Annotated in this window: 43 protein-coding genes and 2 tRNA genes; 24 read left to right on the top strand and 21 right to left on the bottom strand. The window is 40.6% G+C overall.

Annotated elements, in window-relative coordinates; translation table 11 throughout:
- From NCWK1_RS21745 to NCWK1_RS21725, 5 genes are all read right to left on the bottom strand, one after another.
- The coding region (locus NCWK1_RS21745; RefSeq protein WP_146034020.1) for a two-partner secretion domain-containing protein at window positions 1-1,721 on the bottom strand (1,721 nt) is incomplete at its 3' end.
- A 301-nt stretch (window positions 1,722-2,022) separates the two neighbouring features.
- Window positions 2,023-3,024 carry a glycoside hydrolase family 43 protein gene (locus NCWK1_RS21740; RefSeq protein ID WP_103126144.1) on the bottom strand — a complete coding sequence of 334 codons (1,002 nt, stop codon included), beginning with the start codon at window positions 3,022-3,024 and terminating at the stop codon, window positions 2,023-2,025.
- A 17-nt stretch (window positions 3,025-3,041) separates the two neighbouring features.
- The gene (locus NCWK1_RS21735; RefSeq protein ID WP_245894969.1) at window positions 3,042-3,848 is read right to left on the bottom strand and encodes a phytanoyl-CoA dioxygenase family protein; all 807 of its coding nucleotides are present in this window, start codon (window positions 3,846-3,848) and stop codon (window positions 3,042-3,044) included.
- Window positions 3,849-4,274: 426 nt separating this feature from the next.
- A complete protein-coding gene (locus NCWK1_RS21730; RefSeq protein ID WP_096577373.1) occupies window positions 4,275-4,826 on the bottom strand; it encodes a hypothetical protein in 552 nt (183 codons plus the stop codon).
- Window positions 4,826-5,458 carry a ParA family protein gene (locus NCWK1_RS21725; protein ID WP_096577371.1) on the bottom strand — a complete coding sequence of 211 codons (633 nt, stop codon included), beginning with the start codon at window positions 5,456-5,458 and terminating at the stop codon, window positions 4,826-4,828. Before NCWK1_RS21725 ends, NCWK1_RS21730 begins: the two co-directional genes overlap by 1 nt.
- A gap of 120 nt (window positions 5,459-5,578) precedes the next feature.
- On the opposite strand from NCWK1_RS21725, the gene NCWK1_RS21720 reads away from it, so the two are divergent.
- Window positions 5,579-6,958 (top strand): cytochrome P450, encoded by a 1,380-nt coding sequence (locus NCWK1_RS21720; protein ID WP_103126143.1) that lies wholly within the window; start codon window positions 5,579-5,581, stop codon window positions 6,956-6,958.
- A gap of 51 nt (window positions 6,959-7,009) precedes the next feature.
- On the opposite strand, the gene NCWK1_RS21715 is transcribed toward NCWK1_RS21720, so the two are convergent.
- The 3 genes from NCWK1_RS21715 to NCWK1_RS21705 all read right to left on the bottom strand — a co-directional run bounded on the left by NCWK1_RS21715 (window position 7,010) and on the right by NCWK1_RS21705 (window position 10,763).
- Window positions 7,010-7,663, bottom strand: a complete 654-nt coding sequence (locus NCWK1_RS21715) for an HD domain-containing protein (protein WP_103126142.1) — start codon at window positions 7,661-7,663, stop codon at window positions 7,010-7,012.
- Window positions 7,664-7,767: 104 nt separating this feature from the next.
- Window positions 7,768-10,281, bottom strand: coding sequence for a hypothetical protein (locus NCWK1_RS21710; RefSeq protein ID WP_187308210.1), 2,514 nt, complete (start codon window positions 10,279-10,281; stop codon window positions 7,768-7,770).
- A gap of 260 nt (window positions 10,282-10,541) precedes the next feature.
- Window positions 10,542-10,763: a peptidoglycan-binding domain-containing protein gene (locus NCWK1_RS21705; RefSeq protein WP_103126141.1), complete on the bottom strand. Its 222-nt coding sequence runs from the start codon at window positions 10,761-10,763 to the stop codon at window positions 10,542-10,544.
- 529 nt (window positions 10,764-11,292) lie between these two features.
- On the opposite strand from NCWK1_RS21705, the gene NCWK1_RS21700 reads away from it, so the two are divergent.
- From NCWK1_RS21700 to NCWK1_RS21690, 3 genes are all read left to right on the top strand, one after another.
- A complete protein-coding gene (locus NCWK1_RS21700) occupies window positions 11,293-11,499 on the top strand; it encodes a glycogen debranching protein (RefSeq protein WP_096577364.1) in 207 nt (68 codons plus the stop codon).
- A 142-nt stretch (window positions 11,500-11,641) separates the two neighbouring features.
- Window positions 11,642-13,408, top strand: a complete 1,767-nt coding sequence (argS, locus tag NCWK1_RS21695) for an arginine--tRNA ligase (protein ID WP_096577362.1) — start codon at window positions 11,642-11,644, stop codon at window positions 13,406-13,408.
- A gap of 287 nt (window positions 13,409-13,695) precedes the next feature.
- On the top strand, window positions 13,696-15,330 hold the full coding sequence (locus tag NCWK1_RS21690; protein WP_103126140.1) for a serine/threonine protein kinase: 1,635 nt from the start codon (window positions 13,696-13,698) through the stop codon (window positions 15,328-15,330).
- Window positions 15,331-15,335: 5 nt separating this feature from the next.
- Here NCWK1_RS21690 and NCWK1_RS21685 read toward each other — a convergent pair whose 3' ends face one another.
- Window positions 15,336-15,545: a capsule biosynthesis protein gene (locus tag NCWK1_RS21685; protein ID WP_245894968.1), complete on the bottom strand. Its 210-nt coding sequence runs from the start codon at window positions 15,543-15,545 to the stop codon at window positions 15,336-15,338.
- Window positions 15,546-15,768: 223 nt separating this feature from the next.
- Between NCWK1_RS21685 and NCWK1_RS21680 the strand changes: the two genes are divergently transcribed.
- Window positions 15,769-15,987, top strand: a complete 219-nt coding sequence (locus NCWK1_RS21680) for a hypothetical protein (RefSeq protein WP_096577356.1) — start codon at window positions 15,769-15,771, stop codon at window positions 15,985-15,987.
- 143 nt (window positions 15,988-16,130) lie between these two features.
- Here the strand turns inward: NCWK1_RS21680 and NCWK1_RS21675 are convergent.
- Window positions 16,131-16,217, bottom strand: a tRNA-Ser gene (locus tag NCWK1_RS21675).
- A gap of 247 nt (window positions 16,218-16,464) precedes the next feature.
- Between NCWK1_RS21675 and NCWK1_RS21670 the strand changes: the two genes are divergently transcribed.
- The 5 genes from NCWK1_RS21670 (at window position 16,465) to NCWK1_RS21645 (ending at window position 20,366) form a co-directional block, all read left to right on the top strand.
- Complete coding sequence (locus NCWK1_RS21670; RefSeq protein WP_096577314.1) at window positions 16,465-16,962, top strand: LptA/OstA family protein; 498 nt, start codon at window positions 16,465-16,467, stop codon at window positions 16,960-16,962.
- A gap of 93 nt (window positions 16,963-17,055) precedes the next feature.
- Window positions 17,056-17,784, top strand: coding sequence for an LPS export ABC transporter ATP-binding protein (gene lptB / locus NCWK1_RS21665; RefSeq protein WP_096577312.1), 729 nt, complete (start codon window positions 17,056-17,058; stop codon window positions 17,782-17,784).
- Window positions 17,785-17,903: 119 nt separating this feature from the next.
- Window positions 17,904-19,019 carry an LptF/LptG family permease gene (locus tag NCWK1_RS21660; protein ID WP_103126203.1) on the top strand — a complete coding sequence of 372 codons (1,116 nt, stop codon included), beginning with the start codon at window positions 17,904-17,906 and terminating at the stop codon, window positions 19,017-19,019.
- A 312-nt stretch (window positions 19,020-19,331) separates the two neighbouring features.
- A complete protein-coding gene (locus tag NCWK1_RS21650; protein ID WP_096577308.1) occupies window positions 19,332-19,796 on the top strand; it encodes a hypothetical protein in 465 nt (154 codons plus the stop codon).
- A gap of 12 nt (window positions 19,797-19,808) precedes the next feature.
- Window positions 19,809-20,366 carry a glutathione S-transferase family protein gene (locus NCWK1_RS21645; RefSeq protein WP_103126138.1) on the top strand — a complete coding sequence of 186 codons (558 nt, stop codon included), beginning with the start codon at window positions 19,809-19,811 and terminating at the stop codon, window positions 20,364-20,366.
- Window positions 20,367-20,649: 283 nt separating this feature from the next.
- On the opposite strand, the gene NCWK1_RS21640 is transcribed toward NCWK1_RS21645, so the two are convergent.
- Window positions 20,650-21,933: an aspartate aminotransferase family protein gene (locus tag NCWK1_RS21640; RefSeq protein WP_096577304.1), complete on the bottom strand. Its 1,284-nt coding sequence runs from the start codon at window positions 21,931-21,933 to the stop codon at window positions 20,650-20,652.
- Window positions 21,934-22,083: 150 nt separating this feature from the next.
- On the opposite strand from NCWK1_RS21640, the gene NCWK1_RS21635 reads away from it, so the two are divergent.
- Window positions 22,084-23,148 (top strand): potassium channel family protein, encoded by a 1,065-nt coding sequence (locus NCWK1_RS21635; protein WP_281259153.1) that lies wholly within the window; start codon window positions 22,084-22,086, stop codon window positions 23,146-23,148.
- Window positions 23,149-23,312: 164 nt separating this feature from the next.
- Complete coding sequence (gene glcD, locus NCWK1_RS21630) at window positions 23,313-24,785, top strand: glycolate oxidase subunit GlcD (protein WP_103126137.1); 1,473 nt, start codon at window positions 23,313-23,315, stop codon at window positions 24,783-24,785.
- Window positions 24,786-24,838: 53 nt separating this feature from the next.
- On the opposite strand, the gene NCWK1_RS21625 is transcribed toward glcD, so the two are convergent.
- Complete coding sequence (locus NCWK1_RS21625; RefSeq protein WP_103126136.1) at window positions 24,839-25,354, bottom strand: NUDIX hydrolase; 516 nt, start codon at window positions 25,352-25,354, stop codon at window positions 24,839-24,841.
- Between the two features lie 135 nt (window positions 25,355-25,489).
- On the opposite strand from NCWK1_RS21625, the gene NCWK1_RS21620 reads away from it, so the two are divergent.
- The 4 genes from NCWK1_RS21620 (at window position 25,490) to NCWK1_RS21605 (ending at window position 30,380) form a co-directional block, all read left to right on the top strand.
- Window positions 25,490-26,749, top strand: coding sequence for a glycoside hydrolase family 10-like protein (locus NCWK1_RS21620; RefSeq protein ID WP_103126135.1), 1,260 nt, complete (start codon window positions 25,490-25,492; stop codon window positions 26,747-26,749).
- A 203-nt stretch (window positions 26,750-26,952) separates the two neighbouring features.
- On the top strand, window positions 26,953-27,522 hold the full coding sequence (locus NCWK1_RS21615; protein ID WP_103126134.1) for a hypothetical protein: 570 nt from the start codon (window positions 26,953-26,955) through the stop codon (window positions 27,520-27,522).
- 400 nt (window positions 27,523-27,922) lie between these two features.
- Window positions 27,923-30,172, top strand: coding sequence for a sensor histidine kinase (locus tag NCWK1_RS21610; protein ID WP_103126133.1), 2,250 nt, complete (start codon window positions 27,923-27,925; stop codon window positions 30,170-30,172).
- A 136-nt stretch (window positions 30,173-30,308) separates the two neighbouring features.
- Window positions 30,309-30,380, top strand: a tRNA-Lys gene (locus NCWK1_RS21605).
- A gap of 14 nt (window positions 30,381-30,394) precedes the next feature.
- On the opposite strand, the gene NCWK1_RS30275 is transcribed toward NCWK1_RS21605, so the two are convergent.
- A complete protein-coding gene (locus NCWK1_RS30275) occupies window positions 30,395-30,748 on the bottom strand; it encodes a hypothetical protein (protein ID WP_245894967.1) in 354 nt (117 codons plus the stop codon).
- Window positions 30,749-31,066: 318 nt separating this feature from the next.
- On the opposite strand from NCWK1_RS30275, the gene NCWK1_RS21590 reads away from it, so the two are divergent.
- Window positions 31,067-32,050: an alpha/beta hydrolase family protein gene (locus NCWK1_RS21590; protein ID WP_103126131.1), complete on the top strand. Its 984-nt coding sequence runs from the start codon at window positions 31,067-31,069 to the stop codon at window positions 32,048-32,050.
- A gap of 28 nt (window positions 32,051-32,078) precedes the next feature.
- On the opposite strand, the gene NCWK1_RS21585 is transcribed toward NCWK1_RS21590, so the two are convergent.
- On the bottom strand, window positions 32,079-37,526 hold the full coding sequence (locus tag NCWK1_RS21585) for an ATP-binding sensor histidine kinase (protein WP_103126130.1): 5,448 nt from the start codon (window positions 37,524-37,526) through the stop codon (window positions 32,079-32,081).
- A 323-nt stretch (window positions 37,527-37,849) separates the two neighbouring features.
- Here NCWK1_RS21585 and NCWK1_RS21580 point away from each other — a divergent pair, with 323 nt between their 5' ends.
- From NCWK1_RS21580 to NCWK1_RS21570, 3 genes are all read left to right on the top strand, one after another.
- The gene (locus NCWK1_RS21580) at window positions 37,850-41,047 is read left to right on the top strand and encodes a GAF domain-containing sensor histidine kinase (protein WP_103126129.1); all 3,198 of its coding nucleotides are present in this window, start codon (window positions 37,850-37,852) and stop codon (window positions 41,045-41,047) included.
- A gap of 349 nt (window positions 41,048-41,396) precedes the next feature.
- Window positions 41,397-41,867 (top strand): NADAR family protein, encoded by a 471-nt coding sequence (locus NCWK1_RS21575; protein ID WP_103126128.1) that lies wholly within the window; start codon window positions 41,397-41,399, stop codon window positions 41,865-41,867.
- Between the two features lie 202 nt (window positions 41,868-42,069).
- Complete coding sequence (locus NCWK1_RS21570) at window positions 42,070-42,375, top strand: DUF6881 domain-containing protein (RefSeq protein ID WP_103126127.1); 306 nt, start codon at window positions 42,070-42,072, stop codon at window positions 42,373-42,375.
- Between the two features lie 35 nt (window positions 42,376-42,410).
- On the opposite strand, the gene NCWK1_RS21565 is transcribed toward NCWK1_RS21570, so the two are convergent.
- The gene (locus tag NCWK1_RS21565; RefSeq protein ID WP_103126126.1) at window positions 42,411-43,079 is read right to left on the bottom strand and encodes a class I SAM-dependent methyltransferase; all 669 of its coding nucleotides are present in this window, start codon (window positions 43,077-43,079) and stop codon (window positions 42,411-42,413) included.
- Window positions 43,080-43,190: 111 nt separating this feature from the next.
- On the opposite strand from NCWK1_RS21565, the gene NCWK1_RS21560 reads away from it, so the two are divergent.
- Window positions 43,191-44,267 carry a tetratricopeptide repeat protein gene (locus NCWK1_RS21560; protein ID WP_103126125.1) on the top strand — a complete coding sequence of 359 codons (1,077 nt, stop codon included), beginning with the start codon at window positions 43,191-43,193 and terminating at the stop codon, window positions 44,265-44,267.
- Window positions 44,268-44,436: 169 nt separating this feature from the next.
- Here the strand turns inward: NCWK1_RS21560 and NCWK1_RS21555 are convergent, their stop codons facing one another.
- Window positions 44,437-45,171: a phosphoribosyltransferase gene (locus NCWK1_RS21555; protein ID WP_096577273.1), complete on the bottom strand. Its 735-nt coding sequence runs from the start codon at window positions 45,169-45,171 to the stop codon at window positions 44,437-44,439.
- 87 nt (window positions 45,172-45,258) lie between these two features.
- Between NCWK1_RS21555 and NCWK1_RS21550 the strand changes: the two genes are divergently transcribed.
- Entirely contained in the window at window positions 45,259-45,939 is a 681-nt protein-coding gene (locus NCWK1_RS21550; protein ID WP_103126124.1) for a uracil-DNA glycosylase, read from the top strand.
- 251 nt (window positions 45,940-46,190) lie between these two features.
- Window positions 46,191-46,730, top strand: a complete 540-nt coding sequence (locus tag NCWK1_RS21545; RefSeq protein ID WP_103126123.1) for a GAF domain-containing protein — start codon at window positions 46,191-46,193, stop codon at window positions 46,728-46,730.
- 138 nt (window positions 46,731-46,868) lie between these two features.
- On the opposite strand, the gene NCWK1_RS21540 is transcribed toward NCWK1_RS21545, so the two are convergent.
- The 4 genes from NCWK1_RS21540 to NCWK1_RS21525 form a co-directional block, all read right to left on the bottom strand.
- On the bottom strand, window positions 46,869-47,612 hold the full coding sequence (locus NCWK1_RS21540) for a 3-oxoacyl-ACP reductase family protein (RefSeq protein ID WP_096577267.1): 744 nt from the start codon (window positions 47,610-47,612) through the stop codon (window positions 46,869-46,871).
- A 250-nt stretch (window positions 47,613-47,862) separates the two neighbouring features.
- Window positions 47,863-49,221, bottom strand: a complete 1,359-nt coding sequence (trmFO, locus tag NCWK1_RS21535; RefSeq protein ID WP_096577265.1) for an FADH(2)-oxidizing methylenetetrahydrofolate--tRNA-(uracil(54)-C(5))-methyltransferase TrmFO — start codon at window positions 49,219-49,221, stop codon at window positions 47,863-47,865.
- A gap of 208 nt (window positions 49,222-49,429) precedes the next feature.
- Window positions 49,430-49,834: a hypothetical protein gene (locus tag NCWK1_RS21530; RefSeq protein ID WP_103126122.1), complete on the bottom strand. Its 405-nt coding sequence runs from the start codon at window positions 49,832-49,834 to the stop codon at window positions 49,430-49,432.
- A 115-nt stretch (window positions 49,835-49,949) separates the two neighbouring features.
- Window positions 49,950-50,603 carry a hypothetical protein gene (locus tag NCWK1_RS21525; RefSeq protein WP_103126121.1) on the bottom strand — a complete coding sequence of 218 codons (654 nt, stop codon included), beginning with the start codon at window positions 50,601-50,603 and terminating at the stop codon, window positions 49,950-49,952.
- A gap of 297 nt (window positions 50,604-50,900) precedes the next feature.
- On the opposite strand from NCWK1_RS21525, the gene NCWK1_RS21520 reads away from it, so the two are divergent.
- On the top strand, window positions 50,901-51,485 hold the full coding sequence (locus tag NCWK1_RS21520; protein WP_103126120.1) for an LURP-one-related family protein: 585 nt from the start codon (window positions 50,901-50,903) through the stop codon (window positions 51,483-51,485).
- A gap of 59 nt (window positions 51,486-51,544) precedes the next feature.
- Here the strand turns inward: NCWK1_RS21520 and NCWK1_RS21515 are convergent, their stop codons facing one another.
- Entirely contained in the window at window positions 51,545-52,489 is a 945-nt protein-coding gene (locus NCWK1_RS21515) for an N-acetylmuramoyl-L-alanine amidase (RefSeq protein ID WP_096577257.1), read from the bottom strand.
- Window positions 52,490-54,081 lie beyond the last annotated feature (1,592 nt).

Raw genomic sequence — 54,081 nt, 5'->3', positions numbered from 1 at the left:
TTTCCTGAGCCTTGGGTTTGAGCAAACAACCCACTGGCAAATTGACCATCTTGAGAACGACCGATGAGTTGGGTTGATTCGGTGGCGTTCACTGTCAAATTACCACCTTTACCTGCACCTAAAGTACCTGCGGAGACTTGTGCGCCATCCAATATCCGCAGTATGGGAGTGGTAATGATGATGTTGCCAGCATTTCCTGAGCCTTGGGTTTGAGCAAACAATCCACTGGCAAATTGACCATCTTGAGAACGACCGATGAGTTGGGTTGATTCGGCGGTATTCACCGTCAAATTACCACCTTTACCTGCACCCAAAGTACTTACAGAAATTTGTCCGCCATCCAATATCCGCAGTAGGGGAGTAATGATAGTTAAATTACCTGTGTCGCCTGAACCTTGAGATTCAGTCAGTACGCGACTATCTCTGCCTACCAATTCTACTGATTTAATCGCATTAACTGATAAATTTCCACCGTCACCTGCGCCTAAAGTATTTACTGTTATCCGTCCTCTATTTTGAATCAATAAATTACCAGTATGAATTGTCAAATTTCCACTATCACCTGCATTTGCGGCGGTACTTTCTGTTTGTGTAAACAAACGGCTCCCACTACCAGTTACTTGCAATAATTCAGAAGTATGAATATTTAAATTCCCGCTTTTGCGAACTCCTGTTGTGGAAGACACAACCTCTGCCCCATCTTGGAGAAGTAATCTAGGGCTGGTGATGGTTAAATCTCCAGATATAGCGGTACCTTCATTGAGAGTAAATAAGCGATTATTGTTTCCAATTAATTGCACTGATTCTGAAGCATTGACTGTCAAACCTTCACCAATACCACTGCCAAAAATCCCGACTTGAACCAACGAACCATCAGTCAGTGAAATGTTAGCGCCTTGTAGGTGAATACTGCCGCCTTGACTGCCTATTGTTGTGACAGTAGCTTGCCGCAGATTAATATTCTGAAAGTCGTTTACATCTTTGTAATTAAGGATGTAACCTATGGATGTTGGTGTCAGATTCACTACACTATTACTACCAACACTTCCCAGTTCAATTCGTCCATTAGGTGCTGTTACAACACCTCCTGTTAGGGTTAAATCACCACCTACTAGTGCCAAAGTTGTATTTGCCTGCGCTTGTAAACCTATCAACTGATTGAGGCTATCGGTAGTTCTAGACTGATTCTCAATTCCTCCTGGATTTGTACCAAACTGTAAACCAATAGGCTGATTGATAGTTAATAAAGCATTAGCATCAGGATTTGTCGCACTAAATTCTATTCCATCTGCAAATGTCACACTACTAGCAGTACTGGCAATGAAAGAGCCACCAATATTTAATCTGGAATTCGGCCCAAAAATAATCCCTTGAGGATTAATCAGAAAGAGGTTTGCTGTACCATTAGCGCGAATTGTGCCTTGAATATTAGATGGTATGGAACCTGTCACCCGACTGATGATATTCTGCACTGTTGTAGCGTTGTTGAAAAAAGCTTCACTGCCTACTGGGACAGAAAACTCACTAAAACTATGAAATAAATTTGCGCCTTGTGTGGCTCCACCATCAATCTGAAAATTAGGGCTGTTGTTAGTTACTTGGGTTCTTTGATTTAAGGGTAAGTAGATATCAGCTTTGATTTGTTGAGCTAGTGCGTAGGGTGTATACGTATAAGCAATAGCGGCCAATAGACTTAAGTTACTTGTCAGCTTTAGCCACATTATGCACCCCCACCTCAAAAAATTGAGCTACTGTTGAGTATCGGCTTTTTTGCCTTAAACTTTGACAATCATACTATTTTTTGCCTGATCAAGTTACTTGCTTTTACTGTTAATGGCAAAGTTGAGTCACCTAACTCTTACATTCAGTAGATCGAAAAATTCTGCGATCGCTCTTTTGTGAATACCTGCACAAGATAAAATCCATCAAGTTATTTCGCGGCATTTGCTGGTTATCACCGTACAGTATCAATTTACGCCATTATAATTCCGACTAGGCTGACAATGAGTGTAGCAATACTCCTTAAATGTGCAGTGAGTTAGTTATAGACTGGGTTGTCCAAGTAGGGCCTTGGCAGCGTGGCCCTTGTGGTGTCCAGATAAGCTTATCTAAACAAATTTGTCGCATATCCATGTTGTTTGTCCAAGCATGGTAGACGATATATTCAGTCTCACCATCTGGCCCCACAACAATAGAGTTATGTCCTGGCCCTCTCACAAAATTAGGCACAGACTTGAGTACTCGTGGCCCTGTTTCGTTACCTGCATCAGAGTAGACACCCATAACGTTCTCAGCAACGCCATAATCTACACCATAGTTTTCGGTTTCCCAGCGTCCACCACTATAAAAGCAGTAGTATTTACCTTCATGCTTACGAACACAGGGGCCTTCTAAAGTATGCCAATCATAGATTGCACCATACATTAAACGGTTGGCTAAAAATCGTTGCCAATGCGATCGCGCCCGCAAAACAACTTTTTCTTCACCAGACAGTTTTGTCATGCTTTGTAGTCTATCTACGACTAGGGCTGTACCTGCATGTACACCGTTTTCTGTGTCTAAAAAGTCACGCGCGTAAAATAGATACCACTGTCCATCATCATCGCAGAATGGGTGTGGATCAATGGCAAAGGGGCAGAAATTGGGATCTACAAGGGTCTCGCCAACATCTTGATAAGGCCCCAAGGGGTTATCGCTTGTAGCTACACGCAATTGATGATTCTTATCTTCATGGCCTACAGAATAGTAGAGATAAAATTGCCCATTAGCGTAAGCAACTTCAGGAGCCCAAAAATTATTACCCAAGGCTGGGTCTGGTCGCAACAATGCGTGACCCACAAAATCCCAATTTCCAAAATCAAAAGAACGTAACAGAGGAAAGACAAGGGATTTATTGATATCAATATTGTCTACAGTTCCTTGTGCCTCTGCTGCACCAGTGCCGATCGCATAATATACACCTTCATGTTGCCAAACAAAAGGATCGGCAAAATAACCTTGATAGACCGGATTAATATAGTCCATAGTTAATAGTCAAATGACTAATACTTGAAATTGATATAAGTTTCGACTTTTTCGTGAGGTAATTGCTCGACGATTTTGCACCGTAACATCTGCCTTAATTCTGCGGAAAGATTATCATAATAATCTTGTGGCAGAGTCAAATCTACCTTTGGTGTGTGTAACCAGTGCATAGCGTAACCCATGACTACCATTGGTCTGGGCTGATTAGTTTGATTTGGTGAACCTCTGTGCAGTGCTAAAGGCGATCGCACAATTACATCTCCCGGCTGCATATAAAATGATTCCATTGGAATTTCACCAGAGGCTATCTTTTGTAGTCCTACTTCTCGTGGTAATAGATGAGTTCCCCGCGCCATTTGAAACGGGCCGTTATCTGGGGTGACTTCTACAAGAGGAAAATTAACGGCTAAGGCGTAAAGTGGTGTAACGATGCGATCGCAAAACAATGGACGAAAGTCTCGATGAGTTTCCTGATAATCTGAACCTGGGAACGGTACATCAACCCCTAACTGCACCATCACATATTCTTGGTAAAATACGCGCTGCAAAATCTCCATAATTACTGGGTTGGCAAAAACCCATTCATTCGCAAATGGGGAAATCCAAGGTAAGGTCAAATAGTAGCGAGACACTTCACGAGGTGCTAAACCACCTGGTTGATTTTGGCGAGTGTAAAATAAATTTTTAAAAGCTTCTAACCACTCTTCAATTAAATTTTGCTCAAAAAGATGAGGAATTACACAAATTCCATCTCTATTCAGTTCTTGAGCAAAGTTATCTATGTCTGTAGCTGAATATTTAGTGATATTGTCTATACTTTGCACAATGTTTGTTAACCTTTCCAATTTAATGGCTCATACCATTTTAGATTTTAGATTTTGGATTGTGGATTGATAATTGATATCTAATAATAGATTTCTCTCAACTTGCACTGAATTATTAACTCTCTCTGCCTTGACGCTTTTAGCGGTTCGTTGACAAAATTAAATGTATCTTCATTGAGAGTTTGTATAAGTCTAAATTCTGTCAATCTATCTCAATTATTTTGTACATTTTTATGCGACTTTTTTTAAATTGAAAAAGAAAAATATTTAGCATATTTTATCCACAAATTTGGGATAAATTCTGGCTGATATTATGCTATGAAAGCATAAAAAATAGTGTGATGCGTTATAGCTTCAGCCTAACGTACCACACTAGCGATTTACTAAAAAAAACTAGATTAAGTCTAAAAACAATGCAAATCAGTGTTAATCATACAACCAAGTATTAGCAGCGAAATCATCTTTAGTTTCTGCTGGCATATCGGGGAGTATGTCTGGTGAGCGATGAGATTTTCTATAATCAACTGGATTGTAATATTCCTTCTTCTGAGGGACAATACTTGCCTTTGGTTGTTGTAGAGCTTTATTTTCTTCGATTAACTTAGAATTAGCTTCGGCAAGTTGCAGTGCTGTTTTTTTGGTTTCATCAAGCTCTTGTGTGAGGTGTTCTATTGATAGTTTTTGTTCAGATAAAGCTGATTGTAATTCTTTAATTTGCTTTTGCAGAGCTTTTTCGGTGGCCTGATTTTTTTCTAAAGTTGTTTGTAAATCTTTAATAGTAGCTTCTAAATCTGCTTTTGTAGAAGTATTACGTTTAGCAGTTGTTGATTCAGCTATTTCTACATCTGCGGCTGCTGTTTGTTCTTCTGTAACTTGCACAGCCGGGACTTCGATTGCACCTTCATCGACTGCACTATTAGGTGTTAATTTTTGTGCTTCTGCTTGAATTAAGTCAGAGAGATTTTGTTTCCTAGCCATTATTTTCTCCAATCACGCTGTAGTTCATCAGCCACGCGGCGGTAGTCTGATTCCGCCTCCCAAGCATTTTTGCCTCGCCATTGATTGATTGCGACACCCTCTAATGCGGCTCGTTCGTGGGCTTTATAGGTACGGATGAAGCCTTTACAAACAGGGATACCTAGCTTTACGAGAGTGTTTTGCGCTTCCATAGCTTCACCAATACTCCGCGCATCGACTTTAGTTAAGAGTACACGATGGGGAACTCCTGTGGGGACGACAGCTGATTTTACTGTTTCAATGAGAACAGCTAAATCCATTGCTGCTGGGGGTGTAGGTAAAACTATATAATCTGCGATCGCTACTACTGTTGCCAATGCTTCAGAGTGCAGCGCCGGAGGCGTATCCACTACTACTAAATCGTAACCTTTTATTTTACGTAAATTTCCTAAAAGTTGAGGATCTGTCTCTTGAGATAAATCAAAGCCCATTCCTTGCTCATTGCGCCCAAACCACCAACTGGCAGAACCTTGAATATCTGCATCTACTACTAGCACTTTTCTTTGCTTGGCAAATTGTGCAGCTAAATTGATTGAGGTAGTCGTTTTGCCGACTCCTCCTTTACCGTTGAGGATAGCGACGATTTTTGGCACTGCTTATGCTTACTTCCGATCCTGCCATACAAGAATATACCGCTTTGTGTGACCCGCAGTAGCAGAAAAACTCGCCAAAATAAAAATAGTCTTGATAAATGCAAATGCTGGCAAAATATTATGACACTAACTAACAGTTTGCCTGATGGGCCAAGAGTCCCGTACTGGCTACGAATCATTAAGTTTATTTTTCGGCCGATAGAGTATGTTGAAGATTTTGCCAAAGTTTATGGTGACAACTTTACGGTTTGGCGCAGTCGTGGTAGTCATTTGGTGTATTTCAGTCATCCCCAAGCATTAGAGCAGATTTTTACTGCTGATGCTAGTCACTTTGCGACTGGTGGCGGAGGCGGCGTTTTAAAATATTTGCTTGGTGATAATTCCTTGATTTTACTGGATGGCGATCGCCACCAACGCCAACGCCAATTACTCACACCGCCTTTTCATGGTGAGAGAATGCGGGCATACGGTCAAGCTATCCAGGAAATTACTCAACAAGTTAGCAATGAATGGCTGATAGGTAAACCCTTTAACATCCGCGCTTCTATGCAGGAAATTACCTTGCGTGTGATTTTGCGCGTGGTGTTTGGTGTGGATGAAGGAAGCAAGTTTCAACAACTGCGCCAATTACTTAGTTCTGTCTTAGACCTCATCAGTTCTTCCCGAATGTCCGCCGCCTTATTTTTTCAGGTTATGCAACGCGATTGGGGTAAATGGAGTCCTTGGGGAAAATTTTTAAGCCAACTGCAACAAATTGATCAACTAATTGATTCGTTGATTCAAGAACGTCGTGCCGAATCTGGGCAGAATCGTCAAGATATCCTCAGTTTATTGATTTCGGCTCGTTATGATGATGGCAAGCCTATGTCAGATGCAGAATTACGCGATGAATTAATGACAATGTTAGTTGCGGGACATGAAACCACTGCTTCTGCATTGACTTGGGCTTTGTACTGGATTGACCGTTTACCAGAAGTCCGCGAAAAATTACTCCAAGAATTGCATAGCTTGGGAGTTAACCCTGAACCCAGTATTGTTGCCAAATTGCCTTATTTAACAGCAGTTTGCCAAGAAACCTTGCGAATTTACCCAATTGTGATCAATGGCTTCTTTAGAATCGTCAAGTCGCCAATTGAAATTATGGGTTACAAGTTACCTAAAGGCACAGCAGTTGTCCCCAGTATTTATTTAGCGCATCATCGAGAAGCTGTTTACCCACAACCTAACTTATTTAAACCAGAACGCTTTTTAGAGAGACAATTTTCTCCCTACGAATATTTACCCTTTGGTGGCGGAAACCGTCGTTGTATCGGTTTGGCTTTTGCTCAGTATGAAATGAAAATTGCCCTGGCAACAATTTTGTCTCAGTTTCAAGTATCTCTAGTCAATCAACGCCCTGTGCGTCCTGTGCGTCGTGGTTTAACTTTAGCCACACCAGCCGGGATGCAGATGGTAGCAACACCGCAAGTCAAGCAGGTGAATACACCTGTGGAAGTGTAAATTTACTAAGCAACTAGGCATATTGATTTCTCATTTTGCCTAATTGCTTGCTCAAATTTTTTTACAAGAAAGTTGTTGAATTTCAGCTTGCAGATTAGCTCTAGCAGATTGTTCCGCCACCTCAAACATCAGAGGTGTAAAATATATATGCTGTCGTTGCAAAAATTTTTCTAGTACTTGTTTGCGACCTTGAATATATTCAACTTCTGCTACCCAAGCATATTCTTGACGGATAGCGTGAGCATATTTTTGATAATCAACTGGGTCAGCAGCTAAAATTGCTAAATCAGCATCTAATAAAATGTGGCTATCAATATCGTCAATAGCCGCTTGGTGGTGTTTTGTGTTGAGAATGAGACGCTGAACAATTGTGATTTGACTGATAGGAATTGCCAAATTATTTAATAACTGACAAGCATATTCCGCACTTTTGGCTTCGTTATCGTTAGCTTGAGTATCATAAACCACATCATGAAACCAAGCTGCAAGTTGTACAGCAGGTAAATTTTGGGTATAGGCTTGCAAAGTCTGAATGTTATTCAGAACATGATGAATATGTTGCAGTGTATGGTAATAACGGCCAGCAGTACAATATGCCGCAACTAATTGAGTAAAAGTTGCGGCAATTTTGTATTGGTCAACGCCAAAAAATTGTAGTGTGTACTGCCAGTGATTAAATAAGATATCTATTTTCTTATTCCCCACTACCTACTTCCTATTTCTTACTGTTAGTTAACTGAGAAGATAGCGCCTCCCAGTTAATTACAGCAGGTTTTGTTCCTTGGCGATCGCACCTGAGTTTAAGTTTGTTAATATGGCGGTTGAGCCTCAGTTGCTGGCGGAGTTTGATTATCAGCTTCTGGCGCAGGGTTTGGGTTAGGATTGGCCTGCGGCGGCTGATTATTACTTGTCCCCGCAACTCTAAATTTCGGCATCTTATATATTTTCGCTAAAGCTTCAATCAGCGAAAAATCATAGACACTCAGAGCTTTATCATCGTAGCAATTGGGAGCATCTGGAGATTTTGTCATCATCTCCGGTACAAGACTTGAGAGTGCTTCAGGAACATTTGTAATATTTTCTGTATATCTCATCTGCTCAGTTGTGATGTGTGCAAAACACAAAGCTCTAATCTGAAGCGCATCTTTTACAGGAATTTTCAGGTAATTCAATTCATCCAAATTTGATTTAAAAATACCAGCTACACCTTCAGTCCAATAGCGCTGACGAAATTCTTCATCCTGCAAAGCACCATCTTTTGGAGATACTAATAAATCTTTAACTGCGCTAATAAGTGCGCCATTTGTGCGAGCTAATTGAGTTAAATTCAATAACTCTTTGTTGAGTTTTTCGGGAGTTTGCTCATTTTTAGCCAACAATTTTGAGATTTTCAGCCAAGCACGCTGATTAAAAAGATGAGCTTGTCTGAGGTTTTCATCAGTTATTGAAGGTTGAATTCTGGAATCTGGTGGATTTTTGAGGAAGAAATCAACCATGCTGAGTCGAGCATAGCGAGTCATACCTTCGATATTGTCTAGAGATGCAGCTTTTTTGTAATATTCTTTAGCTTTGACTAAATCTCCTAAATGTTCCGAAGACTCCCCTAAACCAATTTCTACTTTGGCTTTGTCTTCATCACTACTAATGAATTTTTTGGCCTGAAGAAAACTATCTTGAGCTTTCAGCCAGTTAGTATTTTGTAAATATCCTTGTCCTTGAGTAATGTAAACTTTTCCCCATGCTGGTAATGATGTCGCCACAGAACCTGTAATAGCTGTCATTCCTGCGGCGATCGCTAAGGCTGTGGGTGCTTGTTTGGTAGGCGGTAACTGTAAGTTTGTAAATAGTTTTTCGAGGGTTTTTCTACCACCGCTGGTTAAGGCTGCTGCACCACCTGCACCCAAACCGATGACTTGTAATACCGCCGCCATGTTTTGTGATAAGTCGGCTTGTTGAACTTCTTGTCCTTCGACTTTCTGGAAAAATACTTGGCTGCTATAAGCTGTAAACGCAGCACCAACACCCAGACAAAGTACAGCCAAAGTATTGAGTAACCAGTCACGACGCGTACCCGGTTCTTCTTCCGAACCAACGATCGCCGGTTTGAGTTCCCACCACCAGCGATTTTGCCGTTTTAAGCTATCTTTCCATTGTCTGATTTGGTTATCTTTGTTCAAATCAAGTCGGTATTGTTTTAATTTGTTGTCTAAAGTAATAAGTTGTCTAGCCAGTTTTTCGGGAACGGGTTTATTGCGATAAGCTTGTTCTAATGCTTCTTCTACTCCATCACGAGCCAAAAGTGCTTCTAAAAGTTGATCGGAGGAAGGCGGTTTGCTACTTTCAATTACATCAATTGTTTTTTCGTAACGAGCGATCGCTTCATTCGGTAAAGGAACAGAACGAGTAAAAGACCACCACCAATTCATCTCTGGTGGCTTCAGGTTATTTTTCCATTCATCAACAATATCATCGTTAGCAAAAGACCAAGATTGCGCTTTTAATCGCTTGTCTAATGCAATAATTTTTTCAGTGAGATGACGCGGTGGTTGTTGTTGCTTAGTCCAAGCTTTCTCCACAGCGTCCCGTGCTAACAATACTTCTAATAGTTCTTCTGAAGCCGCTTTTGGTGGAGCTTCCATTTCATCCAGAGCTTCTTGATAACGCTTAATTGCTTGTGCTGGTAGTGGTTCAATGTTACTTAATTCCCACCACCAAGTATTAGATGTAGTTTTACTTAAACTCTTTTTCCAATACTCCAACTTACCATCTCTAGTAATCACATCCGAGAGCGATCGCAACTTTTCATCCAGGTCGATCACAATTTTAGCGACATGTTCTGGTAAAGGTTGATTATCACGAGAAGTTTCAATGGCATCGCGTGCTAGTAATACTTCTAAAATTTGTTCTTGAGTAGGATGGGGAAGCGCTGCTGATAATGCAGAGATAGCTTGTTGATAGCGTTTTGCTACCTGGGTAGGTGACATAGCTAACGGATATTTTAAATGCCACCACCACATATTTGGAGGAGCATTGAGACTATCTTTCCATTGTGCTAGTTCATCATCCTCACTGAGAACTTTTACTTGTGCTTTGAGGCGCTCATCTAAACTTAATAATCTGGCATAAGTAATACCAGTGGGGTTTTGATCCATTTGCCTTTTCTTCTCTACCCCATCACGCGCTACTAACACAGCCACTTTTTGGTCAAATGTTGCTTGTATCGGTGATTCTTCTAAGGCAATTAGAGCGTCTTCATAAACATCAATTGCTATATCTAATTGTGATTTTGAAGATACAGCAGGCTGTCCATTTGTATGAACCATTCTTTGAATATTCCTTGGCTAATCTATATTTGTATGAGCGATTTTATGTTTTTATATACTTTGCATTTTTTAGCATTTATCTGCTTACTCAAAAGCATCCGTCTTCAAAAAAAATCATAAATATTAGTGCCAACGCAATGATGACACTAATATCTATATCTGCCACAGTAAATGCTTGACCTTTTATGTTTTATAACGCTGCCAAAATCAGAATCGAGAGGACTCACCTCTCAAGTTATCTGCCACAGAATACTAGTTATTTAACAGCCTTGAGACATTAACGCATACCAAGTATTAGGGCCAACAATCCCATCAGGGTTCAAACCCTGTGTCATTTGAAAGTGTCGAACAGCATTTTCTGTTATCGGGCCAAATGCACCATCAGCACTTAGAGAATATCCCAATGCTTGCAAAGTTTGCTGCACCATATATACATCTTGGGTTTCACAGCCTTGTTGCAACAAATAACCTGGATAAGACATTTTCTCTCCTATGTTTAAAATGTTGATTTTTGTCAAATTTTTATGATTGATAATGTTGTTTAAATCCCTTTGTTTGAGATTTTAAAAGCTTTTGTCAATCATCATTATCTGACTGATTACCACTTCCAAATAACTCTATCAAAGGCTATCAAATTGAATTGATATAAATTTGATATTGTGAATTAATTTGGAATTGCATTTTGAGAAATTAAGTATATTTTTGTTCGCAAACTAGCGAATGTCATCAGTCGAATTACTTAAGAAATCTAGGTAAGATATATTGCATTTGATGAAGCTAGACGATGATTTTAGGACTTATACACAAATATATGCAGTAGGTGAGAGTAAAAAATTTTGGGGAGGATGGGTAACAATTCAACAGCAGTGATTAGCATTAATCGTCCCAACAAACTTGAACCCTGACCCCCACAATGGGCAACTTTGCTGATGATTAATGGTTTTTAAGCTTTGTTAGTATTCTAAAATGACCAAATACCTTGTTAATGTATAGCCTTCGAGAGGATACTCCATGACTATTTGGGTAAATGAGCAAATTGATCCATCGGGTATGATTTATGCCTGCATTGCCTGTTGTAATGAGTCTCAAGCCAAAGATTGTCATGAGTCGTTTGCAAACAATTTGACTGAGAAACAAAAAGCCGACGGTTGGACAGCAATATTACGGATAGTCGATTCTTGGGATGAAGTACCAGTTAATGCCTTAAAACTCGATTGATGAGTTGAGATGAGGTGTGAGAGGCTGGTGAGAGTACCTGATGCAATTAATAACTGCGATATTTTAAGGTTAAAATAATCAGGCTTCTGAGATATCCCACTCTCAGCAGCCGTATTTTGCCTGTCACAGATAACATTTATATATGAATGCTACACAAGAACAATTAAAAATCAAATTTGAGCAGGCAATGGTGGCTGCTTTTGGTGATGAATACGCCACAGTAGACCCTATTTTAGTGCCTGCGGGGAATCCGAAATTTGGTGATTATCAAGCGAATGTGGCTTTATCGCTGAGTAAAAAATTAGGACAGCAACCCAGAGCGATCGCCTCTGCTATAGTTGAAAAGTTAGATGTCTCGCAAATCTGCGAACCACCAGAAATTGCTGGCCCCGGTTTTATCAACCTCAGACTCAAAACAGCCTACCTACAAGCACAACTCCAGGCTATTTACCCAGACTCTAGATTAGGCGTTCCCCAAGCGAAAACACCCCAGCAAGAAATTGTCGATTTTTCCAGTCCGAATATTGCTAAAGAAATGCACGTCGGACATTTGCGTTCCACAATTATTGGTGATTCCATCGCCAGAATTCTAGAATTTCGCGGACATGATGTTTTACGGTTAAACCATGTGGGTGATTGGGGTACGCAATTTGGTATGCTCATTGCTTACCTGCGCGAAGTTTACCCCCAAGCTTTAACTACCGCCAACGCCTTAGATATCGGTGATTTAGTCAGCTTTTATCGCCAAGCTAAACAGCGGTTTGATGCTGATGAAACTTTCCAAGAAACAGCACGCCAAGAAGTTGTGCAATTACAAGCAGGCGCAGCAGATACCCTTCATGCTTGGAAACTGCTGTGTGAACAATCCCGCAAAGAATTTCAAGTTATTTATGATTTGCTAGATATCCATTTAAATGAGCGAGGTGAATCTTTTTATAACCCATTGCTACCCGCCATTGTGGAAGATTTAGCCAACTCTGGCTTACTTGTCGAAGACCAAGGTGCAAAAGTTGTTTTCTTAGAAGGCTATACCAATAGAGAAGGTGAACCTTTACCTTTAATTGTGCAGAAAACTGATGGTGGTTACAACTATGCCACAACAGATTTAGCCGCCTTACGCTACCGCATTCAACAAGATGCAGCCAAACGCATCATTTATGTAACCGATGCAGGACAAAGCAATCACTTTGCTCAATTTTTCCAAGTCGCACGCAAAGCCGGCTGGATTCCTGATGATGTGGAACTAGTGCATGTTCCCTTTGGCTTGGTGTTAGGGGAAGATGGGAAAAGAATCAAAACTCGTGCTGGGGAAAGTGTAAGATTACGAGATTTGCTCGATGAAGCAATTATCCGCGCTCGTACTGATTTAGAACAGAGATTACAAGAAGATAATCGTACTGAAACAGCAGAATTTATTGCTAATGTTGCCCAAATAATTGGTATTAGCGCGGTTAAATATGCTGACTTGAGCCAAAACCGCACTAGTAACTACATCTTTAGCTATAACAAAATGCTGGATCTCAAAGGCAATACCGCGCCTTATATGCTTTATGCTTATGCACGGATTCAAGGTATTAGCCGTAAGGGTGGCATTAACTTTGAAGAATTGGGCAATAATGCTCAAGTCATATTAGAGCATGAAACAGAATTTGCCCTAGCAAAGTATCTACTACAATTGGGTGAAGTTGTTAGTAATGTGGAACAAGACTTATTGCCCAATCGTTTATGTGAATATCTGTACGAATTGAGTAAAAAGTTTAATGTATTCTACGATCGCACTCATGGCGTTAGGGTATTGGATGCAGAAGAACCACAGCGCACATCTCGCTTGGTTTTGTGTGATTTAACCGCCAGAACCTTAAAACTGGGATTATCACTGTTGGGAATTCAAGTCTTAGAAAGAATGTAGGTTAAAAAGGGAGTAGGGAGTAGAAAATAAACTTTGTTAATGTTTGGCAGAAAAAAACATTTTCAAAGTGTAAATGTCAACAGCAGCAATATTTTACCTTCTGCCTCCTGCCTTCTGCCTTCTGCCTTCTGCCTCCTGCCTTACCTTCACCCAATTTTCAAGATGCAATGTGTAAGCCTACTGTATCATGAAAAAGACCAAGCTGTAGCTATGATGGGGAGGCTGTTTAACATCGGGAGCCATTTATCTGCTCATTCAGGATTCAGGACTCAAAACGCAAAATATCTATGTTAGCAGGCAAAATTTTGCAGGGTGGAAAATATACCCTCACCCAAGAAATCGGACACGGTGGCTTTGGTATTACGTTTAAGGCTACGCATCACTACTTAGGTCAAGATGTAGTGATGAAAACTATTAACGAACGCTTGCGGCAACATCCAGATTTTGCCAAGTTCGAGCGCCAATTCCAAGATGAAGCCAGACGACTAGCTACCTGCATCCATCCCAACATTGTACGGGTCAGCGACTTTTTTATCGAAGAAGGGCTACCCTATATGGTGATGGAATATATTCCTGGTGACACTTTAGGTAATGCTTTTGTCCTACCAGGGATACCCTTACCCGAAGCCACAGCTATTCATTACATTCGCCAAATTGGTGCAGCTTTACAGGTAGTTCACAATAATGGTTTGCTGCACCGCGATATCAAACCAGATAATATTATCCTCCGCCAAGGAACTCAAGAGGTAATATTAATTGATTTTGGCATTGCGCGGGAATTTAATAGTGGTGTCAAACAAACTCACACAGGGATAGTGTCTGAAGGCTACGCACCCATTGAACAATACCTGACACAAGCGCCGCGCACCCCAGCTACAGATGTTTATGGTTTAGCCGCAACCTTGTATGCTTTGTTAACAGCACAGGTTCCTATGCCAGCATTATTGCGCGATCGCGAAAAAATGGCTTCCCCAAAAGAATTACAACCCCACCTAAGTGCAGCAGTCAATCAAGCTGTGATGAGGGGGATGGCGGTTGATTCGCGCTTTCGTCCATCGACTGTGGCAGAATGGTTACAACTATTGCCTGGTAGCGAAAGCAATGGCATAGTTCCAGGCGTAGCAACTAATATAGTCGCCACCGTTGATTTATCATCCCAGCCAAGACGAGGTGTTTTCGGTAAGAAACACAAGCAAGCGCGTCTAAATCCGATTACAGCATTTACCAAACAACTAGCTGGTTTTCAAGCCTTAATTGGTGTGGGTGTAGCCTTAGTTGCAGCTACCGCAGGTTTTGGCATAACTCATCTATTCTCCTCAAATACACAGCCAGAGTCCTCTTCCAAACCACTGTTTACTAACCCAATCACCAAAACAGGGGAAAACAATACTAATCCCCAAGGTTCACAGTCATCTGTGGAGGAAGCAACTAACACTAACAAAAATACTCAAAATACGGCTGTTACTGAATCAGCCTATGTTCCAAAACGCCGCAGAAATAATCGTCCTGCACCCACGCCAACAGCAGCAACTAGTAGAGAAAATCCTTCCACAACTAAATCAGAAACCTCATCTCGGCAAAATCCTGAACAAGCTGCTGTTGCGCCTAACACCTCACCTACACCATCATTAGTAGATAAACTGAGAGCTTACCGTTCTTATCGGGAAATTAATCGGGAAGGTTCAGCCAAGCGATCGCCTGATAATACTTCACCAGCTACTAGTAATCAAGCTACCCCAAATCCATCAGGCAAGCGATCAAATCCTGTAGTGATACCAGTACCACCACCAACCACAGAATCAAAAAGCTCAGATTCTTCGGCTGTAGTTGTCCCAACTATCGAACGTAAGCAAAATTCTTCTAGTGACAATCCATCTTCCAAAGATGAAAAGCCACCAACAGATAGTAATGTTAGTAACTAAGTAGCTTAGGGTCTTAACGTAAAAATGCTATCGTCTGGTGATGATGTAGGTGCAGGGATCATGAATGGTAACATCTCTGGTTCAGCCGTAGTAGCAGCGTTGGATGGTTGCAACTGTCCAAAGCGAATGAAAATACCAATCCCCAGACCAAAACAAAAGCAAAAACTAATAAAACCAAAGGAAAGTAATTGCATCAATTTTTGGTTTACCATCATGCACTCCTCAAAAGATGGTATTAGTTTACTGCAACAAAACTGAAACGGGGAGATTTTTGGCTAATAGATTAAGGTGGTGAAGAAATCAGTCAATGATTCACCTGGACAACAAAATACTTTTAACGCTGTAAGCCATAACCTATCACCTATTACCTGTCCACTTTTTCCTATTATATATGGGTGTAAGGTTGTAAAAAATTAATTAGATTGATGGTGGATAGATATGTTAAAAGGTGATGGTTTTGTATTTCTCACCAAACAAGAGTATGTCTTTAATGTTCTGATGTTAAATGCTGCTCTTAATTCAATGGCTGAAATTTCGGGAACGCCAGTTGAACAAATATTTAACTACATTCGAGAAATGACAAGTGAACAGTATCAACAACTCACTGTCGAACAAATTGAGCAAATAATTGCTGTGAATGAAGAAAAACGAGAATAATTTAATAAATTATCTGGGTAAATATTAATTAGGGTATGTTATTGCTAAGTCTAGCTTTGAGCATTCGGAAGCATCATCAATAGCCGTAACGCGCCGTATTTTTGGGTGCATTGCAGCAGCAAACGCTACTTGAGAGTAATCAACGGAGAGGGGGGGATTTGAACCCCCGAAGAACTTACATCCTTAACGCATTTCGAGTGCGCCGCATTCAACCACTCTGCCACCTCTCCAGGTATTGAGAAATGCGAATATGTTCCTAAGTCATGATAACATCCCGATACAAAGAGCGATCGCTTGTGTTAGAAATCAGCATCAGACGATGATGATTTAAAATTTACGTGAAACTTCAGCGTTAGGCAAAACGTCAGTGTTTCAGCCATCACTTATCCCAAGCTATTCCAGATTGTAGAGGTTATCGCTGGAGAAAGTACTTGAGATAATGAGTAGACAATCGAAAATCCTGAACCCCAAATTTCTATGAAGCTCTGCAATCAACTGCTAACATCACAAATACGTCGCTTTGGTCTAGCCTTGGTACTACCAACCGCACTCTTGGGTGCGTTGACATTTCCTAGCCAAACGCAAACAGCAACGGCTCAATCTGCTGCGGGTAATCGCCCTTTAACCATCCGTTCTGATATCCAAGAATATGACGCTAAAAGTCAAATTATCACAGCGCGTGGTAATGTCCAAATGTTGTATCCAGCGCGGCAAATCCAAGCAACTTCGGCTCAAGCACAATATTTTAGCAAAGAACGCCGCATAGATTTCAGTGGCAATGTCTATATTTTGCAACAAGGCGGCAATAGTATTCGCGCCGAGAAAGTGACATATTTAATTGATGAAGGAAGGTTTGTGGCTTTACCCCAAGGCAATCGTCAAGTAGAGTCGATTTATATGGTGGAAGACTCAGAACTAGGCGGACAAAACACTACACCAGCCCCCAAAACACCAAATCTCAAGCCTGCCAATTAATATTTAAGTAGAACTGCTGAGAATAATCTTCTAGCTTATCCTCACAATCATAATTATGCAGGTCAACTTACTTAGTATCAATAAACGCAGATAGTGAAAATTGTTTTAGAGAATATTCACAAATCTTACGGCAAGCGAGCCATTGTCAATCGCGTCAATCTTTCCGTTGTCCAAGGTGAGGTCGTTGGTTTATTAGGCCCAAATGGCGCTGGTAAAACCACGACCTTTTACATTGCGACAGGTTTAGAAAGACCAAATCAAGGGCGCGTTTGGCTAGACACTCAGGATATTACTGGTATAGCAATGCACAAAAGGGCGCGTTTGGGTATTGGCTATCTAGCGCAGGAAGCCAGTATATTTCGCCAACTGAGTGTGCAAGATAATATCCTTTTGGTCTTAGAGCAAACAAATGTTCCCAAACGAGAGTGGTCGAAGCGATTAAATACTTTGCTGCGAGAATTTCGTTTAGAAAAAGTGGCTTACAGCAAAGGAATTCAACTTTCTGGTGGAGAACGACGACGGACGGAATTAGCCAGAGCTTTAGCGGCTGGACAAGAAGGGCCAAAGTTCTTATTGTTAGACGAACCATTTGCAGGGGTTGATCCTATCGCTGTGGCGGAAATTCAAGAAATTGTGGCAAAACTACGCGATCGCGGTATGGGAATCTTAATTACAGATCATAATGTGCGTGAAACTCTCGCCATTACTGATCGCGCCTATATTATGCGTGAAGGACAAATTCTCGCGGCTGGCACATCAGACGAACTTTACAGCAATCCTCTAGTAAGGCAATACTATTTAGGTGATAATTTTCACATTTAAATATTTAAATTCATAAATTACGAATTAACCAGGGTTGACCACTCAAATTTTGTTTGCTTATGATTGCTACAAATCAAAAGTCTTTTTATAGTATTAATTCACTGCTGCCATTTACGATTATGGATCGTTATTTGCTCAGTGAATTGCTCCCACCATTTTTGTTTGGCGTTGGGGCATTTTCTTCAATTGGCGTGACAATTGATGCGGTATTTGATCTAATTAGAAAAATTGTTGAATCTGGTCTACCTGTAGGCATCGCTATTCAAGTTTTCTTGTTAAAGATGCCATATTTTATTGTGTTAGCTTTTCCTATGTCTACGCTGTTGGCTACTTTAATGACCTACAGCCGTCTTTCTAGCGAAAGTGAACTAATTGCCCTACGCGGCTGTGGGGTGAGTGTCTATCGGATGGTGCTACCTGCGGTGATGTTAAGCTTGATAGTTACAGGTATGACATTTGTCTTTAACGAACAAGTTACACCAACGGCTAATTATCAAGCCAATCGAATTCTAGACAGCGCCCTAAAATCAGACAAACCTATTTTAAAACAGCAAAATATTTTCTATCCAGAATACCGCGATGTTCAAGAGGCCGATGGAAGTAAAATCAAGCGACTGGCACGGCTTTTTTATGCTGACCAATTTGATGGTAAACAGATGAAAGGTTTGACAATTATTGATAGATCTACAGAAGGGCTAAATCAGGTAGTTGTGGCAGAATCGGCGCAATGGAATGGTTCGCAAAGTGTCTGGGATTTTTATAATGGAACTATTTATTTAGTTGCTCCCAATGGTTCATATCGGAACATTTTACGTTTTGAACAGCAACAACTCAAACTACCCCGCACACCACTGAGTCTGGTAGAAAAAAGCCGCGACTATGGTGAGATGAATATTTCGGAATCATTAGAACAGTTAACAGTGGAGAAATTAGGCGGCGATCGCCAAAAAATCCGCAAGCTGCAAGTGAGAATTCAACAAAAAATTGCCTTACCGTTTGTCTGTTTAGTTTTTGGCTTAGTAGGGGCAGCAATGGGAACTGTACCTCAGCGTACTGGTAGAGGTACCAGTTTTGGGGTGTGTGTGATTGTGATTTTTACTTACTATTTAATGTTTTTTATTAGTGGGGCGATCGGACAAGCAGGTATTATCTCTCCCTTTTTGGGTGCTTGGTTGCCTAATTTTATTTTCTTAGTTATAGGTTTATTTTTATTGATGCGAGTAGCTAGGCGTTAACCTTGAATTTCATCAAAGTGCTTAACGCACCGTTTTATCCGGTGGTGCGTTTGGCTAAAGCCGTAACACACCCTACTAAAGATTTACTACTCCAAAATAAAGACAATGAGGGGAAAATGGAAAATGAGCGACAACTTGGTAGAATCCTACTAGCCGATCATAAAGAGATAGAGAAAAGGGTAAAGAAACATTGCAACTTAAAGACGCTTTTGCTGTTTTTTTGGCTGCGGTGTTTCTCCCTTCACCAAAGTTTGCATTTGCAAGTTTCTAGTTATACCCTCTGAATTTTAAATTTTTGCGACAATTTTTCTGATGACAACAGCAATTTCTGATCAAAATACTGCCGATTTAGCCGCTGATGATTATGTCGTTATTGGCTTGGCAACCTGCTTTATTAAAGAAGATGGGGAAGTTCATCAAGTTGAAGTAATTGAACCAATTCCCTCTGCGTCTTTAGAAGCATTAATGAAAGATATTCCGACTTCTTACAAACTGGCTTATGCTACAACCTTGGGGGCAGTATTAGATGGTGAGACACCATTATTACCCCCAGGCTTCCCCACATCGGCACAGTTTGGGGAAGAATTTGCTCAACGGGTGTTTGCAGCGGTGCGGACTTATAAACGCAGCGAAAACAGCAAAAATTTGATTCCATTAGGTACAACTTACTCTGATTTTAAGTATTCCATTGAACGCAAACGCGTATTAAATGCTGCCAGAGTTGTGAATAAAGAAGACAATGTGAAACAGCATTCACATACACATAAAGTTCTTTAAATACAAGGAATTATGCTAAAACTTTACGGCGGTGCTTTTAGTCGGGCGGCGATCGCAAAATGGTATCTCGAAGAACTCGAAATTCCCTATGAGTTTGTCCAGCTAGATATGCAAGCAGGCGAACATCATCAGCCGGAATTTTTACAGATTAACCCAATGGGTAAAGTCCCCGCAATAGTTGATGAAGACTTTCAGCTTTGGGAATCTGGCGCAATTTTGCTGTATTTGAATGAAAAGTATGGCAAATCTTCAGCTTTCCCAGAAGAACGGGCAAAAATATATCAATGGGTGTTGTTTGCTAACTCTACCCTGGCATCAGGAATTTTTACAGAATCAACCAGAGAACGAGAAGTACCCCGGTTGTTAACTCCACTGAATGAGATTTTCCAAAAACAACCTTTCGTATTGGGTGATGAATTTAGCGTTGCGGATGTGGCTGTGGGATCAATTCTTGCTTACATCCCCATGATGCTGAAACTAGATCTCAGCGCGTACCCAGCAGTTCTGGAATATATCAACCGCATATCTGAACGCCCAGCGTTTAAAAAAGGAATTGGTGGAAAGCCTTAAAAGTTAAAAGTAAAAGGTAAAAAGTAAAAAGATAATCCCCATAAATAAATTAAAAATTTAGGGGATTGAGAGGATGTTTTCAAAGTTCTCTTGTCAGTAAGCTAACATTTTAGATCCCCCTAAATCCCCCTTTGTAAGGGGGACTTTAATTCAGTTACCCCCTTTTTGGGGGTTAGGGGGGATCAATAAGTGCTTAAAATCACAGCTAACTACTTTTAAAACAATCTCTAAGGCAATTTTCTTTACTTTTGCCTTTTAACTTTTTACTTTTACCTTTCCCTTGTTAACCGGTGATTTTCGCTAGTGCTGTATCCAAAGCTTGCAAAGCTTGGTCAACTTCAGCCTTACTCACAATTAGCGGTGGGACAAAGCGGACAACCTTTGGCCCGGCGGGGACAAGTAATAAACCTTCTGCAATGGCGGCGTTGACAACTTCACCAGCAGTTAGCTCAATGTCTGCTGCTAATTCCATACCATTGATTAAGCCCCAACCCCGCACCTCAGAAATATAATTAGGGTATTTGGTGGCGATCGCTCTTAATCCAGAACGCAGCTGTTCTCCCCTCTCTTGAACATTCTGCAAAATATTCTCTTTTTCCAAGGTTTGGCAAACACTCAGCGCCACACCACAAACAAAGGGATTCCCACCAAAAGTGCTGGCGTGTTCTCCTGGTTGAAAAACAGCACAGAATTTTTTACTCATCATTGCACCAATGGGAATTCCACCGCCTAAACCTTTGGCGCTGGTGAAGATATCTGGTTCGACACCCAGATGTTCATAACCCCATAAATGACCACTGCGCCCCATCCCGACTTGCACTTCATCAAAAATCAATAAAATGCCGGTTTCATCACAAATCCGCCGTAGTTTTTGGAAGTAAGCCACATCACCAGGACGCACGCCGCCTTCGCCTTGTAATGGTTCGATTAAAATTGCCGCAACCTGATAATCTCCTTCATCCAACTCACTAATGGCTGTTTCGACAGCGGTAATATCGTTGTAAGGTACGTAATGGAAACCAGGAACCAAGGGATCAAAATATTTTTGATACTTGGGTTGTCCGGTAGCGGTAATCGTTGCCAAAGTCCGCCCGTGGAAGCTGGCGTTAGCCGTTAAAATAATTGGCTTGTCTATTTCTAGAACTGTATGGGCATATTTACGTGCTAATTTAATCGCCGCTTCATTAGCTTCTGCACCAGAGTTGCAGAAAAATACGCGATCGGCACAAGAATGTTGGATAATCCATTTGGCTAATTCCCCTTGTTCAGGAATGTAGTACAAATTAGAAACATGATGCAGCTTTTGAATTTGGCGTGTCACAGCTTCAACCATTGCTGGGTGGGCGTGTCCTAGTGTGCAAGTGGCAATTCCTGCCACAAAATCTAGATATTCCTGCCCCTGTGTATCCCAAACCCGGCATCCTGCACCCTTGTCCAGGGCTAAAGGAAACCGACCATAAGTTGACATCACGGCTTCGTTAAAGCTATCCGTATCAAAAGGAATAGATGACACTGAACCTGATGCTGGGGGGATGCTGGCTTCTTCAACTAGAGTTTGAAAGCTCACTACCGCTCCTCCTGAAAATATTTCATCTTAGACTTACTTACTAGTTTCCTCGAAATTGTTAAAAATTTCTTGGGATTGATCGCAAATTATGATTTCTTTTAGGCTAACGCTTAAATATCCTTAAACGAAGAACACTGGTGAAAAATAACTTTGTATTCCACTCTTGAGATAAAATATCAACGCATTCAAAAAGAGTTAATGGCAGGAGCGATCGCCCTTGGGGGTGTGTTCCTGATTGGCACTTTATGGTATAGATTCGTTGAGGCGTGGTCATGGGAAGATGCCGCGTACATGACAGTCATTACCTTGGCGACTGTGGGATACGGAGAAACACACCCTCTGGGCAGCCGTGGACGCTTATTTACCATTGCCTTGATTTTATTGGGCGTAGTTAATATTGGTTATATTGTCAATAGATTTACAGAAGCCATCATTGAAGGCTACTTTCAAGAAGGAATTCGGCTACGACAACAGAGGCGGGTAATGGAATCCTTGACAGGACATTATATTATTTGTGGATTTAGTCGTACTGGTCGGCAAATTGCCAGAGAATTTCGGGCAGAAAGTGTACCCTTTGTAATCATAGATTCGGAGATTGAATCTGTACAACGGGCGCAGATGGAAGGTTATATAGTATATCAGGGTGATGCCACACTAGATGATACATTGTTCCATGTGGGGATTGAGCGAGCCATTTGTATAGTTGCGGCACTACCTTCTGACGCAGAAAATTTATACACAGTATTATCAGCAAAAACATTAAATCCAGAGATTCGGGCGATCGCCCGCGCCAGTACAGAAGAAGCGTTACAAAAATTACAACGCGGTGGTGCAGATGCCGTAATTTCACCCTATATTACTGGGGGAAAACGGATGGCCGCAGCTGCCCTCAGACCGCAAGTATTAGATTTTGTCGATGGGATTCTTTCGGGTGCAGACAGACAACTGTATATGGAAGAATTTTTACTTGATCCCGCCTTCTCTCCCTTTGTGGGACAAACACTGCAAAAAGCCAAACTGCGATCGCAAACTGGCGCATTAGTCCTAGCGATTCGCCGTAGCGATGGTAATCTCATCGGTGGCCCCACTGGTGACACAATATTAATGTCAGGAGATACACTAATTTGTATGGGTACAGCCGAACAGTTGCGGAGTCTGAATCAAATTCTCGTTCCCATTGGTTCGCAAAAATTACGCAAGCCGAAAAATCAGTGATAGGTGATAGGTGACAGGGGACAGATGACAGGGGATATATGGCTAATCTTGAAAAGCGCGATCGCAATTTTTCCCTCTAAACTGCTATCTTTGCAACAATAATAATAGTTATATAAATTTACTCCTACCTCCTGCCTTCTACAGAGTCATCTACCCGAAACCTTATGCTTACCCAAGATAAACAACAACGCAATTGGCAACCTATTATCAAAGCATTTGAGGCTGTCCTTGGTAAAAATGGGGTAATTAAACGCCGCGAAGAATTGATTACCTATGAGTGCGATGGTTTGACTAGTTATCGTCAACGTCCCGCTGTGGCTGTATTACCAAGAACCACAGAACAAGTCGCCGCAGTGGTGAAAATATGTAATCAGTATTCTGTCCCCTTCATTGCTCGCGGTTCCGGTACGGGATTATCTGGTGGTGCTTTACCATTAGAAGACTCTGTATTGATTGTCACCTCATTAATGCGACAAATCCTTAGCGTTGATTTAGACAACCAGCGCATAGTTGTACAGCCAGGAGTAATTAATAGTTGGGTAACGCAAACTGTTAGCGGTGCAGGTTTTTATTATGCACCAGATCCTTCCAGTCAAATTATCTGCTCAATTGGCGGCAATGTTGCCGAGAACTCCGGTGGAGTGCATTGTTTAAAATATGGTGTCACAACTAATCACGTTTTTGGGCTAAAAATCGTCACTCCCGAAGGCGAAATTGTCGATTTAGGTGGACAAATTCCCGAAACACCGGGATATGATTTAACAGGTATATTTGTTGGTTCGGAAGGGACTTTAGGAATCGCCACAGAAATTACCCTGAGAATTCTCAAAAGTGCCGAATCAATTTGTGTATTATTAGCAGACTTTACAAGTGTAGAAGCTGCCGGAGCTAGTGTTTCTGATATCATCAGTGCCGGGATAATTCCTGGTGGCATGGAAATGATGGATAACATTAGCATCAATGCTGTAGAAGATGTTGTGGCAACTAATTGTTATCCGCGCGATGCTACCGCTATTTTATTGGTGGAAATTGATGGTTTAGAAGTAGAAGTTGCAGTACTGAAACAAAGAATTACCGAAATTTGTCAACAAAATGGAGCGCGGAATGTCACCTCAGCAAGTGACCCAGAAACCCGCTTAAAATTATGGAAAGGACGCAAAGCTGCTTTTGCTGCGGCTGGACATTTAAGCCCAGATTATTATGTCCAAGATGGTGTAATTCCGCGAACTCAATTGCCTTACGTGCTGCAAGAAATTGAAAACTTAAGTCAACAGTATGGTTATAAAATTGCTAACGTCTTTCATGCTGGCGATGGGAATCTTCACCCTTTAGTTCTTTATGATAATTCTGTACCTGGTGCATTAGAAAAAGTTGAAGAGTTAGGCGGAGAAATTCTCAAACTCTGCGTAAAAGTTGGTGGTAGTCTTTCTGGTGAACATGGTATTGGCTCAGATAAAAAATGCTATATGCCAGAAATGTTTAACAAAGTTGATTTAGAATCTATGCAATGGGTACGACAAGTATTTAATCCCCAAGGTTTAGCCAACCCAGAGAAGATATTCCCCACACCCCGCACCTGTGGCGAAGCCGCAAATGCTATGAATCACAAGCAGTTTGAAGGTGTCGAAAGATATTAACAAATGTATTTTTACACGTAGATTTAAACCTAACAGCTTGTCAAACTGACTGGTCAAATTTGTTTTGCATAAAATATTTGCACAAGTTTGATCAAGTCACTTTTGGCAGGTTCACCATTATGCAACCATTTTATTAAATCATGAGGATATAACCAAACGCTCTCAACAAAATCATTTTTATTGTAATTAGGTTCATAATCTAATTCAATTTCATAAACTTTCATAAAAGCAGATACTTTATGTTGATGTGGCGTTAAATATCCTAATAAACGAAATTTAACCTTGTTTAAATCTAAGTTCAATTCTTCATTAAGTTCACGTTGCAAAGCATCTTCATAATTTTCTCCACTTTCAACATGACCTCCCATACTCACATCAAGGCAAAGAGGAAAAATGCGTTTTTCTGCTGAACGTCGAGGTATCCATAGCTGACCTAATGAGTTAGTAACAAAAGCATTAACAACTCTAAAATTGCATAGTCCTTGACAATATATTTCTGAACGTCTTTTCTTTCCAATAATGCAATCTTTCTCATCTACAATATCTAGTAACTCATCATCTTGGAGCATAATAAAATTCCTCTATTGAATTTTGCGTGCAACAACCTTCAAATTAAATCGCCTAAATAGAAGTATTATTATCCGGAAGATGCTAAATTATCTTGTATTTATAAGTGTCCTTCTCAAACGCAGTCAAACCTACTAATGAATCGGTTGACTAAACATTGGATTATTTACTTAATATCTTTAGAATTTATACTTTGCATCACAGTATTTTCTCTCCCTTCTTTTTCATTTTATTCTCAACCAAAAAATCAGCAAATCGTTACAGAAATTCGTGGTGTTTGGTTAACTAATGTCGCTAGTGGTGTTCTATTTGTACCTTGGGGAATTGACCGCGCTATTAATCAACTATCTGCATTGCATTTTAATACGATTTATCCTGTGGTGTGGAATCGAGGCAATACTTTTTACAAAAGTAATGTGGCAAAAAATATTATTGGTGAAGAAGCTGAACCTGTGCTGAATTTTATGCACGGTGGACAGGATGTTTTAACAAAGATAATTAAACTTGCTAAACCAAAAGGTATAACGGTTATTCCGTGGTTTGAATATGGTTTTATGACACCGCCAAATTCTCAGTTAGCCAAACTTTATCCTAATTGGTTAACTATTGGGCAAGAAGGTGTAAATTCTGTGAAAGAATTTTTGCCGGAAGATGTGAACAATGGGGCTGTAAGTAAGCAGGCTTGGTTAAATCCTCTACATCCAGAAGTTCAAGAGTTTATTTTAGGGATGATTTTGGAAGTTGTGAGTAATTACAATATAGATGGTATTCAACTTGATGACCATTTTGGGATGCCTGTACAGTTTGGTTACGATCGCTTCACAGTCCAACTCTACAAGCAAGAACATCAAGGTAAAAATCCACCTAATGACCCGTTTAACTCAGAATGGATGCGTTGGCGGGCTGACAAAATTACCGCTTTTATGGGTAGAATCTATCGCAGCATCAAAGAAATTGAACCGAATGCTAAATTATCGCTGTCTCCGAATGCACAAGCTTTTGCTTATAAATACTATCTGCAAGACTGGGAAACTTGGGTAAAAAATGGCTGGGTGGATGAGTTGGTGTTGCAAGTATACCGCCATAACCAAAATAGTTTTAGAACAGAACTGCAACAATCAGCCGTGAAATTAGCCCAAACTAAAATTCCGGTAGTTATTGGTATCTCTACGGGAACTTTGCGAAATCCGGTAAGAATTTCTCAAATTAAAGAACAAATTGATATGGTGCGCGATCGCTCTTTTTCTGGTATCTCTTTTTTTTATTGGGAAAGTTTATGGGGTTATATCGCACCCGAAACACCCCACAAACGGCGCAAAGTTTTCCAAGAACTGTTTAACACTAAAGCTATTAGACCTTTACCCGTAGACGAAACAGGTAGCAGACTCAGGCTTTGATCAAGGAGGGGCGCTAAGTATAGCAGGAGGCAGAAGGAAAAGTCTCACTATTTCTGGCATTCAAGCTTTCAAGTTGTCCTAACATATCTGACTACCGCTATAACTAATGACTAATGACCATTGACTCTTGACCACATTTGAACTTTTTTGATTTTTCTCGCGCTGTATAGTAATCTCTACCGTGCTTTACTGGCGAGAATTTCATGTTCTTCACATCTACTAAACCTCAATTTAGTTTTACATTACAGTGGGCGATCGCTACTGTGGCCGGTTTTCTGGTAAGTTTGTGCTGGATTGAAGTCGGTGAAAAGTCAGATGTGGGGGTAGCGCAAGCTTCTTTGGGAGGTTTGGCGATCGCATTTCCCCAAAGTTTGATCATTCGCGATCATATTTTGTCTGGGCGCTGGGTGTTAGTTACTTTGTTAGCTTGGGCGACAATCACCGCTATTGGTGTGGGTGCTGTGGGTTGGATTGTTCCTAATACACAAACTTTTCCCCTCAGAGTATTTTGGGGGACAACTTTAGGTGCTGTTGGTGGCTTTGTGATTGGCTTGGCGCAATGGACAGCCATCCGCAAGTCTGTGGCTTTGTCATGGCGCTGGATATTTATCAGTGCGATTAGTTGGGCGATCGCTGTACCCACCGGTTCAATTGTGGGAATAGTATTATTCCGCTTCACACGGTTATTTTTAGGTGAAGTTGTCGGTTTAGCAATTACTTGGATTGTGGTGGCAATCTTAACAGGGATCAATGCTTACCGACTATTGCGATAGTTTCTCATCACTGATGAAGTTCAAATAATTCTGCAATATTTTGTTATTATGATGTTAATTGCTTTGTATATTAAAATAATATTAAGAAATGTAAGTTTTGGCAAATATTGCTTTTGAGTATACTTAGATATGTGCAACAATCTTAAATCATTCTTCATAAACAATGTTCAATAAGTTTGCATCCAATTGCAAATGTACTCTTACCTTCAAGGAGCTATATTTGTTGAGTTTACTGCTATTAAATTTCTGCTATTTCTGATAAGAAATAAAAGAAGAGCCAAATATCAGTCAAGCAAAGACTGACAATGCTTTGCTGTAGCGCTAAAAAGCATTTTTCATGACTTAGCATCATCAGGGGTAGCGCTTAAAGGAGTCATTAATAGCAGACAGGGACGCTCCGATGAATATAAATCCGGGTGAATCAACCATTGAGTTGAAACAACAATTGCATTCTCAGATTCTCTTTGACACAGAATTAGACAAACACAGTAGCAGTAGTGAACAGTTTTTACTGAGCATCTATAATTCTGTGCAGACATCTATATTTATTGTGGATGTTCTCGAAGATGGAGATTTTCGCTACGTAGCTTTAAATCCAACCCATGAGCGATGGCTAGGAATTAGTTCCGAAAATCTGAAGGGGAAACAACCCGAAGATATTCTCTCACCAGTTGATGCGGCAAAAGTGCGTCAGCATTATGCTGACTGTGTGCGGTTTGGTAAAACTATTTCCTACGAACAATGCTTGCAATTTCAGGGAGTGGCGACTTGGTGGAGTACCACACTCACACCATTGCGGGATGCGAACTCTAGAATTTACAGACTGATTGGCACAAGTAGTAATATCACTCCCGTGAAGCAAGTAGCCCAAGCGAAAGAAATACAGACAGCCCAAGAGCAACTTTTAGAAGCGATCGCCCAATGGATTCGAGAATCGCTAGATTTAGATACACTGCTGCATCAACTTGTGAAAGAAGTGCGGCATTGTTTGAGTGGCGATCGCATTTTGGTTTACTCTATTCAACCAGACGAAACTGGTGTAGTCATTGCCGAATCGACAGTCACAGCCAATTCATGTATAGGGCAGAAATTCCCCGATTCTAGCTTGATTGGCAAATATCAAGAACGTCGTGGACGTGGTTGTATTCAAATTATCGAAGATATTTATACAGCCGGCTTACATCCTAGCCAAGTCAAGTTGCTAGAATCTTGGACAGTCAGGGCTAATTTAGTCGTACCGATTTGGTCACAGCAGCAGTTGTGGGGGCTAATAACTGCCCAGCATTGCCATCAACCCCATCAATGGCAAGAAATCGAAATTGACTTACTCAAACAACTCGCAACCCAAATTGGTATAGCAGTCCACCAAGCCAAACTGCATGAGCAAGTACAACATCTGCAAACCCAGCTAGAATTACAAAAACAGCTGCATCAAATCCAAATACAGCAAGCCCAAAACTTTCAACTACTAGTGCGCCGCATTACCGAACAAATCCGCGATCATCAACCAGCAACTCTGGTAATGCAGACAGCCACTCAAGAACTAACTCAGTTATTGCAACTCCAGTCTTGTTACATTGAGATTTACAGTGCTTGCGAAACGCAAACAACCGTGACTTATGAACACACAACTACCTCACCTGAATATCAAGGACTGACCAGGAAAATTGCAGACTTGCCAGCAGTTTATCAACCATTGTTAGCAAAACAACATTGGCAATCTTTAGAAATAGTTCCCGGATGGCACCCGCAATTACAGGTTCTCACCCAGTTAGCTTGTGCAATTTTTGACGACCAAGGCATTTTGGGTAACTTGTGGCTAAATCGAGCTACTCAAGATATGTTTGATGAATGGGAAATTAGTTTAGTGCAGCAGGTCGCCAACGAATGTGCGATCGCCCTTCGCCAAGCTAAAATTGACTCTACCAATCAAGTACAAAGGCAAGTATTAGCGCAGCAAGAACGCCTGAAAAATGAATTTTTAAGAACCCTTTCCCACGAACTACGCACACCCATAACCAGCATTAGCCTCGCCGCCCAAACCCTCGAAAGTGTGCTTACCCCAGAAGGCATCCTAGATATCGAAATCGTACCCCAACTATTGCAGATTTTGCAGAACGAGTGTGGGCGAGAAAGTAAGTTAATCAGCGATTTAATGCAACTCTCATATATCGAAGCCGAACCGCAGACTCCCACATTCATCGCCATTGATTTACAAACATGGCTACCTCCCATTGTGGAGTCTTTTCGAGACCTTTCCCATTGCCAAAGACAAAAATTGTACCTCAATATTAATCAGCAACTCCCACCTCTAGAAACAGACATCACCGATTTAGAACGGATTATTACCGAACTTTTAAACTATGCGTGCAAATATACCCCATCAGGCGAAGCAATTAGCGTGTTCGCTGATTTCACAGCCGATGCGGTACAACTGAAGATTAGCAACTCCGGCTTAGAAATTCCCGCCAGTGAAATGCCGCGAATTTTTGAACCATTCCATCGTCTGATGAAAAATGATCCTTGGACATATAGTGGTACAGGATTAGAAATGGCTTTAGTACAGAAAATGGTGAAGCATTTAGGTGGCTCAATCAATGTAGAGAGTGTAAATGGTCAAACTACCTTCATGATCAAATTTCCGAGATAAAGCAAAATTCAGAAGTCAGAATGAATCGTGACGACTGACTTCTGAATTTTGTTTGATCAACGACACTGTAATCCGCTGCCTGATTAACTTTACGTTGGCAAAACCCGAAAAAATCTGCTATAATCGTAATCTATGCGGGTGACTAGCTCAACGGTAGAGCAGTAGACTCTTAATCTATTGGTTGCGGGTTCAAATCCCTCGTCACCCACTGCTTTCAGCATTTTAGAGGCAACGGCGATCGCGTTCCAAATCGTAAATTACTTTTTCGAGATACCAGTTATCAGACTTACCTTTATGTAACTGCCTTTGACGCTTCAGCAATCGTTTGGCTGTTGCACTGTCGCCACGAAACATTTCTATTAACTTATGTTGTAGTTCTCTGTTTTTTGGGTCGGTTATGTATGAACGGGAATACTTCTGGTTTCGCCGTGGCTGATGTTGAGTCTTTGACGTTGGATATCTAAATGGTACTCTTGGTTGGAAGAGATGTTTGAGCAATTCCCATAAATAGCTGATTTGGTAAATCAGATGGATTACTAAACGCAAGAAATAAAGCAGTTGTGCTAAAACGTCCATAGATTAAGTTGCATTACCACCTCAATCCACCATGCGAGATTTTCTCAGGCTTAAGCATCAGAATTTTCGCCCATTTGTTTTTAAAATTGCTGGGTTGCTTCATAGCCATACTGAGAAATAGCAATATTTGATTTGGCGATCGCGCGTCAAATTGTAGAAGAAACCCACAGTGGGAAATTAACCTGTAACTCTGTTCTCGGTGAGGGTACAGAATTTCTGCTGCAACTTCCTCTGTAACCATCAATAATATGAAGGCTCAGTCTGGACTTAAGAATCGTTAATATTGTATTGCACTTAAGTAGCTGAAATTGTTATTTCATGAATGTTCGGGCATTTTTCCACGCTGCGACAGTTGAAGATAGTTCTTCACCCTACAACAGCATTCACTTGAAAGTTTTCTACCCAGCCCAAATATCAGGTAGTGAACCAGAAGGGAATTTGGGTTTTGTTCCTGCTAATTCTCAAGAATCTAAGTTTCCAGTTGTGATTCTTTTCAACGGAATTAACTGTGGCCCTGAAATTTATCAATGGTTGGCGATTAAATTAGCACAGCGTGGGCTTGTTGTCGTTACATTTTCCTGGATTGCCGAAAATTTGCCTGGGGTGGTGGCTCTCACTCCAGGTGTTGATCTGAAAATGTTACCTCCTATTATGTATGGCAAAGGCCCGACAGCTTCCGCGTTCCCAACACTGCTAAGGGTGTTAGAGAGTTTACAACAGCAAGGGATTTTGGCTGGCTTACTTGACTTAGACAAGATCATTCTAGGTGGACATTCAGCGGGTGGTAGAGTGGCGATTGAAAGTGCAGAGCCAAGATTTTGCTCACAAGTAGTAGCCGCCTTTGCTTATGGCGCACATACAGCAGCAAATGTAAACCTAGGATATGAAGCCGGCACAATCTTACCTTTACCTGATTCCTTACCTTTACTAATGATTGGCGGAACCTGTGATGGAGTGATTGCGAAGAGTAGCCATAGTTATGGAGTGACTTGGGAACAACCTACAACTCCGATTATTCGGACTTTCCAAGAAGCGATCGCAGGTGGTAGAGAAGATAGTTATTTACTTCTTCTGGAAGGAGCTAACCATTTTTCTATTACCCATCCATTTGATTCCACAACTAGTAGACCATTTCTAGACTTTCCAGCTACACAGCCAGAAGAACAACTCCGAAATTTAATCGCTGAAACGATTGGTTTATTCATTGATGCTCATGTTCGTTACCAAACAATTGCCCTGGAAGCTCTCAATCAAATGTTAGTATCTAAAAATGATTTAATTGCATTATTTGACCGTAAATGACGATGTTTTCATCTTCAGTAATGCTTTTTTATCCAACAAAGTTAATAGGAATAATAATCTCAAATTCTGTTTCTTTAGTTGGGTGCGATCGCACAGTCAAAGTGCCGTGATGTTGTTGGATAATCGAATAGCTGACAAATAACCCCAAGCCTGTACCACGACCAATGGGTTTTGTCGTAAAGAACGGTTCAAAGATGCGGTTTTGAATATCTACGGGAATTGTACTATCTGTATTGGTGATCGCAATGCGTAAGCGTTGATTGTCTATTAATTCAGTGCGAATCCGAATTTGTGGTTTTTCACCGCATTGGAAATCATCTCGTATAGCATCAATGGCATTGTTGATAATATTCAGGAAAACTTGATTTAAGTGGCTAGGATAGCAATTCACCAGAGGTAAGTTACTATATTCCTTGACTATCTGGATTTCGGGTTGATTTGCCGCATATTGCAAGCGATGTTGCAAAATTAACAGTGTGCTTTCAATGCCACTGTGTAAATCTACCAGTTTAATTCCCGCTTCATCCACGCGCGAAAAATTGCGTAAACTTAACACAATCTGGCTGATGCGATCGCTCCCTACATCCATTGATTCGAGAACTTTATTCACATCCTGAAACAGAAAATCAATTTCAATAGCTTGACTTTTGGTTTTAATAGCTGGACTAGGTTCTGGATATTCTTGCTGATAAAGTGTCAGCAAACTCATCATGTCTTGGAAGTAACCTTTTGTATAAGTGATATTTCCTTTGATAAAACTAACTGGATTATTAATTTCGTGAGCAATTCCTGCTACCAATTGCCCCAAAGATGACATTTTTTCTGTATGAATTAATTGGGCTTGAGTTTGTTGTAACTTTGTTAAAGTTTGCTCTAAATCTTGGGCTTTTTGGTTGAGAGCTTGGGTTTTTTGCTCTACCTCTGCTTCTAAAATACAAGAATAATTTTCGATTTGTTGGTACAAGCGAGCATTTTCTAAAGAAATAGCAGCTTGAATACAAAGAAAGTTGAGAATTAGGATGCGATCGCTGGTAAACACACCGCTGGTGTTGTGATTCTTCAAATATAAAATCCCCATTAAATGTCCTTGATTAATAATGGGCAAACACAACAAACTTTTTGGTTGTTGTTGCCGTAAATATTCATCAATTACAGGTAAATTGGTTTTGAGTTCATCAATCACTACAATTTCTTGAGTATTTTTCACATATTGGATTAACTTGACAGGTAAATTGGGATGACCTTCTAAAGGTTCGGCAAAAAGTTCTGTGTTCTCAGGTGTAGCAATGGCTCTCAACAACCATTCTCCTTGATTATTCAGCAGAATTAAGGTACAGCGATCGCCACCAGAATTTTGCAAAATTATCTGAGTTAGTTGGTGCAGTAGTTCATTAAGTTGAATTTTGCCAGAGATTGTTTGAGAGGCTTTGAGAATGGCGGCAAAATCTAGAGTTGTATTAATTGATGAACTAGAAGAAAGGGAAGTTGTCAAGGAAGAATGAATGACAACATTGGGGTTAGCCATACTCGCCAGTGTGTCTAATGGATTCCAGTTCTGTGTGGTTTTTTGCAGAATTGGACGCAATAAATGGGGATAGCGTTTTTCTAAATCATCAGTTTTGGCTTTTGCACCCCAATGAGCATAGCAGTAGTAAGCTTCCTGCATATAACCTGCGGCGACTTTCTCTTTGTGCCAATTGAGGTAGAATTTGGCAGCGAGTTCGTTTGCTAATGCTTCTTCTTGGATATAATCATTTGCCTTAGCTCCGGCGATCGCCTGATCATATAATTCCATTGCAACGTAAGGTTTGCCCAAAACACGGCAGCGTTCGGCTTCTACTAAGTTAAATTTGTGCAAATGATTTTGGGGAACTAGATCTGCCCATTGCTGAAGTTTTGCTTGATGAAGTTGAACGCGCTCTAAACTAGCTGATGCTTCACCTTCAAATCCTTGGTGCAACATAGCTAACTGAGCTAAAGCATCGTAAAAAGGCAGCAAAACGCTGACAAATAACCCCGGAACGCCATCTAAATATTGTGCAGCTATAGCAGCCTCAGCGATCGCCTGCTCATACTCACCAAATAAGTAGCAGAGAATCAGTTTGTTGATTTTGGCGTGATACACAGCCGGACGATCATTAACTTCCTGATGTCGGGGTAACATTAAGTCTTCGTTGTAAACATCCCCTATTAACAGATAAGGAGTTTCACTACAACCTAGTAAGTTTAAAGTAGCTTGGTGATAGGTTTTTTGATAATTAAGTGCTGTGGTTTGCTTGAGTTGGGCGATCGCCTTACTATATGTAGCTAACTCTTGTTCTAATACCGTTAATTCTTTGCCAGCGCAATAAGAGTGGAAACTATAACCAAATATGCACCACACAGCCCATTCCAAATCTCCTGTTTCCCATCCACTTTGGTAGCCTTGTAATAAAGACGTGAGCGTAGCCGTAAGAGGATCTTGCCAATGTCTAATGCAATTATTAAATACTGCTTCTATCTTGGCACGCAGTTGTTGAGCGCATAACTTCTCCATTAAATTTAAAGCTAATTGCCCAAATTCATAGCTTGTTTCCACTGCACTGGTAAAAGCACAAAGAATTAAACCATAACTTGCATAGGCAAAAGCAGATAAAGCTGTATTACCGTGTTGAATAGATAAATTAACTTGCTCACAAATGATTAAGGGTAACATTTCCGGACAGCCATTATAAGCAGCCCCAAACGTACTCGACAAAATCCGCATTGCAGCATGGGCGCGAGTATCTGTCATTAAAGACAAATCGAGTAATTCTGCGGTGGTTTTTCCCACCAATACTGAGTGAGTTTTCTCTAATGCTTGATTAATATCTTGGTAAGTTGGTTGAGTAGGTAAATTTATCCCTAACTGATGCAGAACCGCCACAGATATATCTAGTCCTAACCGCAGTTGATTTTGGGCAATACAAGCTTGAATTTTTATTTCATAAATAGGTACGCTATCCCAAATATTATTAACTTTACTTAGTACTATTTTCGATAGCTGTTCCATCTGCTCAAAATCAGTATTTAGATAAGCAGCTTCCGTCGCTTCAGTGTAGATTGCCAGCATTAGGTTATATGATTCTTGCCAATGATCATTGGCTAACAATTTTCTAGCTGCTGCATAATACTGGACAGATGTGGCGTAAGCCGTGGCCATCTTAGCTCTGCGTCCGGCAATTAAGTTCAATTCAGCTAAATATTTCTGCTCTTGAGTGTTAACTAAATCGATTCCTAGTTTAAATTGATTGACCAAATCAAATATTTTTTCTTCAAGTTCTGCTTTGTCGGTATGCTGGAATAGCAGTTGTCCAATTTGATAATGAGTAGCTGCTTTTTGGTCTTTTGGAATTAAATAGTAAGCAGCTTGTTGAATGCGATCGTGCAGAAATCGATAGGTAATATTTTTGATATGGCTATTATTGCCGTTGGCTTGCGTGTTGCTCAAATAAAATTTATATAGTTCACTTTGGGGCAAAATCAAACTTTCTTGCAAAGCTTTCCATAATGCGGTTGCAGTATCAGTGACAGACTGCTGAGAAACTATGGCTAAAGTGTTTAAATCAAAAGCATTACCAATACAAGCAGCTAACTGCAAAACATTTTGCGTTGCTTCAGGTAACTTCTGCAACTGTTTGGCGACAAATTTCACGACATCATCAGTAAGAGATAAAGACTGAATTTGGGTAATATCACATTCCCAATAACCTTGCTGATGATTAAATGTAATTTCCCCATCTTCATATAACGCCTTGAGAAACTGGGTAATAAAAAACGGATTACCTTGAGTTTTACGCTCAATTAATTTTGTCAGAGGTTGCGCTCGCTCGGTTTTACAACGTAAAGTATCAGCTACTAACTGATTGGTATCCTGCTCCATCAGGGGTGCTAGAGTAATAGTATTAATCGTCGTCCCAACTTTCTTCATCTCCTCCACCATCAACATTAACGGATGTGAGGGCGACACTTCATTATTCCGATAAGCACCCAACAACAACAGATAGTTTTTCTCCTCCATCAACAGTTTAATTAACCCAAAAGAAGCCAAATCTGCCCACTGTAAATCATCCAAAAATATCACCAGTGGATGTTCCACTGTCGTCAACACCGCAATAAACTTTTGAAACAGCAAATTAAACCGATTTTGTGCCGCAGTTCCCGATAGTGACGGTGCTGGGGGTTGTTTACCAATCACTCGTTCTAGTTCGGGAATTACCTCAATCAAAACTTGTCCATTTTCTCCTACCACTTCTAAAATTTGACTGCGCCACTGTACCAATTTTGCATCCGATTCTGATAACAATTGCCCCATTAAATCTCGCAAAGCCTGGACAAAGGCACTGAAGGGAATATTGCGATTGAATTGGTCAAATTTACCTTTGATAAAATAGCCTTGTTGTCGGGTAATTGGTTTGTGGACTTCATTAATGACAGCGGTTTTCCCAATCCCGGAAAATCCCGCTACTAACATCATTTCTGATGTGCCATTGACGACGCGCTCAAAGGCTTGTAATAAGCGATTAACTTCGGTTTCTCTACCATATAGTTTTTCGGGAATTAAGAAGCGATCGCAAACATCCCGTTCAGCGATGAGAAAATCTGTAATTACTCCTGTATCTTGGAGTTGCGCTAAACAAAGTTCTAAATCATGCTTTAATCCCAAAGCACTTTGATATCTATCCTCGGCATTTTTCGCCATTAATTTCAACACAATATCTGAAAGCACTTGGGGAATTTCTTTCCTGTTCCCGATTACTGTTGGCATTTTCGCTAAATGACAATGCACCAACTCCATTGGGTCAGTGCTATTAAATGGTAATTCTCCGGTTAACAATTCATAGAATGTCACTCCCAAAGAATAATAATCACTCCGGTAGTCAATGGCGCGGTTCATTCTCCCGGTTTGTTCTGGGGAGATATAAGCTAAAGTTCCTTCCAAAACATTGGGATTTTTGATTTCTTGGGTTTCTTTTGGTAGTAATGAAGCGATGCTAAAATCAATTATTTGGATTTGTTTTGTTTGGGGATGAATTAAGATATTTGCGGGTTTAATATCTTTATGAATCACTCGATTTTGATGTAATTCATGGAGACTGGTGGTTAGTTGAAGGGCAATACTCAAAAATTCTGTCAGGGAGAGGGGATGAGTTTGCATATATTCGCGTAATGCGATTCCTCCTGTATCTGCCATCACCAGAATATAACTGTTGCTATATGTTTCTAATGATAATGGCTGAATAATGCCGACAATGTTGAGATTTTTGCTAATGGTGTATTGATTGCGGAGTTGCAGTAGTTCTTGAAAGGTAGGGTATTCTGAGGTTAATAGCTTGATGACGACTGGAAGTTGATCTGATTCGCGGATAGCCCGATATACTTGGGTTCTGGAGCCTGCGTACAGCTGCGAGCTTATTTTATATCCGGGAATGATGGGGGTAGTGTTTACTGTCGCCATCTATACATACCTCATGTCATCAAAAAGTAGTGCAGAGCTTGTCTACACTCCGTTAGTATTCCCATTAACGAGATGTTGACTAACAATATATGGACAGAGGCATAGGCTTTTTACTAACTAGCGTTGCATCCATACAGGATGAATTCAGATGTTTAACTAAAATAAAAGATTTATTCTTAACGCCTTTGCGCCGACTTTGCGAGTTCCGCCTCAGCAGTGAACCAAATAAAATTCATTAAGGCATATTTGGTTTTTGTTGACATCTGTGAATAAAAAAGTGAAGCAGGGAACACTAAAACTAAGTATTTCATTTTCAAAACTTTATGGCAACAAACGATTATGATGTATCAAAATCAGTACAAGAATGTCATAAACAGTTGGGGCTTGCTGTTCAATACCAAAAAATCTTGGCCAGGATTTTAGCTAAGATTCGGGCATCTATAAATTTAGAATCTCTGTGTTCAACTTCTTGTCAAGACATTTGTCGGCAGTTGCAGATTGAGCGTGTGGCAATCTATCAATTCAATTCTGACTGGAGTGGTAGTTTCATCAATTGTTTGGGCTTTGCTGAACCACCTTGGGATGCAATGACAGCCTTTGGACAGGATTTAGTATGGCAAGATTCCTATTTGCAAGAAACTCAGGGAGGGCGATATCGCAAAAATGAGCCGTTTGCTGTGGCTGACATGTACGACGCGGGTCATGCGCGTTGTCATATTGAAGTATTAGAACAGTTTCAGATTCGGGCTTATGCGATCGCACCTATTTTTATTGGTGCCAAACTGTGGGGTTTACTAGCTGCTTATCAACACTCTGCTCCACGACAATGGGATCGTAACGAAGTTGAATTTTTAGCCCAAGCTGCCAGCCATATTGGTGTGGCTATGCAGCAAGCAGAAATCATTGAACAAACCAAACAACGTACCGCAGAACTGCAAGATGCGATCGCTCGTCAACGTGCATTGACGGAAGTGGTCGGGAATATTCGCTCATCAGTAAATCCTGAAATTATTCTCAACACTGCTTGTCAAGAAGTCTGTAAGCTTTTAAAGCTAGAGAGGGCAGCAGTTTTTCGCTTTGATGAAGACTGGAGTGGAGAATTTGTCAGCCAATTCGGTATGGTCGAGGCGCAGTGGAATAGAACCAGCCCCTTTGGCAAAAACTTAGTTTGGGAAGATACTCACCTGCAAGAAACCAAAGGTGGGCGCTACCGCAACAACGAAAGTTTTGCCGTCAATGACATTTATCAAGCCGGACATAGCCGATGCCACATTGACATTCTTGAGCAATTCAAGATTCGGGCTTATGCCTTAGCGCCTATCTTCACCGGGACAAAACTATGGGGACTGATTGCAGCCTATCAACACTCCGGGACGCGCCAATGGGCAAATTACGAAGTTGAATTTCTAGCACAAGTTGGAGCGCAATTGGGTGTGGCGATTCAACAAGCTGAGAACTTGACCCAATCAAAACAACAAGCCATTGCCCTACAAGATGCGATCGCTCGCCAACGCGCATTAACAGAAGTCGTCGGCAAAATTCGCTCCTCCCTAGATATTGATTTGATTTTGAAAACTACATGCCAAGAAGTATGTAAACTGCTGCGAGTGGAGCGAGTCGGAGTTTACCGTTTTCACGAAGATTGGAGTGGCGAATTCGTCAGTCATTTTGGCATGGTTGAAGCTCAATGGGACAGCATCAATCCTTTTGGCAAAAATCTCGTTTGGGAAGATACCTATCTCCAAGAAACCAAAGGTGGGCGCTATCGCAACAATGAAAATTTTGCTGTCAACGACATCTACCAAGCTGGACACTCGCGCTGTCACCTAGACATTTTAGAGCAATTCAAAATTCGCGCCTATGTATTAACCCCAATTTTTGTTGGACGGAATCTATGGGGATTGCTGGCAGCTTATCAACATTCTGCACCACGCCACTGGGAGACTGTAGAAGTAGAATTTTTGGGACAAGTAGCTAGTCAACTGGGAGTAGCACTCCAAGGTTCTCAAATGGTCAGCCAAATTCAAACTCGCGCTGACGAAATGCACCAATCGGCAGAACAGCGGCGGATTTTATTTGATTTAGTCGTCAAAATTCGAGAATCATTAGATTTAGAGACCATCCTGAAGACTACAGTACACGAAGTGCGGCGATCGCTAACAGCAGATCGAGTCGGCATATTTCGCTTTGACCCTAATGTTGGTTTTTGCAGCGGTGAATTTATCGTTGAAGATGTGCTACCCAAATTCGATTCTACCTTGTCTATAAAGGTGCAAGATTATTGCTTCGGCGACCAGTTCGCACCGCAATATCGTCAAGGGCAATTGCAAGTCATTTCTGATGTCAACAGCATTGGTTCCAAAGTACCTCATTTGGATGTAATTGAACGCTTCCAAGTCAAAGCGCAGATTGTTGTGCCATTGATGGAAGGTGATGAATTATGGGGATTGTTGTGTATTCACCAATGCACCCATGCACGTCATTGGGAAGAAGAAGAACTAGAATTTGTCACCCAAGTAGCAGCGCAAATCAGCGTCGCTTTACATCAAGCCAACTTATTTCAACAATCTAGTTTGCTGGGTCAAACCCGTGAAGAAGCTAATCAACTCGCCCAAGCGTTGAATGAGCTACGTACTGCCCAAATGCAAATTATCCACGCAGAAAAAATGGCTAGTTTAGGGCAATTAGTCGCGGGAGTTGCCCACGAAATTAACAACCCAATTAATTTCATTTACGGTAACTTAGAACACGCTCACCAATATACCCAAGATTTACTGCACTGTGTGAAACTTTATCGGCAATATCATCCTCATCCTGCGCCTGAAATCCAAGAGTTTTTCAAGAAGACTGAAATCGACTTCTTATTTGACGATTTACCAAAAATATTTCAGTCTATGCAAGTCGGTAGTGAAAGAATTTGCGAAATTGTGACATCGTTGCGAAATTTTTCCCGTCTAGATGAAGCTGATTTTAAAGTCGCAAATATTCACGAAGGCATTGATAGTACATTAATGATTTTGCAACACCGCTTGAAGCCTTCAGGTGATGCTGCTCCTATTCATGTTATCAAAGAATATGATTCCTTACCTTTAATAGAATGCTATCCCGGTCAGTTGAATCAGGTATTTATGAATTTGCTATCCAATGCGATTGATGTGTTAGAAGAGCGAAACTTGAAATCTGCTCCCGAAGTAATAGCCGCAAAACCTAGCGAAATTCGCATTTCTACTTCCATACTCAATAAAGATTGGATTGTTATTCGGATTGCTGATAATGGACTCGGTATGCAGGAAAATATCCTGTCTCGACTATTTGATCCCTTTTTTACTACTAAAGTTGTCGGTAAAGGCACAGGACTAGGGCTTTCTATCAGCTATCAAATTGTCACAGATAAACACAACGGTAAAATATATTGCCACTCTGAAATCGGCCAAGGCTCAGAGTTTGTAGTTGAACTACCGATTCGTCAGGTGACGAATAGTAAATCGTTAGCTAAAGTCAATTTATCAGAGCAAAAATAATAAGTTTTGCCACATAAATATCAAGACAATGATATTTAAGAGAATTGGCTAACCTTAAATTAAATTTAAATGTTTGACCTTTTCTATTGATAAAGTATCGATTCAGTAATCAAAAAACACCAGTCTCTATTCTTATATTATGAGAGATTCGTCTATGATTACTGATTTTTTTATATAGCAGAAGGCAGGAGGGAAAGTCTTATTATTCCTGGCATTCAAGCTTGCAAATTTTCCTAACATATCTGACTACACTCACAAACAGCTAATGCTTGCTTATCGGATAATTTTGTCAAATTCCCAAGGAAATGCTATGAATAATTTTTAATCCCCTATTGTTAGAACTAATTCGATGACTATCTACTTTTATAGCACCCGTGAACAATATGGCTGCTTTTCTAACTTTTCAGACCACGGCTTTGTTTTGGATGATTTATACTGGTATACTAGTGAACATTATTTTCAAGCGCAAAAGTTTGTTGGCACATTCCATTTAGAACAAATTCGTTTGGTAAAAACTCCCAAAGAAGCAGCAAAAATGGGCAGAGAAAGAAGTCGTCCTCTGCGTCAAGATTGGGAGCAAGTTAAAGACGATATCATGAAGAAAGCCGTGTTATGTAAGTTTGAGACTCATTTAGATATTCAGGAAATATTATTAAATACAGGTAATACCGAAATTGTCGAAAATTCTCCCATTGATTATTATTGGGGTTGTGGAGCCGATGGTAGCGGTAAAAATATGTTAGGGATAATTTTAATGGAAGTGCGCGGTATCCTACGCTCAAATGGTGGCACAAAGCTGGGAAATGTTACGGTAAAATAAACTAATTGCTGTGAATATTAGCCCTTGCAGTTATCAGAAGTTCAGCAATCGAGGAGATATATTTACCAGTAATTATGACTAACAATATTTGTTAGAGAAATTTATTAATCAATGTTTACTTAGAATTCCTAAAAGTAGATTGTTTATAAATTTAAGTTAAGCCTAACAGAATTGGCCAGGAGGAAACAAAGGAGGCAAAAAGATGCTCTTATCAAAAACTAAAGTCAAGCAATATTGTAAATGGTTTTGGGAGGAAAGCTTGGGAGGTGAATATGATGTTTGGGGTACGAGTACTTATTTTATCGAAATTGGTGATGATCGATATCCCATAAGACAAATAGAAGTTTACGAAAATGGCAACGTGTTATTTTATGACAGTAGCCACTGTGCAGATAATTACGGTATGTTATGTGATAAAGCAATACAGGAAGAGGATATTCAAGAATTTGGGATTACTGAAGCCGAATTTGAACAAGTATGGAATACAAAAATCCCCATAAATCGATAAGCTGGGGTAGCAGAGATAAAGTATTGCTGACTTGATTAAATAGACACATGACAACTTCGTTCCATAGTCCAATGGCGATCGCTTGATTGATATACTCTCACACCAACCAAACCCACACTAGTAACCAACTGATTCACTTCATTTAGTGTGAGTGCAGCGTGGAGAGAATCACGAAACAATTTTTGCTGACGGTGATCAAATTCATTACCAATGCTGTCTACTAAAGCATTCATGGTGGTTTCATCTACAGGACGTAATAAATCACGAATGAGCAAACCGCTGTTAGCTTTGGTGACTCGTTTAATTTCTTGAAAAAATGGCACAGGATCAGGTAAATGGTGAATTAAGCTATTGGAAATCACCAAATCAAACATTCCATCTGCGTAGGGTAACTGTTTGGCATCCACTAATGCCAAACTAATTTGCTCATACAATCCAGCTTGCTGAATATGTTGCGCAGCAATTTTGAGCATATTTTGAGCTAAATCAATCGCCATCAATTGCCATTGGGGACGCATTTGACCGAGCAGAACAGGAATGCGACCAGTACCAGTCCCCGCATCCAGCACTAAACATTGTTCTGTCGGACAAAGAGCGATCGCTTCCTTGGCAAACGCTGTATTAACCTCGGTAAAATCCATTGCATCATAATCAATGGCTTCTTCCCAAGTGTCCATTACTTCTGGTTCCAACACTCTTTCCATAATCAATCCTGGCGTGAAATCAACAATACTAAAGTAATCTTTCTGAATGAAAGATAAACATTGATTTTGGGAACACTTGATTTACCAGCTTAGTTTAATGGTAATTGGTCAATGTCAGACGGTGAATGGAAAAATAACAAAAATACCTCTCCTACGTCAGTGCCTACAACCCGCCTTACGCCAATCAAGCGTAATACCATTACCCATGAATTTGATCCAAGTGCGGCTGACGCAATGTTTGCTGAAGACAGTGACACTCAGTTATGGGAAGCATCTGAACTATTGCGCCAAGGAATGCAACAACAACAAGCTGGAGAACTGATTGCGGCGTTGAAGTCGTTGCAAAAATCTCTACAGTTGTTTGAGGTAATTGGAGATATACAACAACAAGAGCAGGCACTTTCTTTTTTAGCCGTAGTCACTTATGCTTCTGGAGATTATAAAAGTACTATTTCTTATGCCCAACAGTGTCTAACCTTGAAAAAAGAGACACCTGATCCATCTATACAGATGCAGGCGTTTTCTCATTTAGGTAATGCTTACAGACACTTAAATGACCATAACAAAGCGATTAAATATTTAGAAGAGTGTTTAAAAATTACCCGCAACTTGCAAGACAAACGTAGTCAAGTTGCAGCATTAAATAACCTAGGATTAGTTTATAAAGCAGCAGGCAACTTAAAACAAGCGATTGAGTATCAAGAGCAAAGTTTAAAACTCGTGCAAGAACTCCAAGATAACTGGGGTATAGAACAGGTACTAAAAAATCTGGGTAATGCTTGGTATGCTTTGGACAATTATCCTAAAGCGATCGCCCACTATGAACAGTGTGTCAAAGTAGCACGCATTCTCAACAATCCGCGTAGTGCCATTCAGGTACTTAAGAACTTAGGCAATGCTTGTTATGCTACCAATGATTATGGCAAAGCCATGACTTATTATGAAGAACGTTTGCAACTAGCCAGAGAATTAAAAGACAAGCGTAGTGAAGAACAATCTCTTGGGAGTTTAGGCGTTACCTGTGAAGCCCTGGGAGATTACAGCCAAGCAATCAAATATTATGAACAACGCTTACTCTTAGCTAGAAGTATTAAAGACCGTCGCATCGAAGAACAAGCTCTCGCTAGTTTAAAAGTTGCTTGCTATGCCTTGGGTGATTATGCTAAAGCTATGCAGTATCAGGAATAGTCACACGATTTTGGATTCTAGATTTTAGATTTTAGATTGACCCAATGCCTAAAGTCAGGAAACCTATCGCCTTTTTAAATTTTGAATTTTGAATCTTCAATCCAAAATTTGAAATTTAAAATCTAAAATTCGGTCGATGGTCATTAGTTGTTCTATACCCCTTTCTCTCTTACTTATTTGCTGCTTGGAGATAAACTAGGGCTTCCTCCGTTTCCACTTGAGGAAATTCTGTATAAAAATTACTGACACTACGGAAAAACTCTGGTGTTTCTAAGAAAATTAGGCGATCGCACCACTGCTGTAACCAAGGTACCAACTCTAGTGGTGCAACTGGCGCACATAGCCAAACTGCCGCTGGAGCCAGCTTTTTTATAGTAATTGCTGCTACTGCCATAGTCATCCCAGTAGCAATCCCATCATCAACTAAAATCAGTGTCGCTCCTGCTGGATGCACTGATGGACAAGCGGAACTAAAATATGCTTCTAACTCTTGAGCTTGATTCATCGCTTGATTGAGTGCAGTTTCTTGCCAGCGCGATGTATATTTCCAGCGACAAACCTTTGGTTGATTCCACAACACATCACCAGCCGCAGTTACTGCACCAATTGCTAACTCTGGGTTATCTGGATGACTAATTTTTTTAGCTACAACTATTGTCAAAGGACAATCTAAAAGTTGGGCAATTGGTGCTGCTACTGGTATACCCCCTCTTGGCAAAGCATAGACAATTGGTACAGGTTTAATACCAAAGTCAGTTGTTTGTTGAGTCAGCACATTCTGAATCACTCGCGCTAACTCTGCACCCGCCTGGGTACGATTCTCAAAAAGAGGGGTGTGTAACATACTTTTCTTGAGGGCATTGTTTTTATCATGACTTAAATTCGCTGCTACAATAAAACTCATACCAATTTCAGTATTGAGCAACAGATAAATCTAGCGAGATTTTACTGAAATTAAACATCAGGTGCTGATCCCAACAAGCGTAGTTTCATGAGCAGCGATATTCAACTCAGTCTCTTTGGTGAATCTAACTTCTCTCAAAAAGAACTGATTCCTACAGATGCCAAAATTCCCATTCTGACGGGAACCTACAACAATATGACCGAGTTGGCACAACACTGCAATCAGTGCCAGCGTTGCGAATTAGGACAAACTCGCACTCATGCGGTGGTAGGGCGTGGTCATCTCAAAGCCCCAATCATGATTGTGGGAGAAGCACCAGGGCAGAACGAAGATGAAACAGGTTTACCATTTGTCGGTAGATCTGGGCAGTTGCTAGAGAAAATCTTGGAATCTGTAAATTTAACTACTGAGCATGATGTATACATTGGTAACATCAATAAATGCAGACCACCCAATAATCGTGTTCCTACTCCTCAGGAAATGGCCGCTTGCATTCCATATTTGTTAGAACAAATTCGCTTAGTTGATCCAAAAATCATTTTGTTAACAGGTGCAACGGCAGTTAAAGGATTAACTGGCGAAAAACAGGGAATCACCAAAATTCGTGGTCAGTGGATAGAGTGGCAAGGCCGTTTATGTATGCCAATTTTTCATCCCTCCTACTTATTGCGTAACCCATCTAAGGAAAAAGGCAGCCCAAAATGGTTGATGTGGCAAGATATCCAAGCAGTACGCGCTAAGTATGATGAACTTAAACAAAATCTTTGAGAATGAAAGCAACAAAGTTTAAATCAATCTTAATTTTTGCAATTTATCTGAGAAATTTGGTAAGAGAATACGGCTGATAATGAAAAATTTTGTATTCTGAAATTATTAACAATAATATGCAGAAATCTAATTTGATATCAAGTGGATTGTGATTCTTGAATTATTCTTTAAGCTGGTGTTTTTTCCGTAGATGTTTGATAAATTACTAAAGAAATTCTCTAAATTTGCCCTAACTCGTAATTAGTGTAACTGTGCAAATTCATTCTCACCAAGAATTTAACCCCAGATCAAACAAACCTGTTGAACAGGGGTTGCGAAGAGTTTTAGATCGCTTGGTTAGCACAATGCAGCGTGATGCCTTGATTAGACAAACAACTAATCAATTGAGAGAATCGCTTCAGTCCGATCGCGTAATTTTATATTATTTTTATTGGCAGTGGCAGGGACAGGTCACTTTTGAATCCTTAAGTTCAGATAAATATTCAATCTTAGGTTCCACAGGGCAAGATAATTGTTTTACTGATGAATATGCAGCTTTGTATTTAGCTGGCAGAATTAGAGCGATCGCTAATATTGATCAAGAATCATTAGAAAGCTGTCACCGAGAATTTCTCCAAAGCATCCAGGTACGTGCTAACTTAGTTGTGCCTATTTTAGTCCCCAAAGGATTGTGGGGTTTACTCGTGGCGCATCAATGTCAAGCACCCCGTATTTGGTCGCAAGCAGATATCGACTTAATGCAAACAGCAGCCAAAACCCTAGCCACAGACTACAACATTTTAGGAAGTTAAGTTATCCAAACGGCGAATCTGTAATCATTTCGCCGATAGGAGCATCTACAATAAAGTTAAGTGAATTAAGTTTCGAGGCAAACTCCTTCAGGGCAGACACTTAACTAATTGCTGATAAAACTGTACTTGATTCAGAGTTTAAGCCGTAATTCCACCATCAATCTTCAGACTCGCACCAGTTACAAAGGCGGCTCCGGGGCTTGCAAGATAGGCAACCATATCGGCAATCTCGTCGGCTTGACCGTAACGACCGATGGCGATCGCCTTTTTTAACTGCTCGGCAAAAGCTCCATCGGCTGGGTTCATATCAGTATCAATGGGGCCAGGCTGAATATTGTTGACCGTGATGCCACGTTCCCCCAAATCACGGGCAAGTCCACGGGTAAAACTTGCGATCGCACCCTTAGTCAACGCATAGACAGAGCCACCCACAAAGGGAACAACATCGCTATTAATGCTACCAATCATGATAATTCGTCCCCCTTTGCCCATGTGGCGTAATGCCTCCTGAGTCGCTACAAAAACTCCCTTAATGTTCACTGCAATCAATCTATCAAACTCATCGAGCGAGAACTGATCAATTGGGGCTAAGGCAGCAACTCCAGCATTATTTACTAAGATATCGAGGCGACCAAAAGTCTTTACGGTTTGGGCGATCGCGTTTTTCACTGCTTCAACATCTGCACTATCAGCACGAATTGCCAGCGCCTGACCGCCTGTCGCTTGAATGGCTTGCGCTAAATCCTCGGCTTTCTGTGACGAACTAGTGTAGGTAAAAGCGACAACAGCACCCTCCTGGGCAAGACGTTTGGCGATCGCAGCACCAATGCCACGCGAACCGCCAGTAACCAATGCAACTTTATCTATGAGTGGTTGATTCATTTTGGTAGATTTTTATACTATTAACATCTGTGAAGACTGGGTGTAGAAGATTAAGAATATCTCATGTCATGTCCGACAAATTAGTTATGATTCAGCATATCTGTGCAGAAAGACAAAACTTTTCCTCACCCTGCACCCTGCGGTCTTGATGATAAGTCTTTTACCGGACACGATATCACAAGTGTAAGTTGATTCTAAAAATCATGATTTAATCAGAGTTCCATTACCCCTTACACCCTCACACCCTTCTCTAAAACCCTAATTTTTCGTTCTCTTGCGTAAGTCCTATGGTTGATACTAATTGGGATTTCCAGTTAGCTAAGTCTGCTAAAGAGCGATCGCGGTAACGTCCATAACGCTCTTGTTTATTTTTGATTTTTGCACCTAAATCCGGCAAAATCCCGAAGTTGGGCGGCATTGGTTGAAAATGTTTGGGAGAAGCCGAACTAATAAAATCTAATAACGCCCCTAGCATTGTTGTTGGCGGTACAATCAACGCTTCTTTACCCAAAGCCAGTCGGGCTGCATTGGTTCCCGCCAGCCAACCACCAGCAGCGGCGGCGGTGTAACCTTCCGTCCCAATTAACTGTCCCGCCGCTAATAACGTAGGACGTTGTTTAAATTGTAATGTCGGCTGCATCAGTTGGGGTGCATTGATAAAAGTATTACGGTGCATAACTCCCAGCCGTACAAACTCAGCCTTTTCTAAACCAGGGATCAGTTGAAATACGCGTTTTTGTTCACCCCAACGCAGATTAGTTTGAAAGCCTACCATATTCCACAGTTGTCCAGCTTTATCTTCTTGGCGTAACTGCACCACAGCGTAGGGACGTTCCCCAGTGCGGCTATCAGATAAACCTACTGGCTTTAAGGGGCCGTAACGCATTGTATCTTCGCCCCGTTGTGCTAATTCTTCAATTGGTAAACAAGCTTCAAAAAACTTCGCCGTTTCTCTCTCAAAGTCCTTCAGTTCTGTTTGTTCGGCTTGACACAGGGCTTGCCAAAACTGCAAATACTGTTCTTTATTCATCGGACAGTTGAGATAGGCGGCTTCACCTTTGTCATACCGCGATGCCATAAAGGCAATATCACGATTAATTGACTCACCAACAATAATGGGACTAGCCGCGTCAAAAAAGCTCATGTACTCCATCCCAGTGAAGCGGTGCAAGTCTGCGGCTAAGTCAGGACTAGTTAACGGCCCGGTTGCTAACACCACAATGCCTTCGGGGATAGCATTGACTTCACCTCGCCGAAATTCTACTAAAGGATGATTTGATACTGCTGCTGTTAAATCTTGACTAAATTGGCCTCTGTCTACCGCCAGCGCCCCACCAGCAGGAACCGCGTGTTCATCAGCTTTAGATATAACAATAGAACCTAATTGTCGCAGTTCTTCGTGGAGTAATCCAGCAGCGCGATCGCTGGCCATCGCCCCAAACGAATTACTACAGACCAACTCTGCCAAATGTTCTGTATGATGAGCAGGGCTAAAGCGTTTGGGACGCATTTCATGAAAAATTACAGGTACTCCCGCCTGGGCGATTTGCCACGCTGCTTCTGTCCCAGCTAGTCCACCTCCAATTACTTGTATCGGTTGTTGTTCCATAATCATCTGCGTTTATCTGCGGTTAATTACCACTGTAATGTATTAGTTCATCACATATAATTCAGGATGGTTAAAAGGGAACAGGAAACAGGTAACAGAGTGGTTTTAGAAGAGGATTTAGACCTCCCACAAAACGCTTGTCTTTTAAGACGGGGTTTCATACCCAAATGGTTTCGGGTGATTGATAATTCCCCAGAAGCCGGGATAGTCATCTATGATGCAACAACCAATGCCATCCTGAACCTTTGCGAGTCAGCCAGGAATCATTAAAGCTAGTATGATGCTCGTCTAAATAAGGGTTATCAACTGGATAATCATCAAAGCTTACATCATCTTCAACGCGAATTTTGAGATGACGACAACTGCCTGCAATTTCAATAGTAACAGTATCGGCAGTGGAATTACTCTCATAGGGCTTTAAAAGATACTCTCTGATGGCTGCTTGTCTTAGGCGAGAAAGACAACGCACCCGCACCGTTGAATTTTGGTCAGGACTATCTAATAAATATGGTAGAAGTTCGGAGTTTTGCGGAGTATGTTTGGGAATTTCGGCATTTGCTAAAGCTGGCACTAACAGCACCATAATTGCACTAGTAAACATGATTTTGTTCATAAATTTTTCCAAAAGCTAAAAATTGCCAAGGCACTAACCTTGGCGTTTTCACGTTAATTATTTTTGTATTTTTTGTAGGATGAACATTCTGCCCATCGTCATATTGAGAGTTGAATTATTTATCTTCAAGTAATTGGTTAACTTGTTGTCCGCGACGACCAGTTTTAATTTCATAACGGCGAGTCAGGTTGTCTTGGTAGTTCATGTCTCTAGCCGCAGCAGCGTTAACGAAAGCATCACAATTTCTACCTTGAACAACTGTTGAAGAACTACTGCTATTTTCTTCTGTGCGGTTATTGTTGTTATCACGAGATTCGCTATTATTTTGGCTACCTTGACTAGCACCACTACCGCTAACACCAATCCCAAAAATGCTGACACCACCACCACCGCCATCATTGTGGCTGCGAGAAGCACTAGAACGAGCGCTGGTAGAGGTTGCTAAGGCTATTTTGCTGGAACTATTGCGAGTATTGTTACCTAAACCAACATCGCTACACAAGGCGCGGGGATCGTTGGCGAGAGTTTTAGGATCAACCCAAGATTGATGGTCGCCTAAACCTTGAATTTCACTATTACCTACTGGGTTACTGGGTGCGCTAGGTGTAGAATTATTCACATTTGCATTACCGACAGCGCCAGGAATCACATTACCTGGTCTGAAAATACCCGCAGGTCTAACATCAAAGGGGCCTGCAAAAGCAGGGAATGTAGTGGTCAAAAGTGCAGTAGCAGTCAACAAAGAACTGGTGATTTGGCAGAATTTCATGGTCGGTCTCCTAAAATTTGAGTGTTTTTCTTTGGGGTTGAACCCTTACACTCACTCAATAGGTTGACCTTAATTTTTTTATGCAGCCTCTTGGCAGATTTGTGGAAAAATTCTTTGATGTTGCCATTATAAGCAACTGTCATCACAGCAATGATATGAGAAATAGGCGATCGCACTTTTCATCATCTATTTTCGATGAAGTAATATATCAATTTGTATATATTATTTACAAAATCATAGGTAATTTACTGCTTTTGGGATTAATAGAGCCATCAACCTTGTCGCTTCTACTGAATCATGCAGTATCCTCTGGAACTTACCTTCAAATTTTGGGCATTAGCACCGCAAATCTCTATTGTTAATGCTCAGGGTAATTTGGTTTTCTACGTTAAACAGAAACTTTTTAAGCTCAAAGAAGCAATTACAATTTTTGCTGATGCTGAACAAACTAACCCCTTATACTACATCAAAGCCGATCGCATTATTGACTTCTCGGCTCGTTATGAATTTGCTGACACTAATGGGACAAATATCGGTGCAGTGAAACGTCGCGGTTTAAAATCTCTTTGGCGTGCGCGTTATGACATCTTTGAGGGCGACAGTACTTATTTAACTATCCAAGAGAAAAATCCTTGGGTGAAAGTTGCAGATGCTTTATTTGCAGAAATACCTATTTTGGGTATGTTTACTGGTTATGTATTCAACCCCGTCTATTTGGTGAGTCGGGCGGATGGTACGGTGGTGATGCGTTTGGAGAAAATTCCCACTTTTTTGTCACGGAAATTTATTATCAAAGCTGTTGATCAAATGAGCGATCGCGAAGAGCAGCAGATTTTGTTAAGTTTAATTATGATGCTGCTACTAGAAAAAAATCGTGGCTAATATCAACAGGCAAAATAAAATTAGATTAATTTTATTTTGCCTAACTGTATCATTAATAATTAGCCAATTAGTTTTTGCCAAGAATTTGGCCCAACAATTCCATCAGCAGTTAAACCGTTTTGCTGTTGGTATTTCTTGATGGCGGCTTCTGTTTGTGGGCCGTAAACACCATCAGCTTCCACACCAACACGGTATTGTAAATATCGCACCACTGTTCCCCCAGCGTGGTTGGGGCGGATAATACGTTTAGCTAAAATCAAATTTATCGCATTCCATGTAGATGTGTTAGCAACTCCAGATGGGGCTATTCCCACAATTTTTTGAAAGTTCTCTACAGCAGAACTAGTTATTTCTCCCAAGACATTATCTTCTACTAATGGCTTACCATTTTTATCGGTAATTTTTAAACGATTTAAAGCTTTTTGTAATCTGAGCGTAGTGGTATCAACATTCTGTTCTTCATCTGGAACCGGAGGAACAGGAGTGGTAGGTACTTTACCCGTTAAGCCTTTGACAATAGCATTAGCCATTGCTTCCGAGTTAAAAAGATTCACATCTTTTTGGGAATCAATAAAGCAACCTTCGACTAAAATCGCAGGCATATTAGTATTGCGGATCACGAATAAGTGAGAACCACTTTTAACACCACGATTAAAGAAGCCTAATTTGACAATTTCATCTAATACAGGCTTCGCTATTTTTCTACTTGTCTCACTACCTGCAAAAACTTCTGTGCCATTAGCTTGGCCGTTAAAGGAGTTAAAATGTATAGAGACATATACTTCCACTCGATTAGCATTGGCTTTATTGACTCTTTGTGAAAGTGAATCTTTCACAGAAGAGCTAGGGCGGTCTGGTCTACATGAAATGACTTCATGCCCCAAAGCCTTTAATTTTTCTATAACTTTATTGCCGACTTCTAATGTTAAATTATCTTCTATTTTTATTCCTCTAGCTCCAGTGTCTGGGGGAGAATTATGTCCGATATCAATGCCAAATTTCATGTGCTAGTCCTTGTTTTTATTTGATACTAATTTAACGCTTGAAAGCATAAGCTTTTACTTTCAAGTACTCCATATTTGCCTAAATTTACTATTTATAATAAACTTCCACTTAATTCATTTTTATTTTAACAAATGCTAATTGTTATTTACTTTATTTATTAACATAAACGAAATTATAATAATTTGTTAATTTTTTGGTCAGAAAAAAATATCAACTCTCTTACTGCGTTAACTATATAGCGCAGTAAGGCTACTGCGTCTGATTTCAGAACGCTTGGGAATTAATCCTTCGCATAGGTTTTAAGCAAAACAAATTAAGAATAGCATGTGATCCAGGCTTGTTTCCCAGATGCTTAAGTTCACTTCATAACTCCAGGTATGGCGTATGAAGTGGTAATCAAGGTGCGATCGCCGCTAAAATGCCTACTAACAGTTGTAATATGAACGCCCGTTAGAGACATAACATCGCAATATCTCTAATTGGTGTAGTGGATTTTCCTAAAATTGAGCCGAATGAAATCTTTTGCCCTAATATTGCTCCTCATACTCTCCAGTTTCTACATATTTCCAGCTTATGCTTCTGTATGCCGTAATTACGACGGTCATCAGATTTGCATTATCAGTATTAATCGCAGCGCCAAAAATTATTGGGAATATCGGGCTATTGTGAGTGTGGATGGTGAAAAAAGACCCCTTGAGCTATACAACTGTCGTCAAAAAGTGAGAATTAAGTTAGATGGGACTGTTGTACCCTTTGAAAATAAAGACCCTGGCCAGTTCATCTGTAGCTTTTTCAAGAAACCCTGACTAATAGACAAGGGTGTAGAGAAGAGATTGACGTTTGTCTCCTCAGTTAAAAATATGCAAATTAAATGTGACTTCTAGGCTATTTATTTTCTCTGTGTGGCAAACACACAACCAATGATAAACACCGTAAATCCCAAGTAACCCAATACAGTTACCCATTCTTGCCAGTCAAATGCGTTATTCATCTGTAATCACAACCATACTCTCCTTTAAAATCCTAAAGGCTGGCGTTGCCACTTATTCCTGGGTGTTGTCCAAACATAGTCAGATAAATTCCCAAAAAATTTTTCTCGCTTTCCGGAATTAGTCTCGGTGCAGTGGTATTACCTATCAGTACAGCGATTTATACAGAAACTCTATATTTAAATTTGGGCAATATAGCCCCACTGCCTTTCTTAAAAGCCCGGCCATTATGGCTGGGCTTTTGAGTATAAGCAATAAGCTGGTGTACTTCCTATGACTGATACCATTTCACGAAAAAAATGATGCAAATTTATGGGTTTTTCATTCTTTCCCCCTGCTCTCTGCTCGCTGCCCCCTTCCCCTCTACTTCTTCGGTCAGCGTTTCATGATGACCGCTGTTTGGTGTAGTCTGGATATTTATGATTGCGTTGTAGTGCTGAATACCTTGACGAATCAAATTTAGTGCTGGTCTTCTTCATACTGAGTTAGATACCATATTGCAACGGTTAAGTGTGCTGAATGATTCGATTCAGAATCAGCTAAAGCGCATTGGTTAAATCTTGTGAGCAGTTCTCATACCAATTCACGAAAAATTTGATTCA

This window comes from Nostoc cycadae WK-1 (assembly GCF_002897135.1).
Classification (GTDB): Bacteria; Cyanobacteriota; Cyanobacteriia; order Cyanobacteriales; family Nostocaceae; genus Nostoc_B.
Note: the sequence above shows the minus strand (reverse complement) of the source record. Positions and strands in the feature narration are given on the sequence as shown.

Excerpts from the sequence above, each read along its gene's own strand:
- NCWK1_RS21680 (WP_096577356.1), top strand. The coding sequence starts at position 15,769 with ATGTTAAAAGGTGATGGTTTTGTATTTCTCACCAAACAAGAGTATGTC.
- NCWK1_RS21575 (WP_103126128.1), top strand. The coding sequence starts at position 41,397 with ATGACTATCTACTTTTATAGCACCCGTGAACAATATGGCTGCTTTTCT.
- NCWK1_RS21560 (WP_103126125.1), top strand. The coding sequence starts at position 43,191 with ATGTCAGACGGTGAATGGAAAAATAACAAAAATACCTCTCCTACGTCA.
- NCWK1_RS21705 (WP_103126141.1), bottom strand. The coding sequence starts at position 10,763 with ATGTCTTATCCAGGTTATTTGTTGCAACAAGGCTGTGAAACCCAAGAT.
- NCWK1_RS21720 (WP_103126143.1), top strand. The coding sequence starts at position 5,579 with ATGACACTAACTAACAGTTTGCCTGATGGGCCAAGAGTCCCGTACTGG.
- NCWK1_RS21515 (WP_096577257.1), bottom strand. The coding sequence starts at position 52,489 with ATGAAATTTGGCATTGATATCGGACATAATTCTCCCCCAGACACTGGA.
- argS (WP_096577362.1), top strand. The coding sequence starts at position 11,642 with ATGAATGCTACACAAGAACAATTAAAAATCAAATTTGAGCAGGCAATG.
- NCWK1_RS21585 (WP_103126130.1), bottom strand. The coding sequence starts at position 37,526 with ATGGCGACAGTAAACACTACCCCCATCATTCCCGGATATAAAATAAGC.
- NCWK1_RS21685 (WP_245894968.1), bottom strand. The coding sequence starts at position 15,545 with ATGATGGTAAACCAAAAATTGATGCAATTACTTTCCTTTGGTTTTATT.
- NCWK1_RS21625 (WP_103126136.1), bottom strand. The coding sequence starts at position 25,354 with ATGCTCCAAGATGATGAGTTACTAGATATTGTAGATGAGAAAGATTGC.
- NCWK1_RS21660 (WP_103126203.1), top strand. The coding sequence starts at position 17,904 with ATGGATCGTTATTTGCTCAGTGAATTGCTCCCACCATTTTTGTTTGGC.
- NCWK1_RS21670 (WP_096577314.1), top strand. The coding sequence starts at position 16,465 with ATGAAGCTCTGCAATCAACTGCTAACATCACAAATACGTCGCTTTGGT.
- glcD (WP_103126137.1), top strand. The coding sequence starts at position 23,313 with ATGCTTACCCAAGATAAACAACAACGCAATTGGCAACCTATTATCAAA.
- NCWK1_RS21525 (WP_103126121.1), bottom strand. The coding sequence starts at position 50,603 with ATGAAATTCTGCCAAATCACCAGTTCTTTGTTGACTGCTACTGCACTT.
- NCWK1_RS21700 (WP_096577364.1), top strand. The coding sequence starts at position 11,293 with ATGACTATTTGGGTAAATGAGCAAATTGATCCATCGGGTATGATTTAT.
- NCWK1_RS21740 (WP_103126144.1), bottom strand. The coding sequence starts at position 3,024 with ATGGACTATATTAATCCGGTCTATCAAGGTTATTTTGCCGATCCTTTT.
- NCWK1_RS21580 (WP_103126129.1), top strand. The coding sequence starts at position 37,850 with ATGGCAACAAACGATTATGATGTATCAAAATCAGTACAAGAATGTCAT.
- NCWK1_RS21610 (WP_103126133.1), top strand. The coding sequence starts at position 27,923 with ATGAATATAAATCCGGGTGAATCAACCATTGAGTTGAAACAACAATTG.
- NCWK1_RS21710 (WP_187308210.1), bottom strand. The coding sequence starts at position 10,281 with ATGGTTCATACAAATGGACAGCCTGCTGTATCTTCAAAATCACAATTA.
- NCWK1_RS21645 (WP_103126138.1), top strand. The coding sequence starts at position 19,809 with ATGCTAAAACTTTACGGCGGTGCTTTTAGTCGGGCGGCGATCGCAAAA.
- trmFO (WP_096577265.1), bottom strand. The coding sequence starts at position 49,221 with ATGGAACAACAACCGATACAAGTAATTGGAGGTGGACTAGCTGGGACA.
- NCWK1_RS21530 (WP_103126122.1), bottom strand. The coding sequence starts at position 49,834 with ATGAACAAAATCATGTTTACTAGTGCAATTATGGTGCTGTTAGTGCCA.
- NCWK1_RS21730 (WP_096577373.1), bottom strand. The coding sequence starts at position 4,826 with ATGGCTAGGAAACAAAATCTCTCTGACTTAATTCAAGCAGAAGCACAA.
- NCWK1_RS21565 (WP_103126126.1), bottom strand. The coding sequence starts at position 43,079 with ATGGAAAGAGTGTTGGAACCAGAAGTAATGGACACTTGGGAAGAAGCC.
- NCWK1_RS21620 (WP_103126135.1), top strand. The coding sequence starts at position 25,490 with ATGAATCGGTTGACTAAACATTGGATTATTTACTTAATATCTTTAGAA.
- NCWK1_RS30275 (WP_245894967.1), bottom strand. The coding sequence starts at position 30,748 with ATGGACGTTTTAGCACAACTGCTTTATTTCTTGCGTTTAGTAATCCAT.
- NCWK1_RS21690 (WP_103126140.1), top strand. The coding sequence starts at position 13,696 with ATGTTAGCAGGCAAAATTTTGCAGGGTGGAAAATATACCCTCACCCAA.
- NCWK1_RS21650 (WP_096577308.1), top strand. The coding sequence starts at position 19,332 with ATGACAACAGCAATTTCTGATCAAAATACTGCCGATTTAGCCGCTGAT.
- NCWK1_RS21555 (WP_096577273.1), bottom strand. The coding sequence starts at position 45,171 with ATGAGTTTTATTGTAGCAGCGAATTTAAGTCATGATAAAAACAATGCC.
- NCWK1_RS21520 (WP_103126120.1), top strand. The coding sequence starts at position 50,901 with ATGCAGTATCCTCTGGAACTTACCTTCAAATTTTGGGCATTAGCACCG.
- NCWK1_RS21615 (WP_103126134.1), top strand. The coding sequence starts at position 26,953 with ATGTTCTTCACATCTACTAAACCTCAATTTAGTTTTACATTACAGTGG.
- NCWK1_RS21570 (WP_103126127.1), top strand. The coding sequence starts at position 42,070 with ATGCTCTTATCAAAAACTAAAGTCAAGCAATATTGTAAATGGTTTTGG.
- NCWK1_RS21550 (WP_103126124.1), top strand. The coding sequence starts at position 45,259 with ATGAGCAGCGATATTCAACTCAGTCTCTTTGGTGAATCTAACTTCTCT.
- NCWK1_RS21540 (WP_096577267.1), bottom strand. The coding sequence starts at position 47,612 with ATGAATCAACCACTCATAGATAAAGTTGCATTGGTTACTGGCGGTTCG.
- NCWK1_RS21590 (WP_103126131.1), top strand. The coding sequence starts at position 31,067 with ATGAATGTTCGGGCATTTTTCCACGCTGCGACAGTTGAAGATAGTTCT.